This is a genomic window from Sporosarcina sp. FSL K6-1508 (assembly GCF_038007465.1).
GTDB lineage: Bacteria > Bacillota > Bacilli > Bacillales_A > Planococcaceae > Sporosarcina > Sporosarcina psychrophila_B.
The window spans coordinates 3,552,131-3,609,801 of record NZ_JBBOXF010000001.1 but is presented as its reverse complement, the minus strand read 5'-3'; the positions used below and the strand labels follow the sequence as shown (position 1 = coordinate 3,609,801).

The following is a 57,671-nucleotide window of genomic DNA, read 5'->3' as shown; positions in this document are numbered from 1 at the left end:
ACGGCTATGTGTTATGAAAATGGCGGTACTGTCGATGACCTGCTGATTTATAAACGAGGAGATAATAACTATCTGCTTGTCGTCAATGCGTCAAATATTGACAAAGATTTTGAGTGGATGAACAAGCATATAACAGACAATGTAAAAATTGAAAATGCATCATCCTCCTATGCGCTGCTTGCATTGCAAGGACCTGTTGCACAAGAAGTACTGCAGAAACTAACAAGCGAGCCGTTGGCAGACATCAGATTTTTCCGTTTTAAAGAAAATGTTGATATCTCTGGACACCAAGTACTTGTTTCACGTACTGGCTATACAGGAGAAGATGGTTTTGAAATTTACGGTTCACCTGAGGCAATCGTTGCATTATGGTCTGTTATTCTGAAAGCGGGTGAAAGTGAAGGCGTTGTTCCAGCAGGTCTTGGGGCGCGTGATACACTTCGCTTTGAAGCAGGTTTACCGCTATATGGGCAAGAGCTGTCAAAAGATATTTCACCTCTCGAAACTGGCCTTGGTTTCGTTGTAAAGCTGAATAAAGAAGTGGATTTCTTAGGGAAAGAAGCTTTGGCTTCTCAAAAAGAAAATGGTATACCACGTAAGCTTGTTGGCGTGGAAATGATTGACAAAGGGATTCCGCGTACAGGTTACAAAGTATTCCTCGGTGAAGAACAAATCGGTGAAGTAACGACTGGTACACAATCACCGACACTTAAAAAGAATATCGGTTTTGCGCTTCTGAACAATGAACATACTGCCGAAGGAACTGAGATTGATATCGAGATTCGAAATAAGCGCTTGAAAGCTGTAATTATTGCTACACCATTTTATAAACGTTAATCATATGAAATTATGAAAAGGGGATAAGAGGACATGCAGCATCGTTATATTCCAATGACCGAAACTGATCGTGATGAAATGATGAAAACAATCGGGATTTCATCCATCGATGAACTTTTTGCAGATATTCCTGAAAAGGTCCGTTTTAAAGGCGAATACAATATTAAAAAAGCGAAATCCGAATCTTCATTGACGAAAGAGCTTTCGAAACTTGCATCGAAAAATGCGGATGCGCGTACATATGCATCATTCCTAGGGGCAGGCGTCTATGATCACTATAAGCCGATTATCGTCGATCATGTCATTTCACGATCTGAATTCTATACTGCCTATACGCCTTACCAGCCGGAAATCTCTCAAGGTGAATTACAGGCTATTTTTGAGTTCCAGACGATGATCTGTGAATTGACTGGAATGGACCTTGCAAACTCATCAATGTATGACGGCGGAACGGCTCTTGCAGAAGCGGGAACACTTGCAGCAGGCCACACGCGCCGGAAAAAAATTCTTGTTTCCGAGACGGTTAATCCGGAATCCCGCGATGTAGTTTTATCTTATGCATCTGGACAATACATCGAAGTAGTCACAATTCCACAAAAAGATGGTGTAACTGACATTGATAAGTTAGAAGAAATGATGGATGAGAATACAGCTGCTGTGCTTGTACAATATCCGAATTTCTTTGGTCAAATCGAAGACCTCCAAAAAACCGGGGAAATTGCACATGCTAAAGGCGGACTGTTCGTTGTTTCATCAAATCCGCTAGCACTTGGCATACTAACACCTCCAGGTAAGCTTGGTGCCGACATTACAGTTGGTGATGCACAACCATTCGGTATTCCTGAATCATTTGGCGGCCCACATTGTGGTTATTTCGCGGTGACGAAAAAGTTAATGCGTAAAGTTCCAGGTCGTCTTGTTGGAGAAACAACTGATGATGAAGGCCGTCGTGGATACGTATTGACACTTCAAGCACGTGAACAACATATCCGCCGTGATAAAGCGACGTCTAATATCTGTTCAAACCAAGCTTTGAACGCACTAGCTGCTTCAGTAGCGATGACTGCGCTCGGTAAAATAGGAGCACAAGAAATCGCCTACCAGAACATTGTCAAAACACGCTATGCGAAAGAAACCTTTGAAAAAGCTGGTTTCGACGTTAAATTTAGTGGATCACATTTCAACGAAATCGTCGTTGATTGCAAACGGTCTGTAAAAGAAGTAAATACAAGCCTATTTACAAAAGGGATAATCGGTGGTTATGACTTAGGTCTGACGTATCCTGAATTTACTAATCATGCACTAATCGCCGTTACAGAACAGCGTACGAAAGAAGAAATCGATGCACTTGTGCAGGAAATGGAGGCCCTTCATGCATAAAGATAACCAGGCGTTAATTTTCGAACTTACTAGAGAAGGACGGATAGGTTATAGTCTTCCTGAACTTGATGTCCCTGAACTTGACCTTTCCAATCTATTACCAAAGGGATTTGTACGCGAGGAAGCTGCTGAACTTCCGGAAGTTTCTGAACTTGACATTATGCGTCATTACACTGCACTTTCCAATCGTAACCATGGTATCGATTCAGGATTTTATCCACTTGGATCATGTACGATGAAATATAATCCGAAAATCAACGAATCCGTTGCACGTTATCCTGGATTCGCGAATATTCACCCATTACAAGATGAGTCGACTGTTCAAGGCGCACTGGAAGTTCTGTATGATTTACAAGAACATCTTGTAGAAATTACAGGAATGGATGAAGTGACACTTCAACCGGCAGCGGGAGCGCACGGCGAGTGGACAGCTTTGATGATGATTCGGGCTTTCCACGAAGCTAACGGCGACTTCAAACGTACGAAAGTACTTGTTCCCGATTCTGCACACGGTACAAACCCGGCTTCAGCTACAGTTGCTGGTTTCGATACGATTACAGTCAAATCAGGTGAAGACGGACTTGTAGATCTTGAAGATCTAAAACGACATGTAGGAGATGACACAGCTGCACTTATGCTGACGAACCCGAATACGCTTGGTCTTTTCGAAGAAGAAATTCTTGAAATGGCTGAGATTGTCCACGCTGCTGGAGGAAAACTTTATTATGACGGCGCAAACTTGAACGCAGTTATGTCTAAAGCACGTCCTGGCGATATGGGCTTCGATGCAGTTCACTTGAACTTGCACAAAACATTCACAGGACCACATGGTGGCGGTGGACCAGGTTCGGGTCCGGTTGGCGTGAAGAAGGATCTTATTCCATTCCTTCCCAAACCAGTCCTTGTGAAAAAAGATGAAGTTTACACATTTGAATACAATTTGCCACAATCGATTGGCCGTGTTAAACCGTTCTACGGTAACTTCGGTATCTATCTGCGTGCATACACGTATATTCGTTCTATGGGGCCAGATGGCCTGAAAGCTGTTACGGAATATGCCGTATTGAATGCGAACTACATGATGCGCAGATTGGAGCCACATTTCGATTTGCCATATAACCGTCATTGTAAACACGAATTCGTCTTATCAGGTCGTCGTCAAAAGAAACTTGGTGTACGTACTCTTGATATGGCAAAACGCTTGCTTGACTTTGGCTATCACCCACCAACAATTTACTTCCCGCTTAACGTCGAGGAAGGCATGATGATTGAACCAACGGAAACAGAATCGAAAGAAACACTTGATGCATTCTGCGATGCGCTCATTCAAATTGCAAAAGAAGTTGAGGAAAATCCAGAAATCGTACAGAACGCACCGCATACAACGGTCATCAATCGGCTTGATGAAACGAAAGCGGCACGTCAGCCTGTTTTGCGTTATTTAAAGGCATAAGTAGAATATAATCACAAACACGAAAAGCCTATAATCTTATGGATATAGGCTTTTCGTGTTTGCTCTGTTAATTAATATGAAGTGAGTTTATCTTCTTTTGATACATAGGAGTAACAAAAGGGGAGTGAGGAAAATGAAGCATTCAAAAACCTCTTTATTCGATTTATGCATCGTAGGTATTTTCTAATGATTTTTGGAACTTCTATTATCTTGCATCTTCTAGTAGGGAACTTTTTATTGGAAGGCGGACTAAGCAATCTGAATTACTTATTACTTGCTCTTTTATGCGCTATGCCATTTCTTTTGTATGTAATAATTAGTGGGAATAACATCGAAAGAGTTACTAATGTGATTTTGACAAGCGGGCTCTTCTTTCTGATTCTGTTCGTTTATGCTAATTTTATCCTTGTGTTTTCTATGACTGTACAATCACAGGTGATTGCAGTCAGATCATTGATAACTTTCCCGGCGCTTGCATTGATATTGGTCATAGTTTTACATTTTTCTCAAAGTGAAAATCTAGCGGGAAAGGTATTAATTGAACGGTAAAGAACATTCTTCTTTAACGTTCGAAAACGTCCGGAAAACAGCCCATCATCCCTTTTTTCGAAATGAAACTGAACTTAAATGTAAAAAAGAGAAGCCATTCTGGCTTCTCTTTTTTAAAATCCAATGGAACCTTCTTGCTCCCAATTCCCTTTTGTTGACCGCTTGTGCTGTTTTTGTAAATCTTTGATTCGTCTGTCATATTCGATTGTTCCTTCATAATGAAAGCCGAGTGCGACGGACATATATAATTCATTGAGTTGTGAAACGGATAAACCTCCAGTACGCTTTGTCATATCATCCAATTGTTCGTCATTAAATAATCCCTTTTTATCTAGTTTCATCATATAGTTACGGCGTACCTCCGGGGAAGGGGATGGGATTTCATATGTGCTGTCAAAGCGGCCTGCACGGTTAATAAGCGCAGGGTCAATTTTTTCGGGATAATTAGTCGTTCCTATAATAAAGAGCCCTGCACGGACGCGAGCGCCGTCTAGCGTATTGAGAAATGAACTTCGTGTATGTTCGGGCATTGAATCGATATCTTCAATGACTAGGATGGCAGGAGCCATTCTTGCAACGGTATTGAAAACTTCTTGAACGGAATAGCTGCCTGTATGTTCTGTTATTTGCCAATAAATAACTGGCGCAGATGTAGAACCAGTGATAGAACGAACAAGTGTCGTCTTACCGTTACCAGGCGCGCCATACAATAGAATCCCTCGTTTATAAGGCAATCCATATTCCTTATAGAACGATCCATCATCTTTAAAAAATTCATCAATGGTACGGAAAATATCACTTTTCATCGTATCCTCAATAAGCACATCCACTCGGCTGACTTTTTCACCATGTTCAAAACTTTTCTTTTCAACTCCGTTATCTGTATCGACAAGGTAAGTAATTGTCGTCTTCATCATCTCGCGTTGCAAATGATTCACTTCTTCGATAAATATCTTTACTTTGTCAGCAGACGAAGCGAAAAGTTGAAATTCAGGCCAAGTCGTACCATTGCCAACAAAATATAGTAGTTGTGTAAATGCAACATCGAAGTCAGGGAAGTAAAGCAGTTGGTTTTCAATTGATTCAGAAACACGTAAATTAAAGCCGTTATCTGAATCGGAGCGCTCAACTTTACCAGTTGGCCTTACGCCGTAAACATGTCCAAGTGATTCATAGCGTAACTTTCCTTTTTTCATCAAATCATCGATGACTGATTCTGCATGAGCAATGAGCTCTTCCGCATGGATGACTTGCCAATCCTGCTGTTTTCGCTCATTCAACTGGTTTACGATGTGACGATTGACAGTGGCAAAGTCTTCGTAATACGGTAGTTTTTCACGTATGTCGTCGCTTATTGGAAATAAAATTGTTTTTTTCATATGCTGCTCCATTCCATACTTTAGTAGTAGAAAAAAGTTCCTCCGGAAAGGAAGAACTTTTCATTTTATTTACTTTTTACTTTACCTGTCCACTGACGGAAACCGCCTTGCAGATGGAATAGCTGTTGATAGTCCTTTTTCTTTAAAAAAAGTGCAGCACGTGCACTTTTTCCGCCGTTTTGGTCATACAAGTAAACAGGCTTGTCCGAACGGATTTCTTTGAAGCGCTGGCGGAACTGAGAATACGGAATGTTACGCGCCCCTAAAATATGACCAGCGTCATAATCTTTTGTTTCACGTACGTCGATTAGCTGCGCTTTCCGATACCCTTCGATAAATTGTTCTTGTGTTAAGTTTGTAACCGCTTTATTAAGACGCAACATTGTTACGACGAAGTAAATGATCACGATGAGAGCTACGGCTCCTAAAAAATAATAGTTCACAACAACTTTCCCCTTTCTCTCTACTTTTTCATTATAAAGATTGAGTGGCACTTGTTCAATGAGAATGCTAAAATGAAATTCGTTGTAGAGGGGGAATTCAGATGGAGAAAACTGTTTGGAGTTTCATTAATTCAGGAAAATGCAGCGCTTCATTTAACATGGCTCTTGATGAAGCGCTACTAGAGTGGCATAGTAAAGGGGAAATTGGTCCAGTACTCCGGTTTTACGAATGGGAACCAGCTACACTGTCGATCGGCTATTTTCAAAGTGTCGAAAAAGAAATAAATATGGTCGAAGTGAAAAAGAATGGACTTGGTTTCGTCAGGCGTCCGACCGGGGGCAGGGGCGTCCTGCATGAGCATGAGCTTACATATAGCGTGATTGTCAGCGAAAGTTATCCAGATATGCCAGAAACGGTGACAGAAGCCTATCGTGTCATTTCTAGCGGTTTGCTCGAAGGTTTCCGTAATCTCGGACTAGACGCGACATTTTCGGTACCGCAAACAGCACAACAGAGCGCTGATTTGAAAAAGCCGAAGAGTGCAGTCTGTTTTGACACACCGAGTTGGTATGAACTGGTTGTCGAGGGAAAGAAAGTTGCGGGCAGTGCGCAGACAAGACAGAAAGGTGTCATTTTGCAGCATGGCGCGATACTTTTAAGTCTGGATGAAAATAAGCTTGTTTCTCTTTTTAAATTTAAATCGGAAGAGCAGCGTGAACAGATGCGTATCAGCTTACCGGAAAAAGCAGTAGCAATTGACAGGTTGGCCAATCGGCCGGTGTCGGTCAGTGAATGTGTTGAAGCGTTTTCGAAAGGATTTGAAGAAGCGCTTGATATGAAACTCGAGCCTTTTGACTTAACAGAGACACAACTTGAATTTGTTTTGGAAATCGAACGGAAGAAATACGCGAACGATGAGTGGACATTCAAAAAATAACGAAATAGAAAAAAGGTTGATGCTTGCCCTAATCGGCAAGCACCAACCTTTTCTTAAGTTACAGGAACAGTATCTGATTCTGATTCTTTTTTCGATATTGCTTCCACTGCTTCAACGCCATGTACTTCAATTTCTAGCAACCTCTCGAATGAAGCAATTGAGACTTCGACTTGCTTGTCATCGGGATCTTTCGTCGTCAATAACTGAAGCCATAATCCTGGATAGCCCAAATATTTCAGGATAGGAACATTGCGGAGCGAGTTTGTTAATTGCAAGACTTCGAAAGAAATACCAAGCACAACCGGAATGAGAAGTATTCGATTTACAATGCGTAACCAAAATGGATCAGTGGGTACGAGGAAGTAGATAAACATTCCCACAATTACCGTGAATAGCATGAAACTGCTTCCGCAACGAAAATGAAGCCTTGACTGCAACTGTACATTTTCTACTGTCAAAGGTAAGTTATTCTCGTATGCGTTGATTACCTTGTGTTCAGCTCCGTGGTACTGGAATACCCGCTTAATAAGGGGAGTCATTGAAATGAGCGAAATATACGACAGGAGCAATAGGAGTTTAAATAAACTTTCAAGTAGAATTTGCGCTGTTTTTCCTGGAGCTGCAAACTGTAAAGCCTGTGCGAGAAATACTGGGATAAGTGTGAAGACGAACTTGCCGAATAGTAAGGATAATGCACCGACAGCGGCGACACCGAGAATCATCGCTAATTTGGATGTCTCTTCTTTTTCCTGCTCAATTTCTTCACCTGGCATTACATCGTACCGTTCGCTCGAAAATGTTAAATGCCGCGATCCGATACCGGCAGATTCGAGTAAAGCAATAATACCGCGAACAAATGGAATTTTTTTCAGTTTCATCCGGACATTATTTTTTTCTTTTGGGAGATGGAAGTAATCGATTGTATTATCCTTCCGTCTAATCGCTGCGACCGTATGACTTTTACCGGCGAACATAACGCCCTCGACGAGTGCTTGCCCCCCATAAGCAGGGGGTTGTTGTTCTTTTCCCATACATTTACCCACACTTTCTTTTATATCAGCTTCACTCTGTAATTCATTATACTAAAAAACGACGTTACTCTCCACAATGATGTTTAAAATGTTCTGAACCTCCCGACACTTTATATAGGAGGGATTTTCATGATCAATAAAACATTAGTATGGACCGCACTAGTTGGCGCTTTTTTCACGACAATTGCGCTCAAATTTCTGCAGTTATTTAATTTCATTAACTGGTCGCCTGTTGGCTGGGCGAAAAAGTGGCAGTTGTTTGCTTCCGCTCATTTTTCAATCAAATGGGCTTTACTTTTTGTAGCACTAGTATTGCTATTTGCTATTGTTTATTTTGCCGTTTCATTCACTACTTCAATACCCCCATCTATCACCGCTTTACTCATTGGTATCATAGTTGTTTTTGCGGTTGAATGGACGATAGGTTCACCGAAAACCCCATTGGCTGCCATTAAATCCATATCACTTCCGTACTTTGCTTTAATGGCCATTGTTTTCAGATTTATTACCGGGACGGCTGTGTTTATGAAGAAACTTTCAGATGAAAGCATAAAATGAGTTGCTACAAAAGAACGATATGATAAAATGGGAAAGATAACGGTGAGGGGAATGGTGCGGCGATGAAGTTACTGATTCTGAACGGACCCAATCTTAACAGGCTTGGAAAGAGAGAGCCGGGTATTTATGGCGCAAAAACATTGGAGGACGTTGAACGTAATCTAGACAAGATCGCTTCGTTGGAAGGTGTTGAACTAGGGTTCTTCCAATCTAACTCGGAAGGTGCTTTAATCGATAAGGTTCACGAGGCGGAGGATGTTGGTCTGGATGGGATTATTTTTAATCCGGGGGCGTTTACGCATTATAGTATCGCCCTGCGTGATGCTGTCGCGTCAGTTAGTGTACCTGTCATCGAAATACATATTTCGAACATACATAGCCGTGAACCGTTTAGACAGAAATCCGTAATTGCACCCGTTTGTATTGGCCAGTTATCAGGGTTCGGCACGGATGGTTATGAACTCGCCTTCCACGCTTTCCTTCTCCAAAGAAAAGGGGTATGAAGCTGTGAAATTGACTAAACTTCGTGAATTGTTAAAAGAACGTGGTATCGACGCATTACTTGTAACAAATCCGTACAACCGTCGTTATATGACAGGATTTACAGGGACAGCAGGACTTGCACTAATCTCGTCTGACGATGCGGTATTCATTACAGACTTCCGTTATACTGAACAGGCAGAAAAGGAAATCAATGGTTTCCGTATCGTTCAACATACGACAACAATCATTGAAGAAGTGGCAGAACAAGTGAAAAACATGAAGCTTCAAACAGTCGGTTTCGAAAAAGATGATATGTCATTCGGTCTTTACGAGTTATATAATGATAAGGTCGAAGCTGAGCTGAAGCCTGTTTCAGGACTCGTTGAGAAATTGCGCATGGTAAAAACAGAAGACGAACTGGCTGTTTTAAGAAAAGCGGCAAAAATTGCGGATGATGCCTTTACACATATTTGTACGTTTATCAAACCAGGCGTGACGGAACTGGAAGTGTCAAATGAACTTGAGTTTGCTATGCGTAAGCAAGGAGCAACTTCGTCTTCATTTTCAATTATTGTAGCGTCAGGTTTACGGGGGGCGTTTCCACATGGCGTTGCAACAGACAAGGTAATCGAATCGGGTGACCTGGTTACACTTGACTTCGGGGCATTGTACGAAGGCTATATTTCAGACATAACACGTACTGTCGCTGTCGGAGAACCTTCTGACAAATTGAAAGAAATTTACGAAGTGACTCTCGCGGCGCAAGAACTTGCTTTAAAAGAAATAAAACCGGGTATGACAGGGATAGAAGCAGACGCCATTGCACGAGATTACATCAAATCAAAAGGCTATGGTGAAGCATTCGGCCATTCTACAGGACACGGTATTGGTCTGGAAGTGCATGAAGGTCCGGCACTGTCTTTCCGTTCTGAAATGGTGCTTGTACCAAATATGGTTGTCACGGTTGAGCCTGGCATCTATCTGCCTGGGATCGGCGGCGTCCGTATCGAAGACGATATCATCATGACGCAAGACGGCAATGAACGTCTGACACATTCAACAAAAGAACTACTTATCTTATAATCTATTATCAATTGGAGGAATCATCTTGATTTCAGTAAACGACTTTAAAACAGGATTAACAATCGAATTTGACGGGGATATTTGGCGCGTCATGGACTTCCAGCACGTGAAACCAGGTAAAGGTGCAGCATTCGTACGCTCGAAACTGCGTAACCTCCGCTCAGGCAACGTCAATGAAAAAACGTTCCGTGCCGGAGAGAAAGTTGCAAAAGCGCAAATTGATAATCGTCGTATGCAGTATCTTTATGCAAACGGTGACGATCATGTTTTCATGGATAATGAATCATACGAACAAATTGAACTCCCTGAAAAGCAAATTGAAGATGAGTTGAAATTCCTGAAAGAGAATATGGAAGTTCATGTAATCTTATTTAAAGACGAAGTACTTGGTGTTGAGCTGCCAGTAACAGTTATACTAGAAGTTGCAGAAACTGAGCCAGGCATCAAAGGCGATACAGCAAGCGGCGGTTCTAAGCCTGCTAAAATGGAAACGGGCGTTGTCGTCCAAGTACCATTCTTCGTCAATATCGGTGATAAACTCATCATCAACACAGTGGAATCTGAATATGTTTCTCGCGCTTAAGGAAAGACCATTCATTTCATCACATAGCTAATATAGGTTAAAATATTGTATCTGTTATATTAAACTGAGCGCAGGCGCTATTTTGTGTCAGTAACTGGATACTAAATAGCCGGAGCCATCAGACTGAAAGCGCCGTAGTGTAATTGAAGGAAAGCTTTATTTTAATTCTTTCTTCTAACTTATATAGTAAAACCGAAAAACACCTTGCTACCCAATCGGGATGCAAGGTGTTTTTTTCATATGAAGAGACCCTCGCACATAGGATAGTGCAATGGGGGGAATACCGGATGGAATTAAATGATTTGCTTCGTGTTGCCGGTATCGGTTTAGTCATTGGTTTTCTGCATATCTTCTTCGAGCAGACGGGCAGGAAGGAGTTTTCTTTTTTCTTATTTTTTATCGCGTATATATACATCACTGCAGAAATGCTCCGCTTTCTTAAGGTTTTCTTCTCGGAAATCACGGAGTTTTTCCAGTGGTTGTCGATGTCGGTCTGATGTTAACTTTAGTCCAGTCAATTGTCGTCTTCCTTATTCTTCTCCTCATTTCATTTACCGTACCTAAATTACAGCCGCTTTTGTATACGTCAATTTTTTTCTATTTTCTACTCCACCTCCTTAGCACTATAGTCTTGCCGTTTGGCAAATACTTTGTTGCATTGTTTGAACCGTTGCCGGATCCATTTCCAAAATTGTTGATAGGCAGTGCCATTCTTTTTTATGTGTCCGAGCTTATCGCAAAACATATCGAAGAGGCAGGTTACGGTTCACTTGCATCAGTAACACACTTCACTGTGAAAATCGCCATACTTACTTTGTGGATGCAACATACGTCAACACTAATCGAATTACTCACAGCACTCATTACAAAATGAACGGGCGGGGCATTCATGATCTCCTTTATAGAAACGATACTCGGAACCGTATTGTCAAGCTTTGTCATTATTATTATCTCAACATTTATGGCATTGTTGGTGGATTTCTTGTTTCCTTCGTTTGCGAAATGGACGAGAATGATCCTGATTTTTATTGTCGTAACAGTTGTCTTACAGCCTGCACTTGAACATTTAGCGCTCATTCGTGATATTGCAAACTCTATATCGATGATGTTCATTTCTATTTATCCGATACTGACGGCCAGTATGGTTGCTGCAGGTGGCGCATTCAGCATGCTGAACTTTCAGCCAGCGATGCTATTATTTGCTAACGGTGCAATTGTTCTAACAGAGAAGGTACTTATCCCGCTTTTAACAGCTGCGCTTATTTTAGATCTAGTAACCAGGATTCTTCCCGCTGTCCCATTTACAAAAATGGCGGATTTAATTCGGACGACCCTTCTTGGTACGGTTTCGGCGGTTGTTGCAGCCTATTCTATATTTATCACAGTAGGAGGCACGATGTCTTGGGCACTTACAGGCTTAGCAAGCGAGCCGATTAAAGAGCTGATACGCCAAAACGTCCCGCTCATCGGCTCATTTATGACTGACAGTATGGGGACGATTGGTCGCTATTCATCTGGAGCCAGTGTTTTTGCGGGGGGATGGCTTATATCCGCAATATGGACTGTAGCGCTTATCCCCTCATTTAAGACATTAATTACGGCATTCTTCTACAGATGGACTGCAGCACTGATCGAACCATTTGCGAATGAAGATGTTACCGGCATTTTGGATGATATCGGGAAAACACTATTTGTGTTATGTGCGGTTTCATTTCTTATCGCTTTTGCATTTATCTACACAGCCCTGTTTTCTATTATCCTTGTTAAGCTTATTACTACGATGAAATGAGGTTAGGAATGGAGTCTTTTTAACAGGCGTTCTGCTAATTACCCTTTTAGCTTCAACGATTTTATTGTTATTTCCAAAAGAAACAGAAGATAACTTCTTGCCCATTATTAAACTAGCAATGGGAATTTGGATGATTCAATCAATCTTCAATATTTTTGGTCATAGCTTCTCTTGAAACTGCATAATATGAATCATTGATGACAGGTCGTACAAGCGGCTCAATGAACGAAAATGGTGATGATATGGAGAAACCGAAAAGAAAAATTCATACGATCCTCCTCGGCACTATTGTTATCCTGGTCATCATTTTCATCAATTCCAGTCTTGGCGTTATCGGGGGGGAGAAGGGAAAGAAGGAGGAGAGCCGGGAATATGCAGCACTAGAAGAGGCGCTGATGAGAATTGAGGGAATCGGGGAAGTTTTACTCTATCCTCATTATGAAAATGGAGAATCTGCCAATCCGCTATCCGATTACTTTTCAATATCCAACGCATCGACTACCAAAGGAAGTAAGTTGCAAGGCATTCTAGTCGTAGCAGAAGGGGCGGAAGACTTCAAAATTCAAAACGAACTATCTCACATTTTGTCAACCGTCCTTCAGCTGCCAGAACACCGAATCGTCATCGTTGAAATGAATAAAAGGGGGAATACTAATGAAAACGAATAAAAGAACAGTATGGTTTTTAACATTGCTCAGCCTGGTCGCAGTTATCTCGATCTATTACATCAAGGAAAAAGCTCCGATGCCGTTCGATGGTATGACTATTTTCAAAGATACGGAGAAGTCCATAAAATTGGCAGAGAACAAGGACGATGCAGAAAAAACCACACCTGTTTTTGCAGAGGCTCTTGTTTTTGAAGAAATGAGAATGGAAGTCCGTAATCAGCGGAGCAAGCAAGAAGAGCAATTGTTAACTAAAATGACATCTTCGGATTATACAGCTGAACAAAAAAACGAAGTGTTCGATGAGATGGCACAACTCTCGAAAAGTGAATCAGCTGAAGCGCTGATGGAATTACAAATTAAAGCACTTGGGTATCCAGAGGCGTTTGTCCATAATGAAGCCGGAGAAGTGAAAATAACTGTCCTCTCCTCGGAAGGACATTCGTCAAAAATGGCGGAAGAAATCACTCATTACGTCATGACGAGTTGGGATGACGCCAAAAATGTGCAAGTCAGTTTTACCGGCGACCCAGAATAATTAAGGAAAATGAAGGCCCTAAACGGGGTCTTTTTTTTGTTTAAAGATAAGAAAGTATAAAATTTCGGCACGGGGCAATATCTAGACTACAGCGATTTTCTGGACTAACAGGCACTGCCGTTTTTAATATATCACAGCAATTTAAAAGACAAATGACCATTATCTATTTCAATATGGAGTGAAAACGTCTAAAATAGATAAAGAACGTAATTATAATGGAGTCAGGAGAATCGATCATGCTAAAAATTCAAGAAATACGTGAAATCATTAAACTAATTGATCAATCTTCAATTGAAAAGTTTTCTTATGAAGTAGACGGTGCAAAACTCGAATTGAAAAAAGGGAATGGACAGAAAGCTTCAACAATCGTAGAAACAGCACCATCTATTCAGCAGGAAATTCCTGCTGTGCCAGTTCCGAAAATTGAAGAAGTAATTGCTCTTCAACAGGAAAAACCAGCTGACCTTGCTGCAGTGCAAATAGAAGATCCAAATCTGATTAAAATCACATCACCGATGGTTGGTACGTTCTACTCTGCATCTTCACCCGATGTGCCAGCATATGTACAAAAAGGTGACAGCGTGAAACCAGAAGCCATCGTATGCATCGTAGAAGCGATGAAATTATTCAATGAAATTGAAGCGGAAGTTTCAGGGGAAATCGTTGAGATTCTCGTAAAAGACGGTCAGCTCGTTGAATACGGACAACCTCTCTTCCTTGTAAGAGCTAATTGAGGAGGAATGAAAAATGAAAAAAGTTTTAATAGCTAACCGTGGTGAAATTGCAGTACGTATCATCAGAGCTTGTAAAGAACTTGGCATGAAAACGGTCGCGGTTTATTCAGAAGCCGATCAGGATGCTCTTCATGTCGAGTTGGCGGATGAAGCTTATTGTATCGGACCTCGGTTATCAAAAGACAGCTACCTTAACTTTTCAAATATAATCAGTGTTGCCAAACTAACAGGCTGTGATGGAATTCATCCAGGGTATGGTTTTCTTGCAGAAAATGCGAGTTTCGCAGAACTCTGTGAAGAAGTTAATATTGAATTTATAGGTCCCACTGCTGATGCGATCTCACGAATGGGTACGAAGGATGTTGCTCGTGAAACGATGCGGGAAGCAGGGGTACCAATCGTTCCTGGTTCTACCGGAATCGTTGCTGACGAACATGAAGCGCTCATTATTGCTGAAAAAATCGGGTTTCCTGTTATCATTAAAGCAACAGCTGGCGGCGGAGGAAAAGGTATTCGTGTTGCAAGAGATTCTGCCGAGCTGACAAAAGGTATTAATATTACACAAAAAGAAGCAGCAGCCGCTTTTGGCAATCCGGGCGTTTACCTGGAAAAGTTCGTGGAAGTATTCCGCCACGTCGAAGTCCAAGTACTTGCCGATAAATACGGCAATACAATTCATCTTGGCGAACGTGATTGTTCTATTCAACGCAGGATGCAGAAGCTTTTGGAAGAGGCGCCGTCTCCAGCATTGACACCTGAATTGCGTAATGCGATGGGAGAAGCAGCAGTAAAAGCGGCTCAAGCAGTAAATTACCGCGGAGCCGGCACGGTTGAATTTATTTTTGATCATATTAACCAACAATTTTACTTTATGGAAATGAACACCCGCATCCAGGTTGAGCATACAATCACTGAAATGGTCACGGGCATCGATTTAGTCAAACAGCAATTAAAAATTGCATCGGGTGAAAAATTGACACTTACTCAAGAAGATATCAAAATCAATGGCTGGTCAATCGAATGCCGTATCAATGCAGAAAATCCATCGAAAAACTTTATGCCTTCACCGGGAAAAGTAACAATGTACGTTCCACCCGGCGGTTTTGGGGTTCGTGTCGACTCAGCGATGTACACTGGTTATTCCATTCCTCCATTTTACGACTCGATGGTTGCGAAGTTAATCGTACACGCGGATACAAGGGAAGAAGCCGTAGCTAGGATGAAACGAGCACTTGATGAATTTATCGTTGAGGGCGTTGATACAACCATTCCTTTCCATTTGAGACTTATGGACAATAAGGTTTTCCAATCAGGAGACTTTGATACGAAATTTCTTGAAAAATATACGATTATGAACTAAAGGGGAGGAGATTCGGATATGGCTGACAAAACAATTCCAGCATTCGTCGGAATGGCTCCGTCGGGGAATGGTGAGCTTGGACGTGTCCAGCTTGCTCCCGAAGTACTTGAAGTGATTATCGGGATTGCGACAACAGAAGTAAAAGGCGTCGCAAATACAAGAGGAAACTTTGCCACAGGAGTCGCGGAAAAGTTCGGTAAAGTGAACCATGGTAAAGGCGTCAAAACGGAATGGTCTGAAGAGGGCTTGACAATTGACGTATATTGCGTTGTTGAATATGGCTACTCATTACCCGCCATTGCCGTAGAAATTCAAAAACAAATTCGTCATGCAATTTTCCACATGACTTCCCTTGAAACGAAAGAAGTCAACGTCCATATTACAGGCATCCAGTTCGAGGCTGGTACGGAAACGGTATGATCTGAAAAGCATCGTCCAACCGGATGATGCTTTTCAACTTGTCATACTGTATATGGTGGCCCTGTTTATGCTATGATAATGCCCTAGAGATACGGTAGTGGAGGAGAATAAGAAGATGAAACGACGAGAAGCACGTGAGAAAGCAGTACAAACCCTTTTTCAGCTTGATAATACGGAACTGAGTATAGATGAGGCTATTAATTACATTATAGATGAGCCTGCAAACCGATTCTATGAACAGCTCGTGCGGGGAACAGTGCAAAATAAAGAAGCAATAGATGAGGTCCTGGCGGGAAAATTGGAAAATTGGTCATTAGACCGTCTTCCGAAAATTGAACGGACCGTCTTGCGAATTGCTGTCTATGAACTATTATTTAACGAAGAAGTACCGCACAGAGTGGTCTTAAATGAAGCAATCGAGTTGTGCAAAACATTCGGCGATGAAAAGTCAGGCCGTTTTGTGAATGGTGTTCTATCAAAATTCGAAGAAAAATAAGTGAAGCTATTTGGGGGGATTCAGATGAGTGGAAAACTAATCGATGGAATAGCAATCGGAAAAGAAATCAGGGAAGAAATAAAGGAAAGAGTAACTGTACTGAAAGAGCAGGGATGTCAACCGGGTCTTGCGGTCGTTCTTGTTGGTGAGAACCAGGCTTCTCGTACATATGTAAAGAACAAGCAAAAATCGAGTTTTGAAGCAGGCATGAAATCAGAACTGATTGAGCTTCCCGTTACTGTATCTGAAGAGGAGTTACTCAACCACGTCACAAGATTAAACAATGATGATTCAATTCATGGCATTCTTGTTCAACTTCCCTTACCGAATCATATCGATGAGAACCTCGTCATCCGTGCAATTGATCCGACAAAAGACGTTGACGGATTCCATCCGGAAAACGTTGGAAAGATGATTATCGGTCAAAAATCATTCCTGTCATGTACGCCCTACGGAATTATTAAACTTCTTGAACGGACAGGTACTGAAATTAGTGGTAAACATGCAGTTATTGTCGGGCGCAGCAATATTGTCGGAAAACCGATGGGCCAATTACTTTTACAGCGTGATGCTACAGTCACATACTGTCACTCTAAAACGAATGATTTAGCATCGTTTACGAAACAAGCTGATATTCTCATTGTCGCAATAGGCAAGACGAAATTCATTACAGATGCGCATATTAAAGAAGGCGCAGTCGTGATTGATGTCGGTATGAACCGCGATGAGAACGGTAAATTATGTGGAGACGTCGATTTTGAATCAGCGAAAACAAAAGCTTCAGCCATTACTCCGGTTCCAGGCGGGGTAGGTCCGATGACGATTACGATGTTACTGAAAAATACACTTCATAGCGCGGAAAGAGCTTGCGCAGAAGGAAGATGTTCGCAACAACTATAAAAAAATGGACGGACGCTGTTTTTTATCGAAAAGACAGCGTTTCTATACGTCAAGAATCGGGAGGCGGGAATGTTGACCAGAAACCCACACTTGTCTGTACAAGCATTAACGAAATATATTAAACGCAAGTTTGACGCAGACCCACATTTGCGGAACGTCTACGTTAAAGGCGAACTGTCGAATGTAAAAAGCCACCCAAGCGGACATATTTATTTTACCTTGAAGGATGAAAAAAGCAGAATCCAATCAGCAATGTTCCGTTCAAACGCATCTGCGCTCAAATTCAGACCTGAAAACGGTATGAACGTGCTTATTACGGGTGATGTAACAGTTTTCGAAACTAGCGGAAACTATCAATTATATGTCCAAACAATGCAGCCGGATGGTATCGGTGCGCTTTATTTAGCATTTGAACAATTGAAGGAAAGCCTTGGAAAAGAAGGTCTCTTCGATGCACGTTGGAAAAGACCTGTTCCATCGTTTCCAACTAAAATCGGTGTAGTTACGGCGCAATCAGGTGCTGCAATCCAAGATATCTGTTCAACCATTGAAAGGCGTTACCCGCTTGCGGAAATCATTTTATTTCCGGCGATTGTACAGGGACCGAATGCTGCTCCTTCCATCATCAAATCAATCGAACAGGCAGATACATATGGATCCATTGATGTTCTAATTGTTGGACGCGGTGGCGGTTCCATTGAAGACTTATGGGCATTCAATGAAGAGTCGGTCGCACGTGCGATTTTTTCATGCCGAGTTCCGATTATTAGTGCAGTAGGGCATGAAACCGACACAACAATTGCCGATTTTGTATCGGACAAAAGAGCACCTACTCCTACAGCAGCTGCTGAAATGGCAGTTCCAGCACGTGATGAGTTGTTTGAAAAGCTGTTGGATAGGAAACGCGCGATTTATAATGCGCTCTCCAATCAACTGAAAAGTGAACGCAAACGTCTGACAACTTTAGAAACATCCTATCCCCTTCAATTTCCGGAACGGCTTTATCGCCCATTCACCGAGAGATTGATCGGTCTTGAAGGAAGACTATCGCGAAGCGGGCAAGATATAACGGGCTATCGTAAATCCCAACATCAAAGATTAAGTAGTATGCTGTCTTCTTTCTCGCCTGAACAGCGAATCAAAGAAGGACATCGAAGTATAGCTGTCCTTACGGAACGCCTTACAAGGGGAGTGCATCAAGATGTCCGCATCCGGAGTGATCGTTTCCATGCATCAGTACGCATGCTGAAGGCACTTAACCCGCTTACTGTAATGGAACGCGGATATTCGATTGTTTACCAGGAAAATGAAGTCGCCAAATCAGTCAAATCGCTAGAAGTCGGTGGCAATATCCAAATCCGTTTACAAGATGGGACTGCGGAAGCGGTGGTTCAATCGATTACAATGAACGAAGGGGAGGAAGTTTAATTGGAAAAAGAGCCGATTCGCTTTGAAGAAGCGATGCTTAATTTAGAGGAAGTCGTCCAGAAACTTGAAACAGGGGATGTACCACTGGAAGACGCAATTACACTTTACAAAAAAGGGATGGAACTGTCTGCTTATTGCCACGGGAAATTACAGGATGCTGAAAAACAGCTTATTTCTATAATCGACAAAGATGGCAACAAAACAGAGTTTGATCCGGCAAAAGGGTCTGATTCGAATGCATAAGGAATTGCAACGATTCATCGCAGAAAAATTACCTGTTATCGATGAAAAACTGAATAGCCTGCTAGGGGCAGCGAATGTATCTGAAACATTGAAGTCCTCGATGGCCTATTCAATCAATGCCGGAGGGAAACGAATCCGGCCACTTCTCGTCCTAGCCACGCTCGAAGACCTTGGTGTCGACTCACAAGATGCCTTGACGGTAGCTTGTGCTGCTGAATTTTTGCATACGTATTCCCTCATCCACGATGACTTGCCTTCTATGGATGATGATAATTTTAGGCGCGGCAAACCGACGAACCATATCATTTATGGGGAAGCAGTTGCCGTACTTGCAGGAGATGCACTACAAACTCTGGCATTCGGAAGTTTGACTCATTTATCGGATACGTCTGCACAAGACACACTTCGAATCATTCGTTTACTGGCAGACGCCTCGGGTTCAACTGGTATGGTTGGCGGACAGATGCTCGATATTGAAGGTGAAACAAAAACCTTATCTCTATTTGAACTCGAAAACATACATGTTAATAAAACTGGGGCCCTATTGTCATTTTGCATCGTGGCCGGTGCAATACTAGCGGGTTTAAATGAAGAAAAAACTGCGAAGTTGAGAGACTTTGCCTACCATATTGGACTCGCTTTTCAAATTCAAGATGATATTTTAGATATTACATCCACGACGGAAGAACTTGGTAAGACAGCAGGGAGCGATGCGTTAAGCGAGAAGTCGACGTATCCGTCACTTCTCGGACTGGAAGGTGCAATGTCACGACTGGAAAAACATCACCAATGTGCAAGAGATTCTCTTGCATTTCTGGAAATGGAGCATCCACTTCTAGGATTGTTTGCGGATTATATCGTAGAACGGAAATCGTGAAGTGAACCAAATTGTTGTACTGAACGTCCTTCTTGTTATAATGTAGGCAGCGCAGTATTATCCGTGGCAATTAATTTGTGAAGGTGTGTGATAACGATGGAACTCACAGAAATTACTAGTCCATCTTTTATTAAAAAACTCGATAAGGAACAGATGATGGAATTAGCAGCAGAAGTTCGGAAATTCCTTATTGAGAAATTATCTGTTACAGGTGGCCATATAGGGCCGAATCTTGGCGTAGTCGAACTGACAATTGCACTTCATAGGCATTTTGATAGTCCTGATGATAAAATCATTTGGGATGTTGGGCATCAGGCGTATGTCCATAAAATACTAACTGGGCGTGCAGGTAATTTCGATTCACTTAGAAAATATAAAGGTTTGTGCGGTTTTCCGAAACGAATTGAAAGCGATCATGATGTATGGGAAACTGGCCACAGTTCTACTTCACTTTCCGCCGCTATGGGAATGGCGGCTGCCCGAGACATCAAAGGCGATTCGAATTATGTAATACCAGTCATCGGTGATGGTGCGCTTACAGGCGGTATGGCACTTGAAGCACTTAATCATATTGGCCATGCAAAAACGAACATGATTGTCATTTTGAATGACAATGAAATGTCAATTGCCCCCAATGTCGGTGCGCTTCATGCAGTCCTGGGAAAACTGAGAACTGCTGGTAAATATAAGAGTGCAAAAGATGAACTTGAATATATCTTGAAGAAAATTCCGGCTGTTGGAGGCAAACTTGCTACTGCCGCAGAACGTGTAAAAGATAGCTTGAAATATCTACTTGTTTCGGGCGTCTTTTTCGAAGAGCTTGGCTTCACATATCTTGGTCCGATTGACGGCCACGATTTCAATGATCTCGAGCGTAATATCCAATATGCGAAGAAAATGGATGGGCCTGTCCTTCTTCATGTTATTACGAAAAAAGGCAAAGGATACAGCCCTGCGGAAGACGATAAAATCGGCACTTGGCATGGTACGGGACCTTATAAAATCGAAACAGGTGATTTTGTTAAATCATCATCTACCGCACCGTCGTGGAGTGGACTTGTTGCAGAAACAGTCCGAACTATTGCACGTGAAGACCGTCGAATCGTGGCGATTACACCTGCAATGCCAGTCGGTTCAAAACTTGAATCATTTGCGACAGAATTTCCGGATCGTTTCTTCGATGTAGGTATAGCTGAACAGCATGCAACAACGATGGCAGCCGGTCTTGCAACTCAAGGGATGAAACCGTTTCTTGCAATCTATTCGACATTTATGCAACGGGCTTACGATCAAATGCTTCATGATATTTCGAGGCAGAACTTGAATGTCTTTATCGGCATTGACCGTGCGGGCCTGGTAGGTGCCGACGGCGAAACACATCAGGGTGTCTTCGATATCGCATTCCTTAGACATATGCCGAATCTGGTCATTATGATGCCGAAAGACGAAAACGAAGGACAGCATATGGTGAAAACTGCCATAGATTACGATGAAGGTCCAATTGTGATGCGTTATCCAAGAGGGAATGGACTCGGTGTAACAATGGATGAGACATTACATCCAATTCCGATCGGTTCATGGGAAGTGTTGCGTGAAGGACAGGATGGAGTAATTTTGACGTTCGGAACAACAATCCCGATGGCACTGGAAGCAGCTAATATATTATTTACTAAAGGAATCAATGTGAAAGTCGTCAATGCGAGATTCATCAAACCGCTTGATACGGCAATGTTGGACACGATTTTCGCAAGTGGAATGCCGATTATTACTGTAGAAGAGGCGGTTCTCGCCGGCGGTTTCGGCAGTGCAGTACTTGAATATGCACATGATACCCTTCAAACTGCTGTACCGGTTCGACGCATGGGAATTCCAGATCAGTTCATTGAACATGGTAATGTCGACGACCTACTTGAAGAAATAGGCATGACTTCAAATCATCTAGTTGAAAATATGGAATCATTTATTAAAATGCAAGCAGTGGAAAGGGAACAAGTATGACAAATCGTGCGCCAAAAGAGCGGGTAGATGTCCTATTGGTCGCGCGTGGTCTCTTTGAAACAAGGGAACAAGCAAAGCGTTCCATAATGGCGGGCATCGTTTTTTCCGCTGAAACAAGGTTAGATAAACCAGGTGAAAAAATATTTTCAGACGCGCCGCTTGCAGTCAAGGGTTCCAAACTGAAATACGTCAGTCGAGGCGGTTTGAAGCTTGAAAAAGCACTTGAGCAATTTGATGCTAACGTTAAAGGCAAAATTGTGCTTGATATCGGTGCCTCAACAGGCGGATTCACAGATTGTGCTCTTCAAAATGGTGCGTTACATTGCTATGCGCTTGATGTCGGGTACAATCAATTAGCGTGGAAAATACGTCAAGATTCCCGTGTAACGGTTATGGAAAGAACGAACTTCAGACATGCAACACCGGAAATTTTCACCGAAGGCATCCCACAGTTTGCTACAATCGATGTTTCCTTCATCTCCTTGACACTTATCCTGCCCGCATTAAAACGAATTATTGCCACTGGCGGTGATGTCATAGTCCTCGTTAAGCCGCAATTCGAGGCCGGGAAAGGGAAAGTTGGGAAAAAAGGTGTCGTCAGGGAAAAATCCATTCATCTTGAAGTATTAAAAAGAATTGCTGATGCATCAATCCAAGATGGATTCAGTCTTCGTGGAATTTCATTTTCTCCTGTCACTGGCGGGGAAGGGAACATAGAGTTTCTATTCCACTTAACTTCTGAAGACAATGCCGAAACAGCATTTGACGAAGTTTCATTTAATAACCTTGTTGAAGAGGCGTACAAAGAATTGCAATAGCGCGCATTAAGTTGCGTGCTTTTCTTGTTCCTCGGAAAACTACAACATATCGAACTGTGAATAACGGTCTATTTTATGTCTTTCGTATCCGGACGGGCACCCTGCGCTTATATTCTTGTTGCAGGAAAAAATCGGTGGTACAGTATGAAAAAGGACCTTATTATTTTGTATGGGAGTGAATGGTATGAATAAAGGGCATAGACAAATACGCATCCGAGATATTATCTCGAATTTTGAAATAGAAACACAGGATCAGCTCGTAGATAGCTTAAAGGCGGCTGGGGTAGAAGTAACGCAAGCGACCGTTTCGCGTGATATAAAAGAAATGCATCTTATTAAAGTCCCTTTATCTAATGGTAATTACAAATATAGCCTTCCACCCGTACATAAGTACAACACGGAGCAAAAGCTTCACCGTATGTTGACTGACGCATTTGTCAGCATAGATGGGGCTGGTCATTTTATTATTTTGAAAACGCTTCCTGGAAATGCGCAGGCGGTTGGATCTTTGTTGGATCATCTCGGGTGGGAAGAAATTCTTGGAACGATTTGCGGCGATGACACATGCCTAATCATCTGCCGTGACGATTCCTTAACAGCAGTGGTGAGAGAAAAATTGTTAGCGATGCTTTGAAAGAGGTGACAGCAATTGTTACGTGAAATTTCCATAAAAAACTTTGCAATCATTGAACACCTTGAAGTAACTTTTGACGAAGGACTCACCGTTTTGACTGGGGAAACAGGTGCAGGTAAATCAATTATCATCGATGCTGTACAACTGTTGGCAGGTGGACGAGGTTCACAGGAATTTATCCGTCACGGTGCAAATAAAGCTGAATTGGAAGGACTTTTCACAATTGAAGAGGAAGCACATCCTATCATCGTGAAATTAGCTGATTTTGGTATTGACGTGCAGGATGGCGTCGTTATTTTACGCCGTGATTTGAATTCGAACGGCAAAACAGTTTGCCGAGTCAATGGTAAGCTCGTGACAATTGCTATTTTGAGGGAAATCGGTTCCCAATTGATTGACATTCACGGTCAACATGAAAACCAGGAACTAATGCATGAAAGAAGTCATATTCATTTGCTTGATCATTTTGCGGGTGAAAAGCTTGAACGTGCTTATGAAAATTATTCTGAACTGTACGAGAGTTATCGGAAATTGAAAAGAAAGCTTGAGAAGGCGGATGATAATGAGCAACAAGTTGCTCAACGTATTGATTTGTATTCATTCCAGCTGAAAGAGATCGATGCCGCTGCTCTTGTCATTGGAGAAGAAAACCAACTTGAAGAGGAAAAACAAAAACTTCAAAACTTCAATCGATTATACGAACGCTTGAATACAGCATACATGTCGATCAGCGCTGATACGCATGCACTTGATTGGATCGGTTCCGCAATGAGTGATATTGAGGATGCAGCTTCTGTTGATAAGAGCCTTAGGCCGCACGCTGAAACGATTGCAGCAAGTTTCTATTCATTGCAAGATACTGCGCATGAGCTGAAAAGTATACTCGATGATATGGAATTTGATCCTGCAAGACTAGAAATAGTTGAAGAGCGTCTGGCCCTCCATCTTTCACTTAAAAGAAAGTATGGGAAAACGATTGAGGACATTCTTATGTACCGCAATAAAATTGCAGAGGAACTTGATAGTTTAGTGAGCAGAGATGAGCGTCTATCTGCTGAACAGGAAAAACTTGACCAAATTTTGAAAGACTTAGAAATAGAGGCAGGAGAATTATCGATTATTCGCCAAAAGTCGTCTATTCAATTAGAAAAAGCGATTATGGAACAGTTGCAACAGCTTCATATGGGAAAAGCTTCTTTTAAAGTGGAAATTACTCGGAAACCAGCAAGTACTTTCGATTCGAACGGTTACGATGATGTGACCTTTCTAATTTCGACGAACGTTGGAGAACCATTGAAACCACTTGTAAAAGTAGCATCGGGTGGCGAAATTTCCCGTATTATGTTGGCGATAAAGACTATTTTCTCCAAACACCAAGGCGTTACTTCACTTATTTTTGACGAAGTGGATACGGGGGTAAGCGGAAGGGTAGCACAAGCAATTGCTGAAAAAATCGCTATTATCGCCACACATTCCCAAGTGCTTTGTATTTCTCATTTGCCCCAAGTTGCCGCAATGGCTGATCACCATTATCTCATTAAAAAAGATGTAATTAGTGATAGGACGAGGACGGAAATTCATGATGTTGTGGAATCAGACAGAACAGAGGAATTGTCGAGGATGCTGTCCGGTGCTGAAACTACTCCACTAACGTTAAAACATGCGGAGGAATTATTGACGTTGGCTACTGAGCGCAAGAAAATGTTTAGAGAGTAAAAAAAAGTGCTTCAGTGGAAAAACGTATACTTTCCATTTAAAAAATAAAAAAACGTGCATACTACATTATGCACGTTTTTTTATTTTTTAATTATTTTTACCTAAAAACGGATTTTTTAGTTCGAATTCCTGAATTGCTTGAATTACCCTTTCATAACATTCCTCTGAACGGACATACCAACAGTATCTTGCTTAGGGAGGTGAAATATGGGATGGAGTAGACAGCTCAAGTTGGCCGTTTCGTTTTCTGTACTTTTGCTTTTCATGCCACTTGCTACAGATGCCGCATCTGCTAAAGATGGATCACTTATACCGATGGGAGACTCCATCGGCATTAAAATGGATCTGGCAGGGGTTTTCATCACAAGTGATGTCATGATTAGTAAGGATAATTGGTTGAAGGCAGGTGATTTGATCGAACAGTTGGACGATGTAGCAATCGGTACCCTTCATGATTTCGAAAAAGCATCAACCTCAAAACGCGAAAAGAAAGAAGTCGTTTTACACGTTATTCGGAATGAGGAAAAAAGTCAGATCCAAGCAGATGGCGAAGCGATGAAACGTCTCCTTCCATTCCTAAAAGATCGGACGGAAGGAACCGGAACGTTGACGTATGTCGACCCAGACAAAGGGACATACGGTGCTCTTGGTCATCAAATCATCGACAGTGCATTGAAATCACCGCCTTCTTTTAGGACGGGAGCAATTTATCTTTCGGAAATCGATCAGATTAAGAAAAGTGTTCCTGGAGTTCCCGGTTATAAAATTTCAACGATTGTCGATGATGATGATTTTTTAGGGACGATTCGAATAAACGGTCTTTATGGAATTTTTGGATCGTGGAACAGTGACTATAAGAAAGTGTTGGCAGAACCTCTTACGATTATGCAACCGGCTGAAGTAAAAGTAGGTGCAGCTGAAATTTACACAACAATTAAGGGGACAGAAGTTGAATCATTTTCCATTCGAATTACAGAAGTTGAACAAGAACAGTTCCATTTTGTTTTAACGGATCCCAAATTGCTTGAAGCAACGGGCGGGATTTTGCAAGGGATGAGTGGAAGTCCTGTCATCCAGAATGGGCAATTTGCAGGCGCAGTGACGCATATGTTTGTGGATGATCCCAAAAAAGGTGCAGCCCTATTTTTGGAAAAGATGCGTAGCGGAGAAAACTGATAAGAAGGGCCAACTCGTAAATGGAGTTGGCCCTTTTGTCTTGGCGTGGTAAACTTATGAGGAATGATTCGACAAATGTTTAGAAAATAATAGAATTAGTCGAAGTATAGGGAAACCATATGTCAGAAGTTTCATTTTTGCTAAATAAAAGAGGGTTAGTCCACTATTCGTCGAAATATCCCTTGTGTAGTTAAAAGAAGATTGCTAATATTTAAGGAAAGAAGTCGTCATAAACGTATAAGGGGGAAATGGAAATGGATAAACTGAAAGTCGCGATTGCTGATGATAACAAGGAACTTGTGAGGACTATGGTGACGTATTTTGAAAGGCATCCTGAAATTGAAGTCATTTGGACAGCGCATAACGGCAAAGTCTGTCTGTCGATGTTAGAAGAAAAAAAGCCAGATGTCTTATTGCTTGATATCATCATGCCACATCTTGACGGAATTGCAGTGCTAGAAACGTTAAGTGGAAATGCTCAAACAGCAGATGTGCATATAATTATGTTGACAGCATTCGGCCAGGAAGACGTAATGACGCAAGCTGCAAGTCTCGGGGCATCCTATTTCATGCTTAAACCCTTTGAATTTGAACGGCTTGCAAATCAGATTTTCCAAGTTGCGGGGGCGAGAAAACCGGTTGCTCCGGTTGCTCAATCCAATGGAGAGTATGCACCAGGGACTGTTAGTCAAAAAGTGCTGGATACCACAATTACAGCAATCATCAAAGAAATCGGTGTGCCTGCTCATATTAAAGGCTATGCATTCATTCGTGAAGCTATTCAAATGGTCTATACGGATGTCGATTTGCTAGGTTCAGTGACGAAAGTACTGTATCCCGAGATTGCAAAGAAATACAATACGACAGCATCCCGTGTTGAGCGTGCCATTCGTCATGCGATTGAAGTTGCTTGGAATCGCGGCAATTACGATGTTATTTCCAAAATGTTCGGTTACACTGTCCACCATTTGAAAAGCAAACCAACAAATAGTGAGTTCATCGCGATGATTGCAGATAAAATTCGTCTTGAGCATATGGCGAGCTAATCGTTGCTATGAAAGCGTTTTAACTGGTTGGTAAACCAACCTATTTTACGGATTTATCCTATACTGCAATTTCAAAGCCAATAAAGCACTACTCAACAAGCCGACTGATTTTTAGATTAGTTGGTTTTTTTACGTCCAGAAATGTGTGAAAATCGAAGCTGTCAGAGAAGTCTCTTAAGTCATTAGACCAATCTATTAAATTGGTCTTGCTTTATCTAAAGGGGGAACATGGAATTGAAGAAGCAGTGAAGGTATAACCAGCACATATTCGACAGTAAGTTAAGTGTGTTCAAGAAAGTGGATAATACACTGTTGTTGATAATGAGAAGAGTCGAAAGTTCAATAATCCTGATGATAGAGCTGACCAGAAAAAGGAAATTTCTTTTGTAACCATTAATAAAGATGTTGGGAATATAAAAAGTGTTTTTCAACTAACATCGTAAAGAAAGAAAATTGAGAAAGAGTCCTATCAATAATATCGATTATCAAATCGACAGAAATTATTGATTGAGCTTGGTATCATCGACATACAAGTTTAAAACAATGACATGAGGTCACACGGTTCCTTCTAGAGCATTTTAGAGTCTTTTGCGGAAATAACCATCATCTGGAGGTTAGTGAAGCTTTAGATTGAGCCGATTAAATCGAACAAAAAAGCATTACTCACAGGATAAATGCAATATCTGAAGATGAAAAGCTTATTTATACAATACTTAACTCAGGTAAAGGTAAGGGAGTGAAGTGAGAATTAAGTGAAAAAAACTAGATAATTCCATTTATACCGATTTGCAACGTGGAGAGTTGATTGGAAAGCGGAATGAAATAAGAACAACGAGAGCATCGATGCTTTCTATTTTTGAAAACGTTTCATCATAAGAAATAATAACTACTACTTCACTATTCCAAAACTAAAAAGTAGTAGGACTATTAAATGATATTTTAAAAAAATTTATAAAGTATATATCCAACTAGTAATACAATAATTAACGCACCTAAATCTTTCCAACCCATACCACCTGTTAAATCAGTTAAATTCCCACCACCACTTGCTCTATTTAATGCATCGTGTATATTACCAGTAGGATTATTTTTTAATTCTTTTAGTCTTAAACGTTCTCTTTGTTCTTGTGGTGTTTTACGGCGATTATTCAAACTAAGAACCCCCTATAAATAGTTTCAGTGTAAATGTTCTATAATTTATCATTTATACCTTTTACACAAAATTGTCCTGTTACTAAAAGAAGAAAACTTAAAACCCCATTGCAATAAAGCCCCCGTTAGTAAAAATTAAAAGTTACTTTTCTCCATACTTTCCGTCTCTCATTGCTTTTCTATACTTACCTTCTTCTTCAATGGCAATTGCTTCTTCCGTGCTTATTCCTGGAATAGCGTAATACTTTGTTCCTTTTTCATAAAAATTCGAGAAGTTTCCAAAGTATGTTCTCTCCGTATCCGAATACTTCGTTACTTTTCCAATTTTTTTACCTACATTATCTACATATTCATCACTTAATTGATAAATATAACCATCCAAAACGACAAAACTAAAAGCCCAATCCACCGATGATTTGTTAAAAACATTGGAACAACCTGATAAAAAAACAATAGCTATTACTACAGAAAAAAAGATATATTTTAGTCTCAGAAGTATCCCGCCTCCTCTTTTTTCTGAATAGCTCGTTAACCATAGTTGAAGTTTTATTATACATCAACAATGAGAACTATCCGCTATTTTGTATTTTCATCGAGACGGCCTGTAAGAGCTATTATTCAGCTACGCAAGGTCACAACAGTCAATCCAAGAGTATCCTAGAAGCTTTAATGGATTAAAAAAGCTAAAGTTACAGGAGCTTTGGAATGAACTGTAGATGAAAATGAAATGATGCATTATACAATCTGTAAGTTTATAATTTGGAACAGTTAATGAAAGTTAAATAACTGGAATTTTATATAGGGAAGAAGACGTTTTTTAACGAGCCGGATTATGTATGGAATCTAAGGATGATTTAGATTTGAGCTAAAATGTAGTAGGTTCTCTTTATGGAACTTAACCATTTTAAAATGTCTTACACATAACGTTAATAGCATTTTCTTGTTGAAGTTATTGAGTTAGAGGATATGCAATATAGAATCCGGTGTATAAACCGACCGAAGGGGCCTTAACAGGGAGAGCTGAAGTTATAAGACTTGTGGTTTTTGGCGTGTGTCATCTTCTAGCGCCTTAGCGGTCCGATGGTATTCTCTATTTCAACTTGTAAATAGTAGTATTATATATATTTGGTCACTAGTGTTGCATTAAAATATATTCAATATAAAAAGTTCCCGAAATGTTCACTAACTTTATTTTCTGCATAAAAAAATTCCTTTATAATGGATAAAGTCAGGTGGTAACCCGTCCAAATCCACTAAAAAAGGAACTACTCATGGACAAGATTACACGAAAAACTTCATTTGGACAATGGTTTTCACCTATTAATATTCAATTAGTTGAAGAAAACGTGAAAACAATGAGATTAGATGCTTATACGAAGAAACTTACGACAGATTCATTCTTAAAATTACTGCTTTTTGCACAGCTTCATGAAACGGAAAGTCTGCACGCGCTGAGTGATTGTCTTTTTAATAAACATCTTCAAGTCAGCACAAACCTTGATTCTATAAGCGTTTCTCAATTATCCCGCAGGCTCAATGGAATGAATCCCGTGCTATTTCAACAACTTTTTCTTGATTTAGTCGCGCAAATTCATCAAAAAACAAATTATGCCAAAATCACTATGCCTTTAAAAATCATTGATTCGAGCACATTGCCACTCAATTTAACCAATCACCGATGGGCTAAATTCCGCAAAACGAAAGCTGGGGTAAAGCTTCATTTACGTCTTGTGTTTATGGAAAAAGGAACGTCCTATCCTGAAAAAGCCGTGCTTACAACAGCGAATGAACATGATCGTAATCAGCTTGAAGTCATGGTTGATGACAAGGAATGCATGTATGTTTTCGACCGTGGATATTTAGATTACGAACGTTTCGATCGCATGACAGATGACGGCTACTTTTTCTTATCCAGACTACGTAAAAATGCAGTAATCCATGAATGTGAAGACTTCCAATTGCCAGAAGGCACAACGGTATTATCGGATCAAGCGGTGTTGATTGGTACAACTCAAAATCGTGCTGAAAACATCTTTCGCTTACTCAAAGTAATAGACTCGAAAGGGAATGAACTACAACTCATCACCAATCGGTTTGACCTGAGTGCAGACGAAATCTCCGAGATGTACAAATCACGCTGGGCAATTGAACTGTTTTTTAAATGGATCAAACAACATTTGAACATCAAAAAGTTCTATGGTCAAAGCGAATGGGCCATTCATAATCAGGTATATATCGCACTCATCGTATATTGCTTGAATGTGTTGGTGCAAATAAAGACACGGAGTAAACATAAAATCTTGAAAATTAGTCGCTATTTAAAGGCTTCTCTTTGGAAACCTGCACATATTTGGATTCGTAAAATCAAAGGGACAGCAGTCCCGTAACAACTAAACTGTCGTTGCCGCAAATGTCTAATTGTAAATAAAAACCAAATGGACGGACCACCTTTATTGGAGTGTATATCTTTTTGGCTCAACGCCGTAAAAATAAATAGTAAGAATTTTAAATCATTTTTTTATGCAACACTAGTGATATTTGGTCTTTGGAATTGAATAAATTTTCATTTTATTGTTTGGTGTTTTGCTAGTTAAACTATATAAGAAGTGGGTTTCTATTTGTTCATCCAAGTGGTAAGCTTACATTAGAAAAGACTGTTAACTTTTTATTCGAAAATTTATGGTCATGTATAAGCTAATAATGATTGAGCATACAAATCCATGGAACGGTGTGTTTTACATTGCACACCTTTTCAAAGCATGCCCAATTAATAGGGGATTTTTGCTATAAACGCTGATAACTTTTTTTGAACAGTTACTATTTCTTTATAATGAGTCAGAGAGAAAGGGTGATCGACCGGTGTTAATTCAAAATGATTATTTTGATCTTGTACTTGAAGAAAAAACAGTAATATTGCGAACAAAGAAGAATGGTTTTCCACTTAAGTCCTTCGATGAAATAACGCGGGAACATCCACGGCTAAAAATTCTCTCATTTCCAGTTTTACGAAAAGCGCTTACAGATTCGGAAGAAGAACATATTATTGGGAGCTGGCTTCCAATGATCGAAATAGCTGTTTCTTCCGACAAGATGTTGGCCCAACTCTATATCAACGTATCAACCAAAGAATTTGAAGAAAACAAACAGGAAATCTTGAAACAAGCAGAAAAAGAACTTGATGACGCTGGGATCATTTATGGAAGAATAGCATTGCAGAATGAAGCTTTTAAACCGGGTGAACCGATTAATGCTGCTGTTGGAAGAAAGCCACAGAAAGGGGCAGACGCAGCCATAACATATATCGAAATACCTGAACGTAGACCGGTAATCCGTGAAGATGGGTCTGCTGATTATTTTGAAATGAATTTCGTTACGCCTGTCAAACAAGGAGACTGGCTTGGTGAGAAAATATCGGCACAAGAGGGAATCGATGGTAAGGATGTTTTGGGAAACGTTCTCCCTGCACCGCGTGGGGATGACGAGAAGATTTACTATGACAGGAAATCAGTGACAGATGAAGAAGAAATGGGGAAAATAGTTCTGCGAGCAGTACATGGCGGGGCATTAGAAAGTATTGACGGTCTCATTGGTGTTGGGAAACAGTTAGTTATCAGTGGTGATGTCGGGCCTGAAACAGGTTCAATAACATTTGACGGATCAGTTGTTGTATATGGAACGGTCCTTGCAGGTTTTTCGGTAAATGCGACGGGGGATATTTCCGTAGAAGGAAATGAAGGCATCACAAATGCAAAGGAAATTCAGTCATCCGAGGGCGACGTTTACATAAAAGGCGGTATTTTTGGCGGTGGAATGACAATTGTGGAAGCTCAAGGCAATATTTTTGTTAAACATGCAAATAATTGCAAACTGTATGGCAAAGAAGTTCATGTTGGACTCTATCTGCTGGGATCGGAAGTTATCGCCGAATCCGTTTTTATTGACAAAAACAGAGGTAAAATTATTGGTGGAGAGATTGAAGCACTTATTAAAATTGAGTGTGCATTTGTTGGCAACAGTCATGAACGAAAGACAATCCTTCGTGTGAAAGGGATTGACAAGGAATTAATTTATACAGAAATACAAGAAATGGCAAAAAGTTTGAAAGAGCGCACAGGAATCGTCGAAAAGCTTGAGCAACATGCTCTCCCATTTAGGAATAGTGGTAGTCATCTCAAAGGACCGCAGGCAGAAGCATATGAAAAAATGTTAGAGACGATTGAATCGAACAGAGACGCTATTGTTGAACTTGACAGAGAGATACAGGTGGGGTTGCGAAAGATTAAGCAGGCAGTACCTCCTCAAATCGAAGTAACGAGAGAAGCTTATCCAGGAACTATCATACAAATTGGATCCAAGTCTTCCACACTTCACGTGACGACAAAAGGCATCTTCGAGATCATTGATGGCGTTCTGAATGTCTAAGCCGACAGTATTCGCACACCGTGGTGCATCTGGCATCCGATTTGAAAATACAATGGAAGCGTTTGAGAAAGCTGCCGATCTAGGTGCTGATGGCATCGAACTGGATGTGCAATTGACGGAAGATGGAGTGCCCATTGTCATCCATGATCCCGAGCTCCATAGGCTGGCCGGCATTCAAAGGTCTATTTCGAGCATGACGAGTGGAGAAATAACAAAAATTCGTGTAGGCAAAAGATACCGACGTTTATTGCAAGGGTTCCGGATTCCGACTTTGATTGAAGCTGTATTGTTTTGTGAAAAGAACAATTTAGGATTGAATATTGAATTGAAAGAGACTGTTTCGGATCGTCCGGAATTGATCAAACATATTGTGGATATTGCCTCTATCATTGATGATATTCATATCTCTTCATTTGACTATAGTGTACTTGAAGCGGTAAAAGAGGAAAGCCCGCTAATGGAAACTGCCTATTTAATAAAGAAGAAGAACGTAGATTGGGAAAACCTTGAACAGTATTCATGCGCGGATGGATTTCATATGCACAAACGCCTGTTGAAAGAACCCTTTTTGAATAAACTTATTTTGTCCGAAAAAAAGATTCGGGTGTATGGAGTGACGGGAACAGAACCAATCACCATCAACCCGCCGCCTTACATAAATGGGTGGATTACTGATTACCCCGATCGATTTAACTATAATAAAAAGGACCAAGACTGTTAAAAATCAGTCCTGGTCCTTTTGTGTTTGTGCGACTGGCCTTACCCTATACAGACACAGACGACTACCGTTTTACTTTTGTTTAAACCGTTCTTGTACGCGACCTTTTCTCCGATCGCGACGCAATAGGAATCCTGCGAAAAACCAGAGTCCACCCGCAAACAGCAAAAAGCCTACAACGAATTGGAGCCAGATGAACGGAAATGGTTTAAATAATATACCAAATATTGAATCCCGCATTAATTTTATACCGCCGGCTGCAAAAAGTCCGGGGATTAGCAGGACAATAAATGCTGCTAGACGTGCCATACACGACAACTCCTTAACGATTCTAATTTTACCTACGGATATTTTATTGTCAAGAACTGCGCTTTGATGTATGATGTAGTTGTAATTGCAAAAGATTGCATGGTTCAAAAAAGGAGAATGAATATCCTTGCAAAACGTTCTCATTGTCGGGGCGGGGACAGGCGGATCGATACTACTGGACCTTCTCCAAAATTTAGAATTCATGAATGTAAACGCAATCATCGATACTGATGAACAAGCACCTGGGATAATTCGTGCAAAAAAACAAGGCATTGCACATGGGACGGATTGGAAAAGTCATCTGACTGAAGATCTGCATATCATTTTCGATGTAACCGGAGACGAGTCTGTATTCGCTGAACTGTTAACCGCGAGACCTGCCCATACCGTACTTATACCTGGTTCCGTTGCAAATCTCCTTGTTAAGCTTCTTGAGGAGAATGATACATATATTAAGCGCATTCATGCAGAGATGCATAAACAGCGTATGATCTTTGATTCAATTGAAGAGGGTATGATTGGAATCGACGAGGAAGGAACTGTTGATTTCTTCAATAAAAGTGCCTCTAAGATGATCGGTTTCCCGATTGAAGATGCGGTTGGTCGGACGATTACGGAAGTGATCCCTACAACTGAGCTTCCAAGAGTGTTCAAGTCGGGGAGAGCGGAATTGAATGAGGAACAAATTCTGGGAAATGGTTTGAAAATCGTTACTTCCCGTTATCCTCTCTATGATTCTACTGGAAAAAAAGTTGGTGCTTTCGCAGTATTTAAAGACATTACAGAGGTTGTTGCACTTGCGGAGGAAATCACGGGTCTAAAAAAAGTGAAAACAATGTTAGAAGCAATCATTCATTCGAGTGATGATGCCATCTCGGTCGTCGACGATAACGGAAACGGAATCCTTGTCAATCCGGCTTACACGCGGATTACAGGTCTTACAGAAGATGAAATCATCGGTAAGCCTGCGAATGCGGACATCAACGAAGGTGAAAGTATCCATATGAGAGTTTTGAAGTCGAAACAGCCGGTGCGGGGAGTAAATATGCGTATCGGTGAAAATAACCGGGAAGTAATTGTCAATGTAGCGCCTATTATTGTCGATCATCAGGTGAAAGGAAGTGTCGGTGTTATTCACGACATAACCGAAATGCGAAACTTGATGAAAGAACTTGACCAAGCGCGCACAATAATCCGGCAACTCGAATCTACTTACACTTTCGATGATATTTTTGGTGGTTCATCTGATATTGAAATGTCAATCGCGCAGGCAAAGTTAGCTGCCAAATCAGATGTTCCAGTCCTTCTTCGCGGAGAGGCAGGAACGGGCAAAGAATTGTTTGCACATGCTATTCATAGTAGTAGCGAACGGCGCTTCAATAAGTTCATCCGTTTAAATTGTTCGGCTATGGATCGTTCCACTTTGGAATCGGAGCTATTCGGACTTGAATCAAGTACTTCCTCAAACAGAAATGGTAATTCTCAAGGTCTTTTCAAAGAGTCAAACCAGGGGACATTATTTCTTGACGAAGTGACTGATTTGCCGCTCGCAGTTCAGGATAGACTGCTCAATTACTTGAAGAACGGAACAATTTTCACAAGTGATGGAACACTTCCCATTCATTTGTCCGTACGCATCATCACAACGACTTCTAAAAATTTGGAAAAAGCAATGCACGAGGGAGCATTCAATGAAGAGCTCTATTATGTTTTAAACCGACTCTCTATCCAGGTATCTCCTTTACGGTCTCGTAAAAAAGATATACCACTGATTGTCGGACACCTGCTTGTGAAGCTGAATCAGGAGTTCGGTATGAATATAGAGAGAATTACTGAAGAGGCGTTGGAACGGCTAAAGCAATATGATTGGCCGGGAAATATACGAGAACTTGAAAATGTACTTAGCAGGGCCATGATTTATATGAAGCCGGGTGAAGCAGTCATTGGATTGAAAGATGTGATTAAATCTCTTTCGTCGAGGGGAAACATGGATAAGGGACAAGTATTGCCAGAAAAAAGCACCCTAACTTCGATTATGGATGAATACGAAAAAAATATTCTTGAAACGGCTCTACATGAAAATAATGGGAACAAATCGTTAACAGCTAATAGGCTTGGTATTTCGCTTCGATCGCTTTATTATAAACTTGAAAAATTCAGCCTTGTTTAATTGATATTTAGTCAAAGGAGGAGAGGCAATGGTTACACTCGACTCACTTATTGTACAGGCCGCATTAAGGAAAGATCCTGTGGTGGCTGTCGCATCGGCTGCCGACTGGGAAGTACTTGAAGCGGTTAGTATTGCTATTGCAAAGGGTATTGCTTCATTCATGCTTTTCGATGACGAAAAGCGTTTAAAAGATTTAATACAAACGGATTTTCCACAGTTAGTAAATGAAGAAAAAGTTAGTATTCATCATGCTGGGGATAATATCCGCGCGGCATCCCTTTCGGTGAAAGCGGTTTCAAATGGACAAGCAAATGTCCTGATGAAAGGAAACTTGGCAACTTCTACTATTCTTAAGGCAGTATTGAATGGTGAATATGGTTTGCGGACAGGAAAAATACTGTCACATGTAGCAGCGTTTGAAGTTCCGGGTTATGACCGTCTACTTTTCGTCACGGATGCTGCAATGAACATTGCGCCTGATCTTGAAGCGAAAGCGCAAATCATTCGCAATGCAGTTTCGACTGCTCATGCATGCGGTGTAGATAAACCGATCGTCGCTCCACTTGCCGCTATTGAAACAGTTAATCCGGCAATGATTCCAACCACGGATGCAGCATCGCTTGTCGTTATGAATCAACGCGGGCAAATCACTGGTTGTACCATTGACGGACCGCTTGCACTCGATATTGCGGTATCCGAAAAAGCGGCTTTACAAAAAGGGATTACGGGAGAAACAGCTGGTAAAGCCGATATTCTGGTTGTCCCGAATATAGAAGCAGGCAATATCTTATACAAGTCACTTATGTATTTTGCCAATGCAAAAGTAGGTGCTGTTATCCAAGGTGCCAAAGTACCAATCGTCCTTACATCAAGGGCGGACAGTGCTGAAAGTAAACTGTATTCACTCGCACTGGCAATCCTTTCTACAAAATAAAAAATTGAACGATACCCTTAGGAGGAATTTACAATGGAAATTTTCAAATATATGGAGCATCAGGATTATGAACAACTTGTTATTTGCCAGGATAAAGCATCAGGACTAAAAGCTATCATCGCAATTCATGATACGACACTTGGCCCGGCGCTTGGTGGAACACGTATGTGGACGTATGCAAGTGAAGAAGAAGCAATTGAAGACGCACTTCGCCTTGCGCGCGGTATGACTTACAAAAACGCAGCTGCTGGATTGAATCTTGGTGGCGGAAAAACAGTTATTATAGGAAATCCAAAAACAGACAAAAACGATGAAATGTTCCGTGCTTTCGGTCGTTATATTGAAGGTTTGAACGGTCGATATATTACTGCAGAAGATGTAGGAACAACTGAAGCGGATATGGATTTAATTAATCTTGAAACAGATTATGTTACAGGTACTTCTGCTGGATCAGGTTCATCAGGCAATCCTTCGCCTGTTACTGCTTATGGTATTTATTACGGTATGAAGGCAGCAGCAAAAGAAGCATTTGGCGACGACTCTCTAGCAGGTAAGACAGTAGCGGTACAAGGTGTCGGAAACGTTGCTTATGCACTTTGTGAGTATTTGCACGAAGAAGGTGCGAAACTAATCATTACAGATATTAATGAAGAAGCTGTTCAGCGTGCAGTTGATGCATTTGGTGCCACAGCAGTCGGTATCAATGAAATTTACTCTCAAGAAGCAGATATATTTGCACCATGTGCACTAGGGGCAATCATTAATGATGAGACGATCCCACAATTGAAAGCAAAAGTCATTGCAGGATCAGCAAACAACCAATTGAAAGAAACGCGTCACGGCGATTTAATCCATGAAATGGGTATTGTCTATGCACCTGACTACGTTATCAACTCAGGAGGCGTTATTAACGTTGCAGATGAACTTGATGGTTATAACCGTGAACGTGCACTTAAGCGTGTCGAAGGTATCTATGATGTAATCGGTAAAATTTTCGCTATCTCAAAACGCGATAATATCCCGACTTACGTCGCTGCCGACCGCATGGCAGAAGAGCGTATCGCACGCGTCGCCAATACAAGAAGCACTTTCTTACAAAACGAAAAAAGCGTATTATCAAGACGCTAATACAGGAAAGCGAAAGCAACCTGTTTAGACACGACAGGCATAAGTCAGACGGGATGTAATTCAATCCCTCCCAGCTGGCTTATGACTCCGAGCGTCTGGGTGCTGTTGCTAGACATACAAAAATCAGAAGTTATATTGATGTGGAAGGAGGACCTATTGTGCATAACAAACAACATCAAATCCTAGTTATTAACCCGGGATCCACATCAACAAAAATAGGTGTCTTTGAAGGCGAAAGTCAACTGATGGAAAGTACATTGAGGCATAGTTCAGAAGAGATTGCACGGTATCCTTCCATCATCGATCAATACAGTTTTCGTAAAAAGGCAATTCTTGAATTGCTTGAAAAAGAAGGAATCAGCATTTCCAAACTATCTGCCATTTGCGGTCGGGGCGGGCTTCTCCGCCCGATCGAAGGCGGTACGTATTCCGTCAACGAAGCGATGATCGAAGATTTGAAAACAGGTTATTCAGGTCAACATGCGTCAAACCTCGGAGGCATAATCGCGAATGAAATCGCATCTAGCCTAAACCTCCCCGCTTTCATCGTCGATCCCGTCGTTGTCGATGAACTTGCACCAATCGCGCGGATTTCTGGATTTTCGGCGATTGACCGAAAATCTATATTCCATGCATTGAACCAAAAAGCGGTTGCAAGACGCTACGCAAAACAAGTCGGTAAAAAATACGACACTCTCCGGTTGATTGTCACCCATATGGGCGGGGGTATTACAGTCGGTGTACATGAGTTCGGCAAAGTAATTGATGTAAATAACGGGCTTCACGGAGACGGGCCATTCAGTCCTGAACGTGCGGGAACCGTTCCCGCAGGGGATCTCATCGACCTCTGTTTTTCCGGTGAGTATTTCCGTCACGAAGTTATGAAACAACTTGTCGGTCAGGGCGGTCTCGTCGGTTATCTTGGAACGAACGACGCTGTGCGTGTGGAAAAACGAATTGAAGATGGCGATGAAAAAGCGAAACTGGTATACGAAGCAATGGCCTATCAAGTTGCTAAGGAAATTGGAAGTGCAGCAGCTGTTCTTTATGGCCAAGTGGATGCAATTATCCTTACGGGTGGCCTCGCATATGGCAAAGGATTCGTAAAGGACATTACCTCCAGAATTGACTGGATATCAGATGTTGAAGTATACGCTGGAGAAGACGAACTTCAAGCACTCGCAGAAGGCGCACTCCGCGTACTAACTGGTGAAGAAATAGCTAAAATCTACCCGTCTTGACGGGTCGTTGTGAGGGAGGCCATCTATAATGGCACGGGAATATGATGTAGTTATATTAGGGGGCGGAACAGGCGGCTATGTCGCTGCAATCCGCGCCGCTCAATTAGGACTGAAAACAGCACTTGTTGAAAAAGGAAAACTAGGCGGCACATGCTTGCACAAAGGCTGTATCCCAAGCAAGGCATTGCTGAAAAGCGCTGAAGTATTTGATACGGCGAAAAATCATGCTGCAGACTTCGGTGTTAATACAAAAGACGTAACTCTTGATTTCAGTCGTGTGCAAGCACGAAAAGATGGTATTGTTAAGCAGTTGCATACAGGCGTAACCGCACTTATGAAAAAAGGTAAAATCGACGTGTTTGATGGACTTGGCAGAATGCTTGGCCCATCGATTTTCTCACCAATGCCGGGTACTATTTCGGTTGAAATGAACAACGGTGACGAAAACGAAATGCTTATTTTGAAAAACTTGATTATCGCAACAGGCTCTAGACCACGCACGTTGCCAGGTTTGGACATTGATGAAAAACAAGTCATGTCTTCAGACGGGGCGCTATCTATGGAAACACTTCCTAAGTCAATCATCATTGTTGGCGGCGGTGTCATCGGTATCGAATGGGCATCTATGCTAAATGATTTCGGTGTGGAAGTCACAGTTCTTGAATATGCGGATCGGATTATTCCGACTGAAGATGAAGACATCTCAAAAGAAATGAAAAAACTATTGACGAAAAAAGGAATCACTTTTGCGACAAGCGCGAAAGTACTTCCAGATACGCTTGTTAAAAAAGAAGGATCCGTCACCATTTCAGCAGAAATGAATAGTGAAACGACTGTGTTCACTGCTGAAAAAATGCTTGTTTCAGTTGGAAGGCAAGCGAATGTCGAAGGAATTGGACTCGACAACACAGAAATCGAAGTCGTAAATGGATTTATTAAGACAAAACCATCATTCCAAACAAAAGAAGCTCATATTTATGCGATTGGTGATGTTATCGGTGGTCTGCAACTTGCACATGTCGCTTCTCATGAAGGAATTGCAGCTGTTGAACATATTGCGGGCATGAAAAACGAGGCGATTGATTATACGAAAATATCACGCTGTATTTACTCAAGCCCCGAAGCGTCCAGTGTCGGCATCACAGAGAAACAGGCGAAAGAACAAGGCTTTGATGTGAAAGTCGGGAAATTCCCATTCATGGCCATCGGTAAAGCACTTGTGAACGGCAATTCGGATGGTTTCGTAAAGATTATTGCTGACAAGAAAACGGATGACATCCTGGGAGTTCATATGATTGGTGACCACGTGACTGATTTGATATCAGAAGCAGGCCTTGCGATGGTGCTCGATGCAACACCGTGGGAAGTAGCAAGTACGATTCATCCGCATCCATCACTTTCAGAAGTAATGGGCGAAGCGGCTTTGGCCGTCGATGGTAAGGCTATTCACATGTAAAAGGGGGATTTTAGAAATGGCAAAAACGCGTCATGAAAAACTTGGTTTGACAAATGAAGATGTAATACAAATTTTTGAAACGATGCTATTGGCACGTCGTATAGATGAACGTATGTGGCTTCTCAACCGTGCTGGAAAAATCCCATTCGTCATTTCATGTCAGGGACAAGAAGCAGCACAAGTCGGAGCAGCTTTTGCTCTTGATAATGATAAAGACTGGATTGCACCCTATTACCGTGATATGGGGGTCGTCCTGCATTTCGGGATGACAGCGCAGGATTTAATGCTTTCGGCATTCGCAAAAGCGGAAGATCCAAACTCAGGCGGCCGTCAGATGCCTGGTCACTTCGGCCAACGTAAAAACCGCATTTTGACAGGTTCATCTCCTGTAACGACGCAATTACCGCATGCGGTCGGCGTAGCCCTTGCGGCGAAGATGAAGAAAGAAGACTTCATCACGTTCGTCACACTTGGCGAAGGTTCATCCAACCAAGGGGATTTCCATGAAGGCATGAACTTTGCCGGTGTCCATAAGTTGCCGACGGTTATCATGGTTGAAAACAATAAATATGCAATTTCAGTGCCGGTCGAAAAGCAACTCGCATGTGAAAATGTCTCGGATCGTGCAATCGGTTACGGTATGCCAGGCGTTACAGTGGATGGAACTGATCCGCTTGAAGTATACAAAGTCGTTAAGGAAGCTGCGGATCGTGCCCGTCGCGGAGAAGGGCCAAGTCTCGTGGAAACAATCTGTTACCGTTTGACGGCACACTCTTCGGACGATGACCAGCGCCAATACCGTGATGCTGAAGAGCTTGAAAAAGAAAAGAAACTCGATCCAATTCCAATGTTTGCGGCTTATTTGAAAGAAGCCGGAGTGCTTACGGATGAACTCGAAAAAGAAATGGAAGAACGCATCATGAAAGAAGTGAACGAAGCGACCGATTATGCGGAAAACGCTGCGTACGCCGAACCTGAATCTGCGCTGCTCCATGTGTATGCTGAAGATGGGGGGAACGAATAATGGCTGTAATGTCTTATATCGATGCAATTACACTTGCAATGAAAGAAGAAATGGAACGTGACGATCGCGTTTTCGTTCTCGGAGAAGACGTTGGACGTAAAGGCGGGGTCTTTAAGGCTACATCTGGTCTTTACGATCAATTCGGAGAATACCGCGCACTTGATACTCCACTTGCGGAATCTGCAATTGCAGGCGTCGGGATTGGTGCGGCAATGTATGGCTTACGTCCAATTGCTGAGATGCAATTTGCTGATTTCATCATGCCGGCTGTGAATCAAATTGTATCGGAAGCAGCAAAAGTCCGTTATCGTTCAAACAATGACTGGTCTTGTCCGATTGTCATACGTGCACCATTTGGAGGCGGTATCCATGGAGCTCTTTATCACTCGCAATCTGTAGAGTCGATGTTTGCAAGCACGCCTGGATTGAAAATCGTTATCCCGTCAACACCGTATGATGCGAAAGGACTTCTGAAAGCGGCGATCCGCGATGAAGATCCAGTATTATTCTTTGAGCATAAACGTGCCTATCGTTTAATTAAAGGCGAAGTACCTTCGGATGATTATGTCTTGCCGATCGGGAAAGCTGATATTAAACGCGAAGGGGATGACATCACTATCATCACGTACGGATTATGTGTCCATTTTGCACTGCAAGCGGCTGAACGTCTTGCAGAAGATGGCATATCAACTCATATCCTTGATCTTCGAACCGTTTACCCGCTTGACCAAGAAGCAATTATCGAAGCGGCTTCAAAAACCGGGAAAGTCCTGCTCGTTACGGAAGACAATAAAGAAGGAAGCATTATGGGGGAAGTTGCAGCAATCATTGCTGAAAACTGTCTGTTTGAACTTGATGCGCCGATTAAACGTCTTGCTGGACCGGATATTCCGGCAATGCCGTATGCACCGACAATGGAGAAATTCTTCATGGTCAACCCAGACAAAGTAGAGAAGGCAGCACGTGAACTTGCTGAATTTTAACTTTATTGAACAAGGGAATCTAGCCCCTGCTCAATAAAGTTAAGCCTCCGGCGGATGCTACAGATTTTGAAAGGAGTGGAAGGCAACCTAAGTTCGCCGCATCGTGCGGCAATAAGGAAGGATGCAGTTCAATCCTTCCCCGTTGCATACCTGCGTCTTGCAGGCACAAGCTCAATTCAATATCTGGATGCAAACATGCCGAGGCGTATTTGATAAAGAACGGAGGTCAATCAATTGGCTATTGAAAATATTTTAATGCCGCAACTTGGTGAAAGTGTGACAGAAGGCACAATCGAGAAATGGCTTGTCAAACCGGGCGATACAGTTAACAAGTATGATTCGCTAGCAGAAGTAAATACAGACAAAGTAACAGCTGAAGTTCCTTCTTCGTTCACTGGCGTAATTAAAGAATTGATCGCACAAGAGGGAGAAACGCTTGCTGTTGGAGCACTTGTTTGTACGATAGAGGTTGAAGGCGCCGGAACTGCGGAAGTGGCAGTAGAGGCGGTGCCAGCAAAAGAAGAACCTGCAAACGAAATGCCTGCAGCTGGTTCTCAAAAACCGGTATCATCGTTGAATCGTGAAAAAGGAGCGGCAGCAGGGCGTTATTCACCTGCCGTACTTCGTCTTTCACAGGACAATGGCATTGATTTGACGCTCGTAGAAGGTTCAGGTAAAGAAGGGCGCATCACGCGCAAAGATTTGCTTGCCATCATTGAGAGCGGAAATATACCGACAGCACCATCGGCTCCTGCAGCTCCAGTTACGGAAGCAGCGGCACCGTCATCTGTTGCACCAGTGACACCAGCACCAGCTGCACAAAAAGTAACTGATTCCGTTAATGTCCCTATTTCAGCGGGCGATATTGAAATTCCGGTAACAGGCGTACGCCGCGCAATCGCGAGCAATATGCTGCGTTCGAAACATGAAGCGCCACACGCATGGATGATGATTGAAGTCGATGTCACGAGTCTTGTCCAATACCGCGATTCTCTGAAAAACGATTTCAAAAAGAAGGAAGGATTCAACCTGACATACTTCGCATTCTTTGTGAAAGCGGTATCTCAAGCATTGAAGGAATTCCCAATGATGAACTCAATGTGGGCCGGCGATAAAATCATTCAGAAAAAAGATATTAACATCTCCATCGCAGTGGCGACAGAAGATTCCCTGTACGTCCCAGTCATTAATAATGCCGACGAAAAAACAATTAAAGGCATAGGGCGTGATATACAGGAACTTGCAGTTAAAGTACGTTCAGGTAAACTGAAATCTTCCGAAATGCAAAGTGGTACATTCACAGTGAATAATACCGGTTCTTTCGGTTCTGTTCAGTCTATGGGCATCATCAACCACCCGCAAGCAGCAATACTTCAAGTCGAATCCATCGTTAAACGTCCAGTTGTTATGGGCAATGGAATGATTGGGGTTCGCGACATGGTGAACCTGTGTCTATCACTTGACCACCGTGTTCTTGACGGTCTTGTTGCCGGCCAATTCCTTGCACGTGTGAAAGCGATACTCGAAAACATAACGTCGGAAAACACCTCTATCTACTAATTTAAATTGTAAACCCCGGTGCCGCTCAATATTGCATCGGGGTTTATTTTACCTTTCAACAATGACCTTAGTCGAGTAAACTAGTAATAGATTGATTATTTTGAGGAGGGAAGCGCAAAATATGACCATACATAACATGCAAACAACAACATTCGATAAAATCGGATTTGAAAAGTGGAAAGAAATCGCGGTCCAGTCATTGAAAGGGAAGACATTTGATTCGCTCATCACAAAAACGATTGAAGGGATCGATCTACAGCCCCTCTATACACAGGAGAGTCTAAAAAAACCTGGACAAACGAATCATGCGGAGAAAAAAGAGGCTGGCTGGGTTATTGCACAGCAATCTTATGCCGAGAATGGAAAACAGTTTGTCGCAGATTTGATAAATTCGATTGAACGAGGAAATGAAGCAATTGTTTACGACGGGACGAAACCTCTTCAGTGGGAAGACTCCTCCCTTGCTGAAATAGGACAACTTATGACGAAATATCCTGTTTTCATTACCAATACGGCACAGAATGATTCATTTCTGAACGTGTTTTCTGGAATCTCAGAAACGGAGCGGTCACTTGTTAATGGGGCGATTTCCGTGCCTGACTGGGCTCTTCCAGAAGGATTCACAAACATCCGGACTACGGGAGCGGATATGTGGAAAGTGCACCATAACGGCGCGGATGCGGTGACAGAACTTGCGCTTACGCTCGCGCAAGCTGCAGATAGTGCTTCAAAGGTGGCAGATTTTAGCGATTTCGAGAAAGACTTTTTTGTTCGCTTAGCGGTAGATACGCATTTCTTCATGGAAATTTCAAAATTTCGTGCGTTCCGTATTCTTTGGCAAGCATTTTGTTCTGCCTATAGCGTACAGGAAGCATCTTATGTTCCAATTATCGCAACCACATCACTGCGTTCATACTCAAAACTAGACCCCTATGTGAATGTATTACGGGCTGGAAATGAGACGTTTGCTGCAGTTCTCGGCGGTGCGGATGTTATCACGGTTCATCCGCACAACATCATTACTGGACCGACAACTAGTGCTGTCCGTTTGGCAAGAAATATTCAACTTGTTATTAAAGAAGAGACCCATGCGGACAAAGTAATCGATCCTTCGGGCGGTTCTTATTTCATTGAAACATTGACGTCTGAACTTGTTGAAAAAGCATGGGGCCTTTTCTTGGAAATCGAGTCTACAGGCGGTTATGAAGCATTTCTTACTAGCGGTAGACTTGAAATGTTGCTTGAAAAACGTAGAGAAGAAGTGGCAAAAGGAAAACAGTCTTTGATCGGGACGAATGTTTATGCTGAATTGACGGATACGGACTTCACCGACTGGGATGGTCTTCAGCTTGATGGGCGTCTGGCAGAACCTTTCGAAAAGTTGGCGGCTCAGCGAAAAAATGATGAAATACGTACTGTTTTATTGACGTTTGGAGAATTGAAAGATTTCAAACCTCGCGCCGATTTCGTCAGTGGTTTTTTAGCTACAGGCGGTATGCATGCCGAATGGAGTCCGATGTTTAGCGATGCACAGCAAGCTCTCCACTGGCTCACAGATGAAAACCTAGACTATGCGATTGTCTGTGCAACCCCTTCTTTGACGGAAAACGTACTGGAGCAACTGATAGAAGGGTGTTCCCATAAGTTCATGCTAGACGTGGCAGGGAAATACGACGATGCACTTTGTCAAAAATGGTTACATGCCGGATTGAATGGATTCATTTTTGCGGGTCAAGACAAAGTGGGGAAAATGATGGCTATCAATGAAAAATTGAAAGGGGGCGCGATGGATGAATAACCCTGATTTCAACAAAGTAGACTTGCAGCACATAGCTGAAAGTGTAAAGGAAACAGCAAACGAAGCAGGAAAGCCTTTTCGAACGAATGAAGGAATTGATGTAAAAATGCGCTATGGAGCTAAAGATATTGAGAACCTCGAGCATTTAACTGATTTACCGGGCATCGCCCCGAATACAAGAGGTCCTTATCCGACTATGTTCGTTTCCAGACCGTGGACGGTGCGCCAATACGCAGGATTTTCAACTGCTGAGGAAAGTAATGCATTTTATCGGCGAAATCTGGCAATGGGACAAAAAGGATTATCAGTTGCATTCGACCTTGCGACTCACCGTGGTTACGACTCCAATCACCCGCGTGTAACAGGTGATGTCGGAAAAGCGGGTGTAGCTATCGACTCGGTGGAAGATATGAAAATTCTATTCGACGGTATCCCGCTTGATCAGATGTCTGTTTCGATGACGATGAACGGAGCTGTATTGCCGATCATGGCATTTTATATCGTAGCGGCAGAGGAGCAGGGTGTGTCGCCTGAAAAACTTGCAGGTACTATCCAGAATGATATTTTAAAGGAATATATGGTGCGGAATACATACATTTTCCCGCCTGAAATGTCGATGAAAATTATTGCGGATATCTTTGAATACACATCCGTTAACATGCCGAAATTCAACTCAATCTCCATTTCAGGCTATCATATGCAAGAAGCAGGGGCGACGGCAGATATAGAGCTTGCATACACGCTTGCAGATGGTCTTGAATATGTCCGTACAGGCTTGAAAGCAGGCATTGACATCGATTCATTCGCCCCAAGACTGTCGTTTTTCTGGGCGATCGGCATGAATTACTTCATGGAAATAGCCAAAATGCGAGCTGCACGTAAAATGTGGGCACAAATGATGCAAACGTTCGAACCGAAAAATCCGAAATCACTTGCTTTGCGTACTCACTCGCAAACATCAGGCTGGAGCCTAACAGAACAAGATCCGTTCAATAACATCACACGGACGTTAATTGAAGCAAATGCGGCGGCGATGGGACATACACAATCGCTCCATACGAATGCGCTTGATGAAGCAATTGCATTGCCGACAGATTTCTCTGCACGTATTGCGCGAAATACGCAATTGTTCCTACAGGAAGAGACGATGATGACAAAAGTAATCGATCCATGGGGCGGCTCTTACTACGTGGAAAAACTGACGGACGAGCTGATGGAAAAGGCTTGGGAATTGATCGGAGAAATTGAAGAGCTCGGCGGCATGGCGAAAGCGATTGAAACCGGCCTTCCGAAAATGAAAATTGAAGAAGCGGCTGCAAAACGCCAGGCGCAAATTGATTCACGCGCAGAAGCGATTATCGGGGTGAATAAATACCGCCTGGATACCGAAGACCCAATCGATATTTTGAACATTGACAACACACTTGTGCGCCAGAAACAAATTGATCGCATTAACAAGATGAAGGTAGACCGTGACGAAACGGCAGTAGCGACATTCCTCACTAAGTTGACAGAAAACGCTCGCAGCGGCGATGGTAATCTTCTTGCAAGTGCCGTCGATGCAGCACGTGCACGTGCAACGATCGGAGAAATTTCGGATGCGATTGAAAGCGTGTCAGGCAGACATAAGGCGGTGATCCGTTCAGTGAGTGGTGTATACAGTTCGAATTTCTCCAACACAGAGGAAATTGAAGAAGTGAAAATGATGACGGAAGATTTTTTGGGCAATGAAGGCCGCCGTCCACGTATCCTTATTGCGAAAATGGGGCAGGACGGACATGATCGCGGAGCGAAAGTAATCGCTTCATCATTTGCAGATCTTGGATTTGATGTTGACATTGGCCCACTATTCCAAACGCCGGAAGAAACTGCATTGCAAGCTGCTGAAAACGACGTTCACGTTATCGGTGTCAGTTCACTCGCCGCCGGGCATAAAACACTTGTACCAACACTGCGAGAAGAGCTCGCGAAAATTGGCAGGGAAGATATTCTTATTGTCGTCGGGGGCGTTATACCTGCACAAGACTACGCATTTCTCCGTGAAAATGGGGCTGCGGCGATTTTCGGACCAGGTACTGTCATTCCGGTTGCCGCACAAAAAGTGATTGAAGAAATCTACCGCAGGCTAGGCTATGAGGAAGTGGCGGATTGAAAGACAATAACCGTTCACTTGATGACAGTGCGCTAAATGTGATGGGCGGTATCAATTCCTCGCATGATGGCATGGCAGCAACAGCGCGGAAACGATTTGAAAAAAAAGAACGCAAAATCCCGATTGAAGAACTGACGGAGAAGATAACAACCGGTTCACGGCTTCATCTGGCTAAAGGAATCACGCTTCTTGAAAGCATGATTCCAGCGGACAAAGTGGCAGGCCAGCAACTTTTGCTCAACCTGCTACCACTAACAGGGAATAGCATTCGAATCGGAATAACAGGTGTTCCGGGTGCGGGGAAAAGCACCTTTATCGAAGCATTTGGGCTGATGCTCACCGAAGCGGGCTATAAAGTTGCGGTACTTGCTATCGACCCGAGTTCAACGGTAACGGGTGGCAGTATCTTGGGTGATAAAACACGAATGGAAGAGCTTGCAAGACACCGAAACGCGTTCATTCGCCCTTCACCATCAGCAGGCACACTCGGAGGAGTACATAAAAAGTCGCGTGAAACGATGTTGCTTTGCGAAGCTGCTGGCTACGATGTCATCTTAATTGAAACAGTCGGTGTGGGACAAAGTGAAACGGTCGTGCGTGGTATGGTCGATTACTTTATGCTGCTCGTTCTGACGGGTGCTGGAGATGAATTGCAAGGTATGAAAAAAGGGATTATGGAGCTTGCAGATGGCGTCGTCGTTCATAAAGCTGATGGCGATAATCTAGGGCTGGCAAAAAAGACGGTGAGGGAATATCGTCAACTGCTTCATTTCCTCCAACCTGCATCACCCGGATGGACATCGACTGCGCTTCCTGTTTCATCAATTAAAAATACAGGACTGGAAGAAGTTTGGGGAATGATAGTGTCATTCAAAGAGACAATGAATATCAGCGGATTTTGGGACAGGCGCCGACAATCCCAAACGAAAGATTGGTTCCATTCCATGATTAATGATCGGCTGATTGACACCTTTTTTGCGGAACCTGGTAGGAAAGAAGAGGTGGCGGAACTCGAGAAGGTATTGCTCGAGGGAAGACTTACGGTGACGAGCGCGGTGGATCGGCTGTTTAAATAGAACCATATTATTATCTGTTCTATGGGTTCAAATGTATTCACAATAAAGGCGACTTATCGTTCAGAATTGAACGGAAAGTTGCCTTTATTGATTTTCTAGTTAATTTTGATTTAATTAAGAAGCTGAAAATGGGGTATAAACGGAGTGCAGGCAAACTTGAAGCTAAGAAGTGGAATTGAAGAAACGTTCGTTTCAGTGTATCTAGAAAAAATAGTGGATTTTCACTTCAGATTTAAAAAGCATAAATGAAGAACAACTAAAACAGCCAATATAAAAAACACGGTTAGATTATCTAACCGTGTTAGTTTTCATTAATAATTTCCTCTACTGTAGATTCTACTTCAGCACGCGACATTTTTTCATTGCCGCTTTTTAATGTTTTTAACGTTCTTTTTGCTAAAGCAAGTGGGATTTTGCAGAATAACAGAATGTTTTTAGTATCAATTGATTCTATATATTCATCAGCTTTCCTCAAATTCGTGGTTGCATATGCGAACATATCATTTCGGTCCCAACCATCAGGGAGGAAACGAACTCCGCGATCAGCATCTTCATCTTGATTGCGTAGCATATTGACTGCTTGCAAGCCTCGGCCATAGCCGATCGCCAAGTCCCGATCCGTTACTGTACCGTCATACATTTCCCATATATCAGAGAGCATGACGCCTACTAAACCTGCTACATAATATGTATAATCATCAAGATCTTCTTTTGTTTTTACTATCCAATCTTTTTCGACCCAACGAGCCATACCATCCGCCATAATACTTGTCGACTCTTTCACCTTGTCAATAATACCTTCGGGACATACTGAAAGCCAATCACCAAGCCTCAATGTAACTTCCGGTAACAGTTTTTCATAAGGTTTCAGTAGCTCTTGATAGGCCGAGTCATCAAACTTTGATTGTAGCAGCTTGCTAGTTGCACGCAGCAAGTATTGCTTTGTTTCAGATTGTAAGTCTTCATGGTCCTCAATTTCATCAATAGCACGCATACATAAATAAGCGGAGCCTACAGTCTTTCTTAACGTTGGATTGAGCATTTTAATTGGAATATAAAAGGTTCTGCTTGTTAGTTTTAGTACATGCATGGCTTCTTTTTGTAATTTAGTTTCAATACTCAATGGGATTTTCCCCCTTCATCATGTGGTAGTTTTAGTATATTAGTTTGTGTGTTTACGCCGTTTGTTGAATTGGTTTCTTTGTACGGCACATAGGCGCAGGTTTCATGTCCTGAAACTTCGAGGGTCTATCATGGTAAATAGATAGAGGGGACAACAAAACCCCTAGTTTTCAGTGAATAAGTAAAGTGCCACTTACAGTACTTCAAAAATCTCTTCCCATTAGATAGGAGGAATTTTAAAAATGGCTACAGTATCATTTAATCATATTCAGGGGGAAAACGGAAGTTACTAGAACCGCTTATTGTGAAAAGTATTGGCAAAAGAACAGTGCAGTACAGCGATTGATGCAACAAGTTTTGTGCATAAAGTGATGACAATCATAATCATCGGGAATATTATACTTAAACCATTTAAGTTTGGAGAAAAAAGTCTAGACAGGAAGCCTCATTATTTATTCATAAGGATAAACTTTAGTACTGTCTTATATCCTTTCAGCAAGTACTTTTTTTGCACGAACCTTCTTCTCCTGCTATGATAAAGTAGTAAATAGAAAGGAGTTTGATTTAGCATGAATATGAATTTTGATCTTTATATGAATGATATCCTTAGACAAGCACGTTCGGAGATGGAAGCTAGCGGCTATGAGCAGCTAACAACGCCTGAGCTTGTAGAAGATGCTTTTAAACGTTCGGGCACGACACTTGTTATGGTGAACTCGGTTTGCGGTTGTGCGGGCGGTATTGCACGTCCAGCAGCTGCACATGCAGTGCATTATGACAAACGTCCAGATCACTTGGTAACTGTATTTGCTGGACAAGACAAAGAAGCAACGGCACAAGCACGTATGCTTTTCGGAGAGGATCACTTACCATCTTCACCATCATTTGTACTGATGAAAGATGGAAAGATGGTAGCTGAAGTTGGCCGTTATGAAATCGAAGGACATGATCCAATGTCTGTCGTCACAAACTTACAAAGTCAGTTCGAGGAATATTGCGAGGAACTATAAAAAAGAAAAGCATTAGAAGTCTTGGCAAAACAAAAAAACAGTCCACAAGTGCAGTTGCACAAATGGACTGTTTTTATTTTTACATAATCATGCTAAGGCCGAACATAACACTCGATGCTAGCATTGCACCGACCATTACTAAGACAACGACTTTCTGTACTTTTCGATTGCTCATCAGTCAAAACCCCTTAAGCTTTATAGCTCTATTTTAACAGAAATTATGAATTTCACAACATCTATCCATTTTATGAGGTAAAATGTACAATAGGAGGAGGGGGAATTGTTATGCAAAAAGTAGACCACGTTGGAATTGCCGTGAAAAGTATCGATCTATCAATAGACTATTACATACATACGCTAGGGCTTACACTTTTGGCGATTGAAGAAGTTGCCAGTCAAAATGTAAGGGTTGCGTTCATTGACGCTGGAAATATTAAACTTGAATTACTGGAACCACTTGGGGAAGATGGGGCCATTGCGAAATTCATTAAAAAACGCGGAGAAGGTGTTCATCATATCGCATTTGGCGTGACGGATATTCGTTCAAGGATGGCTGAACTGAGGGAAAAAGGTGTACAGTTACTGCAAGAAAAACCAAAACCGGGGGCTGGCGGTGCCGAAGTAGCGTTCCTTCATCCTAAATCATCATTCGGCGTTTTGTATGAACTATGTGATAAAAGCGGCAAAGGGGACTGACAAGATGGATATCTATGATAAAATTAATGAATTGTATGATAGAAAAAGAGTAATTGAACTTGGCGGCGGGGACGATCGAATCGCTAAACAGCATGAAAAAGGGAAATTGACGGCAAGAGAACGAATTGATCTACTGCTGGATCCGGACTCGTTTGTTGAATTAAACCCGTTTGTTGTGCACCGGACACGTGATTTCGGAATGGACAAGCAAGTTGGACCTGGAGATGGAGTAGTCACAGGCTACGGAAAAATTAACGGCAGACCGATTTATTTGTTTTCCCAAGATTTTACTGTCTTTGGTGGAGCATTAGGAGAAATGCATGCGATGAAAATCGCCAATGTTATGGATCTTGCGGCTAAAAATGGTGCACCTTTCATTGGACTGAACGACTCGGGAGGAGCCCGTATTCAAGAAGGTGTCGTCTCACTTGACGGCTACGGTGAAATCTTCTATCGTAACGCTATCTACTCCGGTGTTATTCCGCAAATATCAGTCATTCTTGGGCCTTGCGCAGGCGGCGCTGTTTATTCGCCAGCTATTACAGACTTTGTTTTCATGACTGATGAAACGAGCCAGATGTTTATCACAGGACCGAAAGTAATTGAGACGGTTACGGGGGAGAAAATATCTTCCGAAGATCTGGGTGGCTCAAAAGTACATAATTCGATAAGCGGAAATGCACATTTCCGTGGTAAAGACGAGAAGACTGTTCTCGAGAATGTTCGGAAATTGCTTGCTTATTTACCGCAGAATAATAACGAAAAACCACCAGTTGCTGACTATGATGAAGCGGATGATTACCGCCCTAATTTAGCAGATATCGTACCCTATGAAACAATCCGTCCATATGACGTGCGAAAGGTCATTGAACAAGTCGTTGATACAGACTCGTTCATGGAAGTGCAAGCTGAATTTGCGAGAAACGCCGTAGTGGGGCTAGCCCGTATGAAAGGAGAACCGGTCGGCCTCGTTTGTAACCAGCCAAAAGTGATGGCAGGCGGACTCGATATTGATTCGTCCGATAAAATTGCGCGTTTCATCCGTTTCTGTGACTCTTTCAATATTCCACTTATTACTTTTGAAGATGTGACTGGATTCTTCCCAGGCATCAAACAGGAGCATGGTGGCATAATTCGTCACGGTGCAAAAATTTTGTATGCCTATTCTGAAGCAACTGTTCCTAAAATAACGGTGATCCTTCGAAAGGCATTTGGCGGTGCTTATGTTGCACTGAACTCCAAATCAATCGGGGCCGACCTGGTGTATGCTTGGCCCAATGCTGAAATTGCAGTAATGGGTGCACAAGGCGCAGCGAATATCATTTTTGCCAGAGAGATTGCCAACAGCGATGATCCAGACGCGACGCGTGAAGAAAAAATCGAGGAGTACCGAGAGAAATTCTCAAATCCTTATGTGGCCGCATCTCATGGCATGGTCGATGACGTTATCGATCCGCGTGAAACACGCATTAAATTACTACAAGCACTTGATATGATGCGCAACAAACAAGAAACTAGACCGACGAAGAAACACGGTAATATACCGTTATAATTAAGGGGATGCTTTAAATGAATAAACAAAGACTACTCGAAGAATTTTTTGAACTCGTACAAATTGATTCAGAAACGAAAAACGAACGAGCGATTGCCGATGTTTTAACACTGAAAATGGAAGCACTTGGGTTTGACGTCGAGGAAGATGATTCTGATGATCGGACTGAACATGGTGCAGGAAATCTCATTGCTACGATGAAAGGGACTGCTGAAGGAATCGATCCGATTTACTTCACTTGCCATATGGACACTGTCGTTCCCGGTCAGGGTATTAAACCTGAATTGCGTGAAGACGGTTATGTATACTCTGATGGAACGACAATTCTTGGAGCAGATGATAAAGCGGGAATCGCAGCCCTATTTGAAATGGCGCGGACATTGAAGGAAAGTGGAAAGCCGCATGGCGATATCCAATTCATTATTACAGCAGGCGAAGAAAGTGGCCTTGTTGGAGCGAAAGAGATGGATGCGTCATTGATTACAGCGAAATATGGCTATGCTGTCGATAGCGACCAAAAAGTGGGCGGCATCGTAACTGCGGCACCGTATCAGGCGAAATTATGGACGACAATCCATGGCAAAACAGCTCATGCTGGTGTCGCACCTGAAAAAGGAGTTTCAGCCATCAATATTGCAGCCAAATCGATTGCTGCAATGTCACTAGGACGAATTGATTCAGAAACGACTGCCAACATCGGGCGTTTTCAAGGAGGACAAGCAACAAATATTGTCTGTGATGAAGTGCATATTCTGGCGGAAGCAAGATCTATCAATCAAGAAAAGCTGAATGAACAAACAGAACATATGATTCGTACATTTGAGCGGACTGCTGAACTAATGGGCGGGAAAGCAGAAACGGAAGTACAGCTTATGTATCCTGGCTTTAGTTTTGAAGAAGATGCAGAAGTTGTGCAAACGGCAATGAAGGCCATCAAAAATATTGGACGAACGCCAGAACTAATGACGAGCGGCGGCGGAAGTGACGGTAATGTATTCAATGGCGCAGGTATCCCGACAGTTACACTAGCTGTTGGATACGAAGAAATTCACACGAAAAATGAACGGATGCCTGTTGAAGAGTTGAACAAGCTAACAGAATTGTTGCTTGAAATCGTCCATGTAACAGCGAATAAGTAAAAGGGGGATAGAGAATGAGTGATTTGAAAGCAGTTATTGTCCAGTGTGGCAATGAGGAATATGCAATTGCAGTCGATGCTGTTGTGTCAATCGAGCGTCTCGAACAAGTGAACCCGATACCGCATCTCCCCGACTATATGCTCGGTCTCATGCGGATTCGTGGAGAACTTGTACCGATTTTGGATTTTGAACAAATTCTTTACGGGAAAACTGCAAAAGGGCGCGAAGATGCACGTGTTGTGGTAGTTCAGACTGGTAGTTTATATATTGGTCTTCTTGTACTGGATGCAAAAGAGATTCTTGATATACCTGAAAGTGCTTTGACTTCTTCAGGGCTTATGGCATATTCAAGGACACCGTATTTCACGACAGTCGCAAACTTGGAAAGCCGGATGATTACTGTTGTTAATCCTGAGATTTTATCCCAAACGCTTGCCGGGATGGATAAAATTGGTGAATACGTGGAAGCACAAGTAGCGCAAGAAAAGTAATCTGTAAGCCGGGCAGTGTTATCTGTCCGGTTTTTGCATGTTATAATTAGATAGAATGAACAAATGAATACCTATACTAATCTGAGCGAAGATGCCAGTTGCTGTCAGAATTCGAAGGGATTCTATATTTTCAAATATATAGTACAAACGTGAAGGAGGGGAAGTGTCGTGACAACGGTCGGTGAATCGCAGGCAAGGGTCATTCTTCATCTAGATATGAATAGTTTTTTCGCATCCGTCGAACAAGCGCATGACCCTTCCTTGAAAGGTATCCCGATGGCGGTTGCAGGAAATCCTAAAGCGCGGAAAGGTATCCTTGTGACATGTTCATACGAAGCAAGAGCGTTTGGCATATACACGACAATGACCGTCGGCGAGGCGAAACGGCTATGTCCAGATCTGGTAATTGTCCCGCCCGACTTCGAAAAATATCGAATCGCTTCCTCTGCGGTTTTCAATTTGTTACGAACCTTTACAGACCTTGTGGAACCAGTTTCAATTGATGAGGCGTATATCGATATTACAGCGATTGGCGGATTGACCAATGCAGTGGATATTGCATCTGCTATGCAACAACGCCTTTTACAGGAGCTCGATCTACCGTGTTCGATTGGTATCGCACCGAATAAGTTTCTTGCAAAGACTGCATCGGATATGAAAAAACCGATGGGTATCACAATTTTAAGGAAGCGGGAAATCGAATCAATCTTATGGCCGCTTCCGGTTATTGAAATGCATGGAATTGGGAAGAGTACGGAGAAAAAGATGAATGAATTGAGACTTTACACAATCGGGGATTTAGCAAAAACAGATGAAATCATCATCAAAACAGCTTTCGGGAAACACGGTATCAGACTACACCAACGTGCCAATGGTATCGACCACCGTCACGTAGATCCTGAAGCAGCCGATGAACGAAAAAGTTTCGGCAGCTCCACGACATTGCCTGTTGATGAAACGGACTTAGATGAATGTCTGAAGGTATTCAAATGGCTGGCGTCCAAAGTAGCGGGCCGTCTGGATAATAGACAATTAGCCGGTACAGTCGTTATGATTCAGATACGTACAGCGGATTGGCGTAATCATTCGCGCAGCAGGACTGTCCTCAATCCCCTTTACAAAGAACAGGACATTTACAAAGAAGCTGCTGATTTGTTTACAAGGCATTGGGATGGTGAACCAATTCGTCTTCTGGGTATTACGGTTTCAAATGTGGTTATGATGAATGAACTACATGAGCAACTCTCAATATATAACTTTGAAAAACATGCGAAAGAAGAGAAAATGGATTCCCTGCTTTCGCAGCTAGAACAAAAATTCGGTCCCGGAACAGTGAAGCGGGGCATGAAATGAAAGGTGGATATCCGTTATGGAACTGCAATTTTTAGGGACAGGTGCGGGTATGCCGTCCAAAATGCGAAATACGTCAGCCCTCGTTTTGAATTTGTCGGCTGAAGGGGAGGGCTACTGGTTATTCGATTGTGGGGAAGCGACGCAACATCAGATATTACATACATCGCTGAAACCACGGAAAATCGGCAAGATATTTATCACGCATCTGCATGGTGATCATATATTTGGATTGCCCGGATTAATTGGCTCGCGCTCATTCCTTGGCGGTGATGACCAGCTTGATATATACGGGCCTCTTGGCTTGGAGGAATGGCTTAAGACAACATTGCGTGTAACCAACACACATTTAAACTATGAACTAATTGTTCATGAAATCGGGGAAGGCGTTGTTTTTGAAAGCGCCGAATACCGAGTAACCGCGAAAAACTTGCAGCATATTATCCCGTGTCTTGGTTATCGGATTGAACAAATGCCGCTTCCAGGAAAATTACTCATCGATAAAGCGAAGGGCGCGGGTGTACCAAATGGCCCGCTACTGAAACAGCTGAAGAGCGGTGAAGACGTGGTATTGGAGGACGGACGAGTTGTTGTCAGTTCGGATGTTACTGGGGAACCGCAAGAAGGATTTAC

At 42.2% G+C, this 57,671-nt stretch carries 56 protein-coding genes (2 of these 56 running past the window's edge); 48 read left to right on the top strand and 8 right to left on the bottom strand.

Going from position 1 to position 57,671, the window contains the following annotated elements; genetic code table 11:
- The 3 genes in view from gcvT to gcvPB are tightly spaced (at most 33 nt apart) and all read left to right on the top strand, a layout consistent with a single transcriptional unit that may run on beyond the window.
- On the top strand, window positions 1-837 hold the 3' portion of the coding sequence (gene gcvT / locus MKZ11_RS18240; RefSeq protein ID WP_340795781.1) for a glycine cleavage system aminomethyltransferase GcvT. The gene continues 261 nt to the left of window position 1, outside the view; the window shows 837 of its 1,098 coding nt (coding positions 262-1,098); the start codon falls outside the window, past its left edge; it ends in the stop codon at window positions 835-837.
- Between the two features lie 33 nt (window positions 838-870).
- On the top strand, window positions 871-2,217 hold the full coding sequence (gene gcvPA / locus MKZ11_RS18235) for an aminomethyl-transferring glycine dehydrogenase subunit GcvPA (protein WP_340795780.1): 1,347 nt from the start codon (window positions 871-873) through the stop codon (window positions 2,215-2,217).
- Window positions 2,210-3,670, top strand: coding sequence for an aminomethyl-transferring glycine dehydrogenase subunit GcvPB (gene gcvPB / locus MKZ11_RS18230; protein WP_340795779.1), 1,461 nt, complete (start codon window positions 2,210-2,212; stop codon window positions 3,668-3,670). Before gcvPA ends, gcvPB begins: the two co-directional genes overlap by 8 nt.
- Window positions 3,671-4,332: 662 nt before the next feature.
- Here gcvPB and MKZ11_RS18225 read toward each other — a convergent pair.
- Entirely contained in the window at window positions 4,333-5,610 is a 1,278-nt protein-coding gene (locus tag MKZ11_RS18225; RefSeq protein ID WP_340795778.1) for an ATP-binding protein, read from the bottom strand.
- Between the two features lie 53 nt (window positions 5,611-5,663).
- Window positions 5,664-5,981 carry a rhodanese-like domain-containing protein gene (locus MKZ11_RS18220; protein WP_340797047.1) on the bottom strand — a complete coding sequence of 106 codons (318 nt, stop codon included), beginning with the start codon at window positions 5,979-5,981 and terminating at the stop codon, window positions 5,664-5,666.
- Window positions 5,982-6,142: 161 nt separating this feature from the next.
- Here MKZ11_RS18220 and MKZ11_RS18215 point away from each other — a divergent pair, with 161 nt between their 5' ends.
- Window positions 6,143-6,979, top strand: a complete 837-nt coding sequence (locus tag MKZ11_RS18215; RefSeq protein ID WP_340795777.1) for a lipoate--protein ligase family protein — start codon at window positions 6,143-6,145, stop codon at window positions 6,977-6,979.
- Between the two features lie 53 nt (window positions 6,980-7,032).
- On the opposite strand, the gene MKZ11_RS18210 is transcribed toward MKZ11_RS18215, so the two are convergent.
- A complete protein-coding gene (locus MKZ11_RS18210) occupies window positions 7,033-8,010 on the bottom strand; it encodes a DUF1385 domain-containing protein (RefSeq protein ID WP_340795776.1) in 978 nt (325 codons plus the stop codon).
- Between the two features lie 129 nt (window positions 8,011-8,139).
- Here MKZ11_RS18210 and MKZ11_RS18205 point away from each other — a divergent pair, with 129 nt between their 5' ends.
- The 23 genes from MKZ11_RS18205 (at window position 8,140) to spo0A (ending at window position 27,555) form a co-directional block, all read left to right on the top strand.
- Window positions 8,140-8,568, top strand: coding sequence for a hypothetical protein (locus MKZ11_RS18205; protein WP_340795775.1), 429 nt, complete (start codon window positions 8,140-8,142; stop codon window positions 8,566-8,568).
- A 62-nt stretch (window positions 8,569-8,630) separates the two neighbouring features.
- Window positions 8,631-9,071 carry a type II 3-dehydroquinate dehydratase gene (aroQ, locus tag MKZ11_RS18200; RefSeq protein WP_340795774.1) on the top strand — a complete coding sequence of 147 codons (441 nt, stop codon included), beginning with the start codon at window positions 8,631-8,633 and terminating at the stop codon, window positions 9,069-9,071.
- Between the two features lie 4 nt (window positions 9,072-9,075).
- Complete coding sequence (locus tag MKZ11_RS18195) at window positions 9,076-10,134, top strand: M24 family metallopeptidase (protein WP_340795773.1); 1,059 nt, start codon at window positions 9,076-9,078, stop codon at window positions 10,132-10,134.
- A 25-nt stretch (window positions 10,135-10,159) separates the two neighbouring features.
- Window positions 10,160-10,717, top strand: coding sequence for an elongation factor P (efp, locus tag MKZ11_RS18190; RefSeq protein WP_340795772.1), 558 nt, complete (start codon window positions 10,160-10,162; stop codon window positions 10,715-10,717).
- Between the two features lie 287 nt (window positions 10,718-11,004).
- A complete protein-coding gene (locus MKZ11_RS18185) occupies window positions 11,005-11,214 on the top strand; it encodes a SpoIIIAC/SpoIIIAD family protein (RefSeq protein WP_340795771.1) in 210 nt (69 codons plus the stop codon).
- A complete protein-coding gene (locus tag MKZ11_RS18180) occupies window positions 11,214-11,591 on the top strand; it encodes a hypothetical protein (RefSeq protein ID WP_340795770.1) in 378 nt (125 codons plus the stop codon). Before MKZ11_RS18185 ends, MKZ11_RS18180 begins: the two co-directional genes overlap by 1 nt.
- A 15-nt stretch (window positions 11,592-11,606) precedes the next feature.
- Window positions 11,607-12,506, top strand: a complete 900-nt coding sequence (locus MKZ11_RS18175) for a stage III sporulation protein AE (protein ID WP_340795769.1) — start codon at window positions 11,607-11,609, stop codon at window positions 12,504-12,506.
- A 197-nt stretch (window positions 12,507-12,703) separates the two neighbouring features.
- Window positions 12,704-13,174, top strand: coding sequence for a hypothetical protein (locus tag MKZ11_RS18170; RefSeq protein ID WP_340795768.1), 471 nt, complete (start codon window positions 12,704-12,706; stop codon window positions 13,172-13,174).
- Entirely contained in the window at window positions 13,161-13,709 is a 549-nt protein-coding gene (locus MKZ11_RS18165) for a SpoIIIAH-like family protein (protein ID WP_340795767.1), read from the top strand. Before MKZ11_RS18170 ends, MKZ11_RS18165 begins: the two co-directional genes overlap by 14 nt.
- A 236-nt stretch (window positions 13,710-13,945) precedes the next feature.
- Window positions 13,946-14,443 carry an acetyl-CoA carboxylase biotin carboxyl carrier protein gene (gene accB, locus MKZ11_RS18160; RefSeq protein WP_340795766.1) on the top strand — a complete coding sequence of 166 codons (498 nt, stop codon included), beginning with the start codon at window positions 13,946-13,948 and terminating at the stop codon, window positions 14,441-14,443.
- Between the two features lie 13 nt (window positions 14,444-14,456).
- Window positions 14,457-15,803 (top strand): acetyl-CoA carboxylase biotin carboxylase subunit, encoded by a 1,347-nt coding sequence (gene accC / locus MKZ11_RS18155; RefSeq protein WP_340795765.1) that lies wholly within the window; start codon window positions 14,457-14,459, stop codon window positions 15,801-15,803.
- 18 nt (window positions 15,804-15,821) lie between these two features.
- Window positions 15,822-16,223 (top strand): Asp23/Gls24 family envelope stress response protein, encoded by a 402-nt coding sequence (locus MKZ11_RS18150; protein WP_340795764.1) that lies wholly within the window; start codon window positions 15,822-15,824, stop codon window positions 16,221-16,223.
- A gap of 115 nt (window positions 16,224-16,338) precedes the next feature.
- Window positions 16,339-16,719 (top strand): transcription antitermination factor NusB, encoded by a 381-nt coding sequence (gene nusB / locus MKZ11_RS18145; RefSeq protein WP_340795763.1) that lies wholly within the window; start codon window positions 16,339-16,341, stop codon window positions 16,717-16,719.
- Window positions 16,720-16,743: 24 nt separating this feature from the next.
- Window positions 16,744-17,619: a bifunctional methylenetetrahydrofolate dehydrogenase/methenyltetrahydrofolate cyclohydrolase FolD gene (gene folD / locus MKZ11_RS18140; RefSeq protein ID WP_340795762.1), complete on the top strand. Its 876-nt coding sequence runs from the start codon at window positions 16,744-16,746 to the stop codon at window positions 17,617-17,619.
- A 72-nt stretch (window positions 17,620-17,691) separates the two neighbouring features.
- Window positions 17,692-19,047, top strand: coding sequence for an exodeoxyribonuclease VII large subunit (gene xseA / locus MKZ11_RS18135; protein WP_340795761.1), 1,356 nt, complete (start codon window positions 17,692-17,694; stop codon window positions 19,045-19,047).
- Entirely contained in the window at window positions 19,048-19,290 is a 243-nt protein-coding gene (locus MKZ11_RS18130) for an exodeoxyribonuclease VII small subunit (protein ID WP_340795760.1), read from the top strand.
- The gene (locus MKZ11_RS18125; RefSeq protein WP_340795759.1) at window positions 19,283-20,167 is read left to right on the top strand and encodes a polyprenyl synthetase family protein; all 885 of its coding nucleotides are present in this window, start codon (window positions 19,283-19,285) and stop codon (window positions 20,165-20,167) included. The genes MKZ11_RS18130 and MKZ11_RS18125 overlap by 8 nt, the downstream gene beginning before the upstream one ends.
- A 96-nt stretch (window positions 20,168-20,263) precedes the next feature.
- A complete protein-coding gene (gene dxs / locus MKZ11_RS18120; protein ID WP_340795758.1) occupies window positions 20,264-22,165 on the top strand; it encodes a 1-deoxy-D-xylulose-5-phosphate synthase in 1,902 nt (633 codons plus the stop codon).
- A complete protein-coding gene (locus MKZ11_RS18115; RefSeq protein ID WP_340795757.1) occupies window positions 22,162-22,983 on the top strand; it encodes a TlyA family RNA methyltransferase in 822 nt (273 codons plus the stop codon). Before dxs ends, MKZ11_RS18115 begins: the two co-directional genes overlap by 4 nt.
- A 184-nt stretch (window positions 22,984-23,167) precedes the next feature.
- Window positions 23,168-23,617 (top strand): transcriptional regulator AhrC/ArgR, encoded by a 450-nt coding sequence (gene ahrC / locus MKZ11_RS18110; protein ID WP_340795756.1) that lies wholly within the window; start codon window positions 23,168-23,170, stop codon window positions 23,615-23,617.
- A gap of 15 nt (window positions 23,618-23,632) precedes the next feature.
- A complete protein-coding gene (gene recN / locus MKZ11_RS18105; RefSeq protein WP_340795755.1) occupies window positions 23,633-25,333 on the top strand; it encodes a DNA repair protein RecN in 1,701 nt (566 codons plus the stop codon).
- A gap of 207 nt (window positions 25,334-25,540) precedes the next feature.
- Window positions 25,541-26,509, top strand: coding sequence for a SpoIVB peptidase S55 domain-containing protein (locus tag MKZ11_RS18100; RefSeq protein ID WP_340795754.1), 969 nt, complete (start codon window positions 25,541-25,543; stop codon window positions 26,507-26,509).
- Window positions 26,510-26,763: 254 nt separating this feature from the next.
- On the top strand, window positions 26,764-27,555 hold the full coding sequence (gene spo0A, locus MKZ11_RS18095; protein WP_340795753.1) for a sporulation transcription factor Spo0A: 792 nt from the start codon (window positions 26,764-26,766) through the stop codon (window positions 27,553-27,555).
- Between the two features lie 939 nt (window positions 27,556-28,494).
- Here the strand turns inward: spo0A and MKZ11_RS18090 are convergent.
- Window positions 28,495-28,707, bottom strand: a complete 213-nt coding sequence (locus tag MKZ11_RS18090) for a DUF6366 family protein (protein WP_340795752.1) — start codon at window positions 28,705-28,707, stop codon at window positions 28,495-28,497.
- Between the two features lie 142 nt (window positions 28,708-28,849).
- Window positions 28,850-29,089, bottom strand: a complete 240-nt coding sequence (locus tag MKZ11_RS18085) for a hypothetical protein (protein ID WP_340795751.1) — start codon at window positions 29,087-29,089, stop codon at window positions 28,850-28,852.
- A gap of 889 nt (window positions 29,090-29,978) precedes the next feature.
- On the opposite strand from MKZ11_RS18085, the gene MKZ11_RS18080 reads away from it, so the two are divergent.
- From MKZ11_RS18080 to MKZ11_RS18070, 3 genes are all read left to right on the top strand, one after another.
- Window positions 29,979-31,094, top strand: a complete 1,116-nt coding sequence (locus tag MKZ11_RS18080; protein WP_340792764.1) for an IS4 family transposase — start codon at window positions 29,979-29,981, stop codon at window positions 31,092-31,094.
- A gap of 472 nt (window positions 31,095-31,566) precedes the next feature.
- Window positions 31,567-33,129 (top strand): DUF342 domain-containing protein, encoded by a 1,563-nt coding sequence (locus tag MKZ11_RS18075; RefSeq protein ID WP_340795750.1) that lies wholly within the window; start codon window positions 31,567-31,569, stop codon window positions 33,127-33,129.
- Entirely contained in the window at window positions 33,122-33,850 is a 729-nt protein-coding gene (locus MKZ11_RS18070; RefSeq protein ID WP_340795749.1) for a glycerophosphodiester phosphodiesterase, read from the top strand. The genes MKZ11_RS18075 and MKZ11_RS18070 overlap by 8 nt, the downstream gene beginning before the upstream one ends.
- Before the next feature lie 69 nt (window positions 33,851-33,919).
- Here the strand turns inward: MKZ11_RS18070 and MKZ11_RS18065 are convergent, their stop codons facing one another.
- The gene (locus MKZ11_RS18065; RefSeq protein WP_340795748.1) at window positions 33,920-34,156 is read right to left on the bottom strand and encodes a DUF2627 domain-containing protein; all 237 of its coding nucleotides are present in this window, start codon (window positions 34,154-34,156) and stop codon (window positions 33,920-33,922) included.
- Window positions 34,157-34,283: 127 nt separating this feature from the next.
- Between MKZ11_RS18065 and MKZ11_RS18060 the strand changes: the two genes are divergently transcribed.
- From MKZ11_RS18060 to meaB, 11 genes are all read left to right on the top strand, one after another.
- Complete coding sequence (locus MKZ11_RS18060) at window positions 34,284-36,326, top strand: sigma 54-interacting transcriptional regulator (protein WP_340795747.1); 2,043 nt, start codon at window positions 34,284-34,286, stop codon at window positions 36,324-36,326.
- A 28-nt stretch (window positions 36,327-36,354) separates the two neighbouring features.
- Window positions 36,355-37,260, top strand: coding sequence for a phosphate butyryltransferase (gene yqiS, locus MKZ11_RS18055; protein WP_340795746.1), 906 nt, complete (start codon window positions 36,355-36,357; stop codon window positions 37,258-37,260).
- A 33-nt stretch (window positions 37,261-37,293) separates the two neighbouring features.
- Window positions 37,294-38,388: a Leu/Phe/Val dehydrogenase gene (locus tag MKZ11_RS18050; RefSeq protein WP_340795745.1), complete on the top strand. Its 1,095-nt coding sequence runs from the start codon at window positions 37,294-37,296 to the stop codon at window positions 38,386-38,388.
- 158 nt (window positions 38,389-38,546) lie between these two features.
- On the top strand, window positions 38,547-39,629 hold the full coding sequence (gene buk / locus MKZ11_RS18045) for a butyrate kinase (RefSeq protein WP_340795744.1): 1,083 nt from the start codon (window positions 38,547-38,549) through the stop codon (window positions 39,627-39,629).
- A gap of 28 nt (window positions 39,630-39,657) precedes the next feature.
- A complete protein-coding gene (gene lpdA, locus MKZ11_RS18040; RefSeq protein ID WP_340795743.1) occupies window positions 39,658-41,085 on the top strand; it encodes a dihydrolipoyl dehydrogenase in 1,428 nt (475 codons plus the stop codon).
- A 16-nt stretch (window positions 41,086-41,101) separates the two neighbouring features.
- Window positions 41,102-42,109, top strand: coding sequence for a thiamine pyrophosphate-dependent dehydrogenase E1 component subunit alpha (locus MKZ11_RS18035; RefSeq protein WP_340795742.1), 1,008 nt, complete (start codon window positions 41,102-41,104; stop codon window positions 42,107-42,109).
- The gene (locus MKZ11_RS18030) at window positions 42,109-43,092 is read left to right on the top strand and encodes an alpha-ketoacid dehydrogenase subunit beta (protein ID WP_340795741.1); all 984 of its coding nucleotides are present in this window, start codon (window positions 42,109-42,111) and stop codon (window positions 43,090-43,092) included. Before MKZ11_RS18035 ends, MKZ11_RS18030 begins: the two co-directional genes overlap by 1 nt.
- Window positions 43,093-43,326: 234 nt before the next feature.
- Window positions 43,327-44,652 carry a dihydrolipoamide acetyltransferase family protein gene (locus tag MKZ11_RS18025; protein ID WP_340795740.1) on the top strand — a complete coding sequence of 442 codons (1,326 nt, stop codon included), beginning with the start codon at window positions 43,327-43,329 and terminating at the stop codon, window positions 44,650-44,652.
- Window positions 44,653-44,773: 121 nt separating this feature from the next.
- A complete protein-coding gene (locus MKZ11_RS18020; RefSeq protein WP_340795739.1) occupies window positions 44,774-46,450 on the top strand; it encodes a methylmalonyl-CoA mutase family protein in 1,677 nt (558 codons plus the stop codon).
- On the top strand, window positions 46,443-48,602 hold the full coding sequence (scpA, locus tag MKZ11_RS18015) for a methylmalonyl-CoA mutase (RefSeq protein ID WP_340795738.1): 2,160 nt from the start codon (window positions 46,443-46,445) through the stop codon (window positions 48,600-48,602). The genes MKZ11_RS18020 and scpA overlap by 8 nt, the downstream gene beginning before the upstream one ends.
- A 41-nt stretch (window positions 48,603-48,643) precedes the next feature.
- Window positions 48,644-49,678 carry a methylmalonyl Co-A mutase-associated GTPase MeaB gene (gene meaB, locus MKZ11_RS18010; RefSeq protein WP_340797046.1) on the top strand — a complete coding sequence of 345 codons (1,035 nt, stop codon included), beginning with the start codon at window positions 48,644-48,646 and terminating at the stop codon, window positions 49,676-49,678.
- 301 nt (window positions 49,679-49,979) lie between these two features.
- Here meaB and MKZ11_RS18005 read toward each other — a convergent pair whose 3' ends face one another.
- Window positions 49,980-50,801, bottom strand: a complete 822-nt coding sequence (locus MKZ11_RS18005) for a phytoene/squalene synthase family protein (protein ID WP_340795737.1) — start codon at window positions 50,799-50,801, stop codon at window positions 49,980-49,982.
- 568 nt (window positions 50,802-51,369) lie between these two features.
- Here MKZ11_RS18005 and MKZ11_RS18000 point away from each other — a divergent pair.
- Window positions 51,370-51,810 (top strand): BrxA/BrxB family bacilliredoxin, encoded by a 441-nt coding sequence (locus MKZ11_RS18000; protein ID WP_340795736.1) that lies wholly within the window; start codon window positions 51,370-51,372, stop codon window positions 51,808-51,810.
- 79 nt (window positions 51,811-51,889) lie between these two features.
- On the opposite strand, the gene prli42 is transcribed toward MKZ11_RS18000, so the two are convergent.
- A complete protein-coding gene (gene prli42, locus MKZ11_RS17995) occupies window positions 51,890-51,985 on the bottom strand; it encodes a stressosome-associated protein Prli42 (protein WP_156476017.1) in 96 nt (31 codons plus the stop codon).
- Between the two features lie 110 nt (window positions 51,986-52,095).
- On the opposite strand from prli42, the gene mce reads away from it, so the two are divergent.
- From mce to rnz, 6 genes are all read left to right on the top strand, one after another.
- Window positions 52,096-52,506 (top strand): methylmalonyl-CoA epimerase, encoded by a 411-nt coding sequence (gene mce / locus MKZ11_RS17990; RefSeq protein ID WP_340795735.1) that lies wholly within the window; start codon window positions 52,096-52,098, stop codon window positions 52,504-52,506.
- 4 nt (window positions 52,507-52,510) lie between these two features.
- Entirely contained in the window at window positions 52,511-54,058 is a 1,548-nt protein-coding gene (locus MKZ11_RS17985; protein ID WP_340795734.1) for an acyl-CoA carboxylase subunit beta, read from the top strand.
- Between the two features lie 17 nt (window positions 54,059-54,075).
- Window positions 54,076-55,197 carry a M20/M25/M40 family metallo-hydrolase gene (locus MKZ11_RS17980; RefSeq protein WP_340795733.1) on the top strand — a complete coding sequence of 374 codons (1,122 nt, stop codon included), beginning with the start codon at window positions 54,076-54,078 and terminating at the stop codon, window positions 55,195-55,197.
- Between the two features lie 14 nt (window positions 55,198-55,211).
- Window positions 55,212-55,688, top strand: coding sequence for a chemotaxis protein CheW (locus MKZ11_RS17975; protein WP_340795732.1), 477 nt, complete (start codon window positions 55,212-55,214; stop codon window positions 55,686-55,688).
- A gap of 168 nt (window positions 55,689-55,856) precedes the next feature.
- Window positions 55,857-57,041: a DNA polymerase IV gene (locus MKZ11_RS17970; protein ID WP_340795731.1), complete on the top strand. Its 1,185-nt coding sequence runs from the start codon at window positions 55,857-55,859 to the stop codon at window positions 57,039-57,041.
- A 16-nt stretch (window positions 57,042-57,057) separates the two neighbouring features.
- Window positions 57,058-57,671, top strand: partial view of a ribonuclease Z gene (gene rnz / locus MKZ11_RS17965; RefSeq protein WP_340795730.1) — the 5' portion only. 325 nt of this gene lie beyond the right edge of the window; 614 of the gene's 939 nt are visible here — the first part of the coding sequence; its start codon is at window positions 57,058-57,060; its stop codon lies off the right edge, out of view.

Bases quoted from the DNA above. Each gene is read 5' to 3' on its own strand.
- gcvPA (WP_340795780.1), top strand. From the start codon at position 871: ATGCAGCATCGTTATATTCCAATGACCGAAACTGATCGTGATGAAATG.
- gcvPB (WP_340795779.1), top strand. From the start codon at position 2,210: ATGCATAAAGATAACCAGGCGTTAATTTTCGAACTTACTAGAGAAGGA.
- MKZ11_RS18225 (WP_340795778.1), bottom strand. From the start codon at position 5,610: ATGGAGCAGCATATGAAAAAAACAATTTTATTTCCAATAAGCGACGAC.
- MKZ11_RS18220 (WP_340797047.1), bottom strand. From the start codon at position 5,981: ATGTTGCGTCTTAATAAAGCGGTTACAAACTTAACACAAGAACAATTT.
- MKZ11_RS18215 (WP_340795777.1), top strand. From the start codon at position 6,143: ATGGAGAAAACTGTTTGGAGTTTCATTAATTCAGGAAAATGCAGCGCT.
- MKZ11_RS18210 (WP_340795776.1), bottom strand. From the start codon at position 8,010: ATGGGAAAAGAACAACAACCCCCTGCTTATGGGGGGCAAGCACTCGTC.
- MKZ11_RS18205 (WP_340795775.1), top strand. From the start codon at position 8,140: ATGATCAATAAAACATTAGTATGGACCGCACTAGTTGGCGCTTTTTTC.
- aroQ (WP_340795774.1), top strand. From the start codon at position 8,631: ATGAAGTTACTGATTCTGAACGGACCCAATCTTAACAGGCTTGGAAAG.
- MKZ11_RS18185 (WP_340795771.1), top strand. From the start codon at position 11,005: ATGGAATTAAATGATTTGCTTCGTGTTGCCGGTATCGGTTTAGTCATT.
- MKZ11_RS18180 (WP_340795770.1), top strand. From the start codon at position 11,214: ATGTTAACTTTAGTCCAGTCAATTGTCGTCTTCCTTATTCTTCTCCTC.
- MKZ11_RS18175 (WP_340795769.1), top strand. From the start codon at position 11,607: ATGATCTCCTTTATAGAAACGATACTCGGAACCGTATTGTCAAGCTTT.
- MKZ11_RS18170 (WP_340795768.1), top strand. From the start codon at position 12,704: ATGACAGGTCGTACAAGCGGCTCAATGAACGAAAATGGTGATGATATG.
- MKZ11_RS18165 (WP_340795767.1), top strand. From the start codon at position 13,161: ATGAAAACGAATAAAAGAACAGTATGGTTTTTAACATTGCTCAGCCTG.
- accB (WP_340795766.1), top strand. From the start codon at position 13,946: ATGCTAAAAATTCAAGAAATACGTGAAATCATTAAACTAATTGATCAA.
- accC (WP_340795765.1), top strand. From the start codon at position 14,457: ATGAAAAAAGTTTTAATAGCTAACCGTGGTGAAATTGCAGTACGTATC.
- MKZ11_RS18150 (WP_340795764.1), top strand. From the start codon at position 15,822: ATGGCTGACAAAACAATTCCAGCATTCGTCGGAATGGCTCCGTCGGGG.
- nusB (WP_340795763.1), top strand. From the start codon at position 16,339: ATGAAACGACGAGAAGCACGTGAGAAAGCAGTACAAACCCTTTTTCAG.
- folD (WP_340795762.1), top strand. From the start codon at position 16,744: ATGAGTGGAAAACTAATCGATGGAATAGCAATCGGAAAAGAAATCAGG.
- MKZ11_RS18125 (WP_340795759.1), top strand. From the start codon at position 19,283: ATGCATAAGGAATTGCAACGATTCATCGCAGAAAAATTACCTGTTATC.
- dxs (WP_340795758.1), top strand. From the start codon at position 20,264: ATGGAACTCACAGAAATTACTAGTCCATCTTTTATTAAAAAACTCGAT.
- MKZ11_RS18115 (WP_340795757.1), top strand. From the start codon at position 22,162: ATGACAAATCGTGCGCCAAAAGAGCGGGTAGATGTCCTATTGGTCGCG.
- ahrC (WP_340795756.1), top strand. From the start codon at position 23,168: ATGAATAAAGGGCATAGACAAATACGCATCCGAGATATTATCTCGAAT.
- MKZ11_RS18100 (WP_340795754.1), top strand. From the start codon at position 25,541: ATGGGATGGAGTAGACAGCTCAAGTTGGCCGTTTCGTTTTCTGTACTT.
- spo0A (WP_340795753.1), top strand. From the start codon at position 26,764: ATGGATAAACTGAAAGTCGCGATTGCTGATGATAACAAGGAACTTGTG.
- MKZ11_RS18080 (WP_340792764.1), top strand. From the start codon at position 29,979: ATGGACAAGATTACACGAAAAACTTCATTTGGACAATGGTTTTCACCT.
- MKZ11_RS18070 (WP_340795749.1), top strand. From the start codon at position 33,122: ATGTCTAAGCCGACAGTATTCGCACACCGTGGTGCATCTGGCATCCGA.
- MKZ11_RS18065 (WP_340795748.1), bottom strand. From the start codon at position 34,156: ATGGCACGTCTAGCAGCATTTATTGTCCTGCTAATCCCCGGACTTTTT.
- yqiS (WP_340795746.1), top strand. From the start codon at position 36,355: ATGGTTACACTCGACTCACTTATTGTACAGGCCGCATTAAGGAAAGAT.
- MKZ11_RS18050 (WP_340795745.1), top strand. From the start codon at position 37,294: ATGGAAATTTTCAAATATATGGAGCATCAGGATTATGAACAACTTGTT.
- lpdA (WP_340795743.1), top strand. From the start codon at position 39,658: ATGGCACGGGAATATGATGTAGTTATATTAGGGGGCGGAACAGGCGGC.
- MKZ11_RS18035 (WP_340795742.1), top strand. From the start codon at position 41,102: ATGGCAAAAACGCGTCATGAAAAACTTGGTTTGACAAATGAAGATGTA.
- MKZ11_RS18030 (WP_340795741.1), top strand. From the start codon at position 42,109: ATGGCTGTAATGTCTTATATCGATGCAATTACACTTGCAATGAAAGAA.
- MKZ11_RS18020 (WP_340795739.1), top strand. From the start codon at position 44,774: ATGACCATACATAACATGCAAACAACAACATTCGATAAAATCGGATTT.
- scpA (WP_340795738.1), top strand. From the start codon at position 46,443: ATGAATAACCCTGATTTCAACAAAGTAGACTTGCAGCACATAGCTGAA.
- meaB (WP_340797046.1), top strand. From the start codon at position 48,644: ATGGGCGGTATCAATTCCTCGCATGATGGCATGGCAGCAACAGCGCGG.
- MKZ11_RS18000 (WP_340795736.1), top strand. From the start codon at position 51,370: ATGAATATGAATTTTGATCTTTATATGAATGATATCCTTAGACAAGCA.
- prli42 (WP_156476017.1), bottom strand. From the start codon at position 51,985: ATGAGCAATCGAAAAGTACAGAAAGTCGTTGTCTTAGTAATGGTCGGT.
- mce (WP_340795735.1), top strand. From the start codon at position 52,096: ATGCAAAAAGTAGACCACGTTGGAATTGCCGTGAAAAGTATCGATCTA.
- MKZ11_RS17985 (WP_340795734.1), top strand. From the start codon at position 52,511: ATGGATATCTATGATAAAATTAATGAATTGTATGATAGAAAAAGAGTA.
- MKZ11_RS17980 (WP_340795733.1), top strand. From the start codon at position 54,076: ATGAATAAACAAAGACTACTCGAAGAATTTTTTGAACTCGTACAAATT.
- MKZ11_RS17975 (WP_340795732.1), top strand. From the start codon at position 55,212: ATGAGTGATTTGAAAGCAGTTATTGTCCAGTGTGGCAATGAGGAATAT.